The organism is Frankia sp. ACN1ag, assembly GCF_001414035.1.
In the GTDB taxonomy this organism is placed as follows: domain Bacteria; phylum Actinomycetota; class Actinomycetes; order Frankiales; family Frankiaceae; genus Frankia; species Frankia torreyi.
Genome location: NZ_LJPA01000001.1, coordinates 288358 through 345521, shown reverse-complemented (window position 1 = coordinate 345521; position 57164 = coordinate 288358). Strand labels below are relative to the sequence as shown.

The window sequence follows — 57164 nt, the reverse complement described above, 5'->3', positions numbered from 1 at the left end:
TGTCAGCGAGGAACCGTGCTGCGATCCTGCAGCCTTGTGCTGGTCCGGGGACTGCCGGTCAGCCAGCCGGTGCCGGGACGACCGGCCGAGCGACGGCGCCGGAAGGTGCGGAGTGGTGAGAGGACGAGCTGCCGGTCGGTGTGCGGGCGCATCAGCCGCCTTTCGCTGGTTCCTGGTGGAAAAACGCCGGCCGCTGTCAATCGAGCCGTCCGGGTTCCTCGCGAGGTCGCTGCGAACCCCAGAGCGCGCCGTTCGGAGGACGGTCGGCATGAGGAACATCTCGTCGTCGCGCATCATCACCGACCAGAGCGCGGCGGAGCCCAACCTTCTCCAAGCCTCGATGGGACCTGCCTCCAGTCCGACATCCACACTCCCGTCCTCGGTCAACTCCGTCCGCGGCAGTCTTTGACGCGATCGTGTGAAAGGCATGTGGCCGCGGCCGGAAAGAGCCCAACGGAGAGAAAAGAACCTAGAGGGAAAAGGTGACCTGTCCGGTCAGGTGACCTGTCCGGTCAGGTGACCGCAGTGGGCGCCCCGGCTGCCAGGCGGCTTCGACGCCTGGTTCGGCTGCTGGTTGTGGTGTGGCGGTGACCTGTTACAGGTCTTGAATGGTCAGGGTCTCTTTGATCACATCCGGTCTGTCCGGGTATGAGCTGACCGCGTTCTGGTCTTACCGCAGGCATGAGGTATGCGGATGGTGGTGGGTTAACGGCGCCGGGTCGTGCCCGTCGGGAAGCGGTCCGGCTGCAGGCCGCGGACCTGTTCGCCCACGGGGTCGATCCGGTCGAGGTGGCCGGGCGGCTGCGGGTGAGCACGAAGTCGGCCTACCAGTGGAAGCGGCGCTGGCAGGCCGGCGGCGAGACGGCACTGGCCTCACGGGGACCGAGCGGGGCGTCGTGCCGGCTCTCGGAGCGTCAGCTCGACCGGCTGCACGCGGAACTGGCCCGGGGCCCGGCCGTGCACGGCTGGGCCGACCAGCGGTGGACCCTGGCCCGGGTCACCACGATGATCGGCCGGCTGTTCGGTGTCCGTTACACCCTGCGCGGCACCTCCTATCTGCTGCACCGCCTGGGCTACAGCCCCCAGGTCCCCGCCCGCCGCGCCACCGAACGCGACGAGGAGAAGATCACCGCGTGGCGGGCCGAGACCTGGGCGAAGGTACGAGGCTAGCGGCGACGACCGGCGCGTGGATCGTCTTCGAGGACGAAGCCGGACAGAGCCTGCGACCCCCGAAGGCCCGGACCTGGGCCCCCCAGGGCCACACCCCCGTCGTGCGGGTGTCCGGCTCAATCCCAGCCCGGCGGCGTATGGCCCCTGGCCACACCCCCGTCGTGCGGGTGTCCGGGAAAGGCTCAGGACGGGTGTCGATGGCCGCGGTGGTCTGCTACCGGCCCGGCCAGCGGCCCCGGCTGTTCTACCGGGTCCTGGCCCACCACGGCCGCAAAGGTGAGCGTCGCAGCTTCTCCGAAGACGACTACGCCACCCTGATCGTCGCCGCGCACCACCAGCTGAACGCTCCGATCATCCTGTGCTGGGACAACCTCAACACCCACCACAGCGCCGCCATGCGGACGTTCCTCACCGCGCACCCCGACTGGCTCACCGTGGTCCGCCTACCCGCCTACGCCCCCGACCTCAACCCGGTCGAAGGACTCTGGGCGCATGTCAAACGCGACCTGGGCAACCACACCCGCCCCACCATCGACCAGCTCACCACCACGATCAAGACCCTGCTCACACGCATCCAGTACCGGCCCGACCTCATCGCCGGCTTCCTCGGCCAAACCGACCTGGCCCTCAACCCGCACCCCCCGTAACCAGACCCCGACCATTCAAGATCTGTAGCCGTTCGATCAGTGCGATGATCTCCGTGCTGACCGGCAGCCGTCCGGTCCGGTGCGGATAGGTCCATTTCTTTGTGATCAGACGGCGGTGCCACCGCAGGACCGTCCCGGGAGTGTCAGCCGGTGGGTCCGCAGCGTCGTGGGCAGGAGCCTGATGAGGGCGGCGAGGACCGCCCGGTCGGCCCAGTCCCACCGGGGCTTGGGCTGGGTACGGCGCAGCACCGCGACCTCGTGCCGCAGCACGAGCAACTCGACGTTCTTGGACGCCGATGAACGACCGAGCAGGGCCAGCCACCCGCACTCCCGCATGAAGATCAGGTAGAGCAGGCGCATGGACATAGCTGACCATCATGCTGCCGGCCCCGTGGCAGCGCATCGCCCCAGGCCACAGACCCAGGCCGACTTTTGGCACCCCACAGGATCCAGAACCGTGACGACACGGAGACCTCCGACGGGCCGACCGGCGACAGCGGCGAGAACCGCGACGGCTGAGTCCGGCCATCCGGCTCGGCGGGAGCCACGGGGCTTGGTGGTATACGGCGTACCACCCCGCGGTGCGCTGAGTGACGGAGGATGGGGTTCATGAATCAACTCGGTGCAGCGCTGCGGGCGTGGCGCGATCGCCTGGACCCTGCGGCGGTGGGGTTCGCGCACGGCTCGCCTCGTCGGGTTCCCGGCCTGCGGCGTGCGGAGCTTGCCATGCTGGCCGGCATTTCGGTCGAGTACGTGGTGCAGCTGGAGCAGGGGCGGGTACCGACGCCCTCGGCGCAGGTCTGCTCCGCGCTGGCTCGCGCTCTACATCTGTCCGACGACGAGCATGCCCACCTGCTGCGTATGGCCGGTCACGCTGCGGACCCCCGCCGGGTCCCGCGAATCGTCCCGGGAAGCCTATACCGGATCGTGGACCAGCTCGCCGGCAACCCACTGGCGATCTACGACGCCACCTGGCAATTGTTGCACTGGAATCCGCTGTTCGCGGCCACGTTCGGTGATCCCACGGCTCAGAGCATGGCAGACCGCAACGTTCTGGTGTGGCAGTTGCTGGGTGAGCTGCCGCGGGTGCGGCAGAGTTCGGACGAGCGGGCGGCGTTTGAGGAGTCCCTCGTCGCCGATCTGCGCGCGACGACAAGCCGATACCCTGACGATCCCGACCTCGCGGCACTGATTGCGAGGTTGAGCAGCAGTCCACGGTTCCGCCAGCTGTGGAGGCGCCGATCGGTGGGCGGCCATGAGAGCTCGCACAAACTCGTCGAGCACCCGGAGGCTGGAGATATCGCCTTGAGCTCCGATGTACTGACCACCCAAGGGTCGAGCCTGCGCCTCGTGGTGTACACCCCGCAGCCGGACACCGACGCCCGCAGCAAACTTGACTTCCTGGCTGCCGTCGGTGTCCAGACGATGTCCTCTCAGGAATGAGAGGGGACCATGTGGGTGGTACGCGTTGTACCAGGAAGTTCCGTAGCTCCCGCCCGGGCTTCGCGGGCTCCAGTGTTGGTTCCGTGAACAGCGCACAACGAAGCTGTTCGAACCCCTGAGGAGCCTGGCATGACCACCACTTTCATCACCGGGGCCAACAGGTCCCTCGGCCTCGAGACCGCCCGCCGCCTCGTCGAGGCGGGGCACACCGTTCTCCTCGGTGCCCGCGATCTCGAGCGCGGCCGGGCCGCGGCCGAGTCGCTGGGTGCCCGGGTAGTCCAGATCGACGTGACCGACGACGCCTCGGTCGAGGCCGCCGCCGACGACGTCACCGCGCACGAGGGATCGATCGACGTCCTCATCAACAACGCCGGCGTCCTCGGCCGGGTCGGTCCCGTCGAGGAGTACACCGCGGCCGACGTGAGCGCCGTCCTCGACGTGAACGTCATCGGGATCGTGCGCGTCACGCACGCGTTCCTCCCGCTGCTGCGCAAGTCGTCGAACCCCGTCATCGTCAACGTGTCCAGCGGAATGGGCTCCTTCGGCATGACCCAGGACCCGGCACGGGTCGAGTCGCAGTACGCCCTGCCCCTGTACTCCGCATCGAAAGCCGCGGTCACGATGCTCACGACCCAGTACGCCAAGGAACTGAAGGACGTGAAGGTCAACGCCGCCGACCCCGGCCAGACCGCCACCGACTTCACTGGCGGCCTTGGACACAGCGTCGCCCAGGGCACCGAGTCCATCGTGACCCTCGCGACAATCGGTCCGGATGGGCCCACCGGACAGTTCATCGACCGCTCCGGGAACCTCCCGTGGTGACCTTGTCCTGAACCCGCGGAGCCCCGAGGAGGCCTGCTGGTAGTAAGCAGCACGAAAACGCCCTGCCTGGGCTGCCACGGGACCGCGGCTCGTCGTGCTCACGCCGCCNACCAGCGAGGGAGTGCTCGATCTTCCCGATCGCTGGACGGGCGTCTACGACCGGTCCCTGCTCGAGCGCACCTCGACCCTGCTGGCCCAGCGAGCGTCCGGCACGATCTCGATTCCCGAGGACGTGCAGGAGCTGGTCGAGGAGGTCTACGACGAGACGTTCTCCGCCGACCTCAGCGAANCCGAACTGGCCCGGCGCGTGGAGGACGAGGTCCGCTACAGCATCGCCGAGCAGGCGGTGATCCCGACATCGAAGAGCGCGATCCCCCTCGCGACGCTGACCAGCAGCGACCTTGTGGAGGACAAGGTCAGCACCCGACTCNGCGTCGAATCCGTCCGCGTGATCTGCTGCTTCGTCGACGCGAACGGGAACCATTGGCTCGACCATGCCCGACGGCAACCCCTACCCAGGCGAGGCAGCCGTCCGGACGGCTCGTTCACCACCGCTGACGTCCGCGCAATCCTCGCCCACACCATCCCCGTCGCCGAAGGAGAGTGGTACCGACGCAGGCAGCAGGACGCCGCGACGCTCCCGACGCGATGGGCCGACCACACAGCGCTCCGCGGCCTCCCCCTGCTGCCTCACCCCATCAGCGACGCCGACAACATCCGGCCAGCCGAAGTCGGCAGGGAACTTCTCGCCGAACGCGGCATCGAGGTCGATCACGTGACCGTGTACGGGTGGGTGCAGCGCTTCACGCCCCTGCTCGCCGAGGCGGCCCGGCCATGCCGGCACCGGCCGGGCGACAGGTGGTTTGTGGATGAGACGTCCGTGAAGGTCGCCGGCCGCTGGACCTCCCTGTACCGGGCCGTCGACCAACACGGCCAGGTCATCGACGTCTTGGCCGGCACCCGCCGCGACCAGGCCACCGCCCGACGGTTCTTCACCCGAGCCCTGTCCCACGGCCGCGGTCCCGTCGAGGTGACCACCGACCGCGCCGCCGTCTACCCGCGGGTCCTCGACGAACAGCTCCCCGCCGTCTGCCACATCGATACCGCCCGGGCGAACAACCGGATCGAATCCGATCACAGCCGGCTCAAAGCCCGGCTGCGACCGATGCGCGGGCTGAAACGCCTGCGCTCCGCCCAGACGATCAGCGCAGGGCATGCGCTGATCCAGAACATCCGTCGCGGACACTACGAACTCGGCACCGGCACCGATACCGACCCACGGTTGCGGCTGACGGCTGCGTTCGACGAGCTTGCCCTCGCGATCTGATCATCGGCTCGGCAGGGACAGCCATGTCCTGCCGCCGCAAGGCAACAGACCCCCGCAACTCCCGCGTCGTCCTGCCGCTTGCCCGCGCCCTGCCGGACCGGTTCGCGGTCGTCCAGGTCGTCGTGGTCACCCGGAGTCCCGCCGAGGTCCTCGGACTGGTCGCCTACGTCCGCCGTGTGCCGCGGCTGCTCCGGCCATCCGATTCCGGGCCCGTTTCACCGTCAGTCGATTGGGCGGCGGCCTGGGCTCGGCCGGGGTGCAACAGAGCCGGTCTGGCCGGTCTGGCCGGTCCGGTGGTGCGGAGCCAGGGGACCGGATCTGTGGGTCAACAACACGGTCCCCGGCGTGCCCGAGACCGCGGTTAGACCGTCAGGAGCGCCTCCGTGACTTCGTCCGGATGCGTCAGCATCGACTCGTGGCCGCCGGGCACCATCACGGGCGACAGCCCCAGCCGGGCAGCGAACTCCGCCCCAGGCCGGGCCAACGCACGGTCGTCCTCGCTGAGGACGTAGGCCGCTGAAATACCGGCAGCGGTGACGTCCGGGACGTCGAGAGAGTCCAGGAAGTACCCACCGGGCTGTGGCACAAGCAGCTCGAAGAACAGGCTCCGGACCTGTTCGGACTGATCCGGGAGCAGAAGCGGAAGCTGTTCCGGGACTACGGAGACGCTCCCGTCGGGCGAGGCGTCGATCGCCGTCCGGAGCATGATCGAGTATTCGTCGTTCTCGTCGATCAACGGCACTCCCCGCGCCGGAACCAGGGCGTTGTAGTAGATGACCTTCGAGACGCGATNGGCCACCCTGTGCGCGGCACCGGTGATGGGATAGCCGCCCCAGCTGTGACCCACCAGCGTGACGTCGTCCAGACCGCGTTCCTCGATCTCACGCACGACGTGCGTGACGGCATCGGACAGGCGAAGTCCGATCCGGGAGTCGCCGTCCGCCAGGCCGGGCGGGGTCAGGGTGACGGCCGGATGTCCCGCCGCGCGCAGCCGCCGGGCCACCGGCTGCCAGGACCATCCGCCCTGCCAGGCTCCGGGAACAAGCACGAACGTCGAGGAGATTCGAGTCATGTCGCTGCTGCCTCTCTACGGCTGACCAGGACGTCGGCGTCGCCGAACCCGCGAGGATCCGAAGACCGCCACTCCGCAAGATGCGTCGCGATCCGAAAAAGTTCGCCAACCCGGAAAAATTGTTGGAGGAGGTCAGGAGGGGACGCCAGCAGGGGATGCCGGGCATCAGGTTCGGCAGTCGCGCACGGGCGACAGCCCGGTCAGGAGTCGCTTCGCGGGTCGTGGAACTGGCGAAAGCGAGACACTCGTCCGCCCTCGAGAAAGAGCAACCAGGAGGTCCGCGGCGGGCAGTGGCCGGGATCGACGGCCGGGTTGAGCACGTCGATCTCCCAGATGACGATCTCCCGGCTGGCGATGACTCCGGCGAGACGCTGCCGGACACCGGCGGCCATCGCGCTGTCCATCACCTGGACCATGGGAGCGATGCCGCGCGTGCGCCTTCCGTCGGCCCAGATGGTCTCGACGGCGGGATGCCACGTCTGTCCCAGCACCTGACCGAAGCTGCCCTGCGGCCCCNCCGACAGGGTCTGCTCCGCTTCCTGCCAGCGCGCGGCTGTGAGGGCCGTCATATCCTGATGGGGAGAGGATGCGCCGGTCAGCAGCTCCTGTGACAGCTTCGCCCGAGCCGTGCTCAGCCGGCTGCGAACCGTGCCCACCGGCACACCACACATCGCGGCGATCTGCTCATACGTCATCGCATCAGTGAAGTAGCGCAGCATTGTCACGAGTCGCAGCGGCGGCGACAGCTGCTCCATCGCATGCCACACCCAGTCCCGGGCGGCGTGACGTTCGAGCGTCTGCGACGGATCACTCTCGCTCCCGCGAAGCGATTCGTCGGCGAGGCCACCGATCGGCACCGGCGTGCGCGTCCGCAGTTGCATCCGGCAGCAGTTGCGGACGATCGTCTTCAGCCACGGCCCGACCGCGCCGGGATCTCGCAGGTCCTTGATCCGGCTCAGGGCCAGGAACATGGCGTCCTGGACCGCGTCCTCCGCCTCCGCCGAGCGGCCAAGCACCGCCAGCGCGACGGCCATCATCTCGCCCCGATGCCGCGCGAGCAGTTGCCCCAGACTCGGGACGTCACCCGCCCGCGCCAGNCGAACCAGCTCGTGATCCACCTGGACATCGACTACCACAGAACCCCTGAAATCAGGCATATAGGTATGTTCTCACCCGGAACATCGGGCCTGCTGAAAGACATCACGGGCCGATACCGAGGACGACACCGCCCTGCTCGCTGTCCGCCTCGGCTGACCCTGCTCACAGCATCAGCAGCACCGGGTCCGCCAGGTCGAACAGAAGCCGGCCGTACTCCTCGGGGACGATGTGCGGCATCAGGTAGGGGTGCCTGGTGCCCACCGCCACGTCCCGCCAGAAGCGCTGCAGCGGGTTGTCCTGGGCGAATCCGCTCGCGCCATGCAGGTCGAGGAGCTTCTCCATCGCCCCGCGGAGCTCCTGCGCCGCGGTCGTCAGGTCCATCCGCAGGTCCGCGCGTCGCCGCGGCGGCAACTGCTCATCCGGACCGAGGGCATCGACCACATCCGCGACCCGCAACGTGCGCCGGGTGGCGGAGTCGACCAGGAAGGTCGCCTCCGTGAACCAGTACCGGGCGAGTGGGGAGTCGACCAGCCGCTGGTAGATGGTACCGAATGGGGCCCGAGGCCCGGCGAACATCTCCTCGACGACGTCCAGTGCACCCCGCGCCGCCCCGAGGACGGGAGCCAGCACGCCCATCCCCGCACCGAACACGACCTTGGCGGGCAGGCCGCCGCGGGCGGGCGGCCCGCCCGGTGCCGCGGAAGCGTCCCCCGGTGGGGGCGGGGGGAAGGCCACCCTGGCGGTCGGTACGAACACGTCGTCCGCGACCAGGGTGTGGCTGCTCGTCCCGGCCAGGCCGACTGCCTGCCAGCTCCGCTCGATGGTGAGCTCAACGGTGGGCACGAGCGCCGGGCAGACCGTCGCCGGACCGTCGTCGGCGAGCACGGGAACTATCACCACCGCCCACGTGGCGACTTCTGAGCTGGACGCCATCCGCCACCGTCCGGTGATGCGCAGGCCGCCGGGTACCCGGTGGCCGCTGCTGCCGACCATGACACCGGACGAGGAGACAATCGCGTCTGGATCGGCGAAGAGCTCGTGGCGCGCCTCGTCGGGCAGGACGGTGCCGGCCATCATCTTCGCGCCGGCGGAGAACGCGGTGACCCACGCGGTCGACGGACACCCCCGGCCGAGCTCGGCGACGACGCCGACGAAGGTACGCAGATCGACGTCGAGGCCGCCGGCGTCCCGCGGGACGGTGAGCGCGAACAGTCCGGCCTGGCGGACCGCGGCCACGCTCTCCGGCGCCGGTCGTAGATCGCGTTCCGTCCGGGCGGCGTGCTCCGACAGGGTCGGCACCGCCGCGCGGGCACGCTCCAGCAGGGCGTCGGCGTCTCCGAGTTGGTGGGCAGGAAGAGCATCCACGATCATGGAATCGTCCTTCGGCGCGCGGACATATTTATACATTTCGGACTATATTTCCCCAATAGTAGTCGTCAGCTTGCGGAGCGGATCGAACCACCGGCCACCGATCTCGCGACCACGCCACCCCTTTCTCCCGGGCGGCCGACCGCGGCGAGGCGGGTCGCCTGGTCGGGGGGATGGCAAGGCTTCCGGGTTATGGGGCCCCGCCGATCGTCCAGGGGACGAGGTGATGTCCTTGCCGAGCAGGCGGGCGATCGTCGCGCGGTGGACCTCGTCGGGGCCGTCGTAGATGCGGGCGTAGCGGGCCCGCCGGTACATCGTTTCCAGCGGTGTGTCGGGGGTGAGGCCGAGTGCGCCGTGAACCTGGACGGCCCGGTCGACGACGTCGTGCAGCAGGGCGGCACCGCGGGTCTTGACCATCCCGATCTCGATGCGGGCGGGTGAACCACGGTCGACGGCCTCCGCGGCGTTGATCAGCGCGGCCCGGTGGTAGAAGATGTCCGTTGCGGATTCGGCGATGTAACGCTGGATCTCGCCCTTGTCGATGAGGCGGGAACCGTGGGCGAAGCGTTCGTTGGCCCAGGCCACCATCAGTTCGAAGGCTCGCTGCATCTGTCCGAGCCACCGCATCGCGTGAAAGATGCGGCCGGGGCCGAGCCGCTTCTGGGCGATGACGAAGCCGTGGCCGCGCGCGCCCAGTAGGTTGGTCGCCGGTACCCGGACGTCGGTCAGGCGGATCTCGCAGTGGTCGCCCGTGACGCTGTGGCGGGTGCCGAGTGTCGGCACGCTGCGCACGACGGTGTAACCGGGGGAGTCGGTCGGCACGATGATCGCTCGACGGCCCGTTCGGCATCGGCGTAGGTACTGAAGGTGGCGACCACCTTCTGCGACCCGACCGTGCGGCCGGTCCCGTCCGCACGGTCCGTCCCCCGCTCACTGAGGAGTGAATTCGGCAACCACGGCAAGGCTGGGTCTGGACATGCGCGACCGCGCTGGTGGCCCGGGCCGCCTGCGTGTGCCTTCTTCGCTGTGCAGGATTCTTTTCCGCTTCTCCTTATGAGGGATGGACCGGATCGCGGTCAGGCCATACCCGGGCAGACCAGATGTGATCAAGCAGACCCCGAACGTTCAAGCTCTGTACCCGGACCGGACTCTCACCGGCAGGCGACGACGAACTTAAGATCATCAGAGTCGCTGGACGACAACCTCCTGATCGCTGGGCGCACGGGCTGCAGTACTAGGGACAACACCGCCGCGACAGCGGATGGTGTGTCATTGGCACGCGCACCCCGGATCCGCACCCCCTCCAAGACCTACCCGGTGACAGCGTCGTCACGCTGACCATCACTGGACGTGTCCGTGTGGGTGATCGATCGGGTGTGAGAGCGCGTATCCATCCGATCTATCCGTCGGCTCAAGCCCGCTCCGCCGCTGATGGGCGAGTCGACCGGAGGACCACGTCCAGCAGCCCCGGGAATAGCTGCTCAAGCTCGGCGCGCAGCGACACGAAGCAGCGCGTGCCCTCAGGCCGACTGAAGACGACACCGGCGCCGCGCAACGTCTTCATGTGATGGCTCAACGTCGACTGCCCGACCGGCACGACGAAGTCCGGTTGCACATGCTCCTGCCCGTCGCTGAGCACCTTCACGATCTCAAGCCGGATCGGGTCCCCCAGCGCGGACAGCACACCAGCCAGGCTGATCTGGTCGACGGAGGGATGTACGACGCGACGCATGCGTCGATGCTACGCTCACCTATCATCGACGATTATCGATTGAAGGAGCCTGTAGTGGGCGAACTCCCAGGGTCCAGGGCTCTCGTCACCGGCGGCACCCGCGGGATCGGCGCGGCGATCGCCCGGCACCTCAGCGACGCCGGCGCCCGTGTCGTCGTATCCGCTCGATCCCGCGGCGACTACGACGGACCCGGGCACTTCGTCGCAGCCGACGTCGCCACGGCGGACGGCCCCAACCAGCTCGCGGCCGAGGCGGCCACCCACCTCGGCGGCATCGACATCCTCGTTGACAACGCGGCCAGCCAAACCCGCGTTCCCGACGGCGTCCTGGCGATGACCGACGCCGACTGGCTCACCGACCTCAACGGCAGCCTGCTGTCGGCCGTCCGGCTGGACCGCGCGGTGGTGCCCGCCATGATCGCCGCCGGTGGCGGCGCCGTCGTGCACATCGGCTCCAACGCGGCCCGGCTACCGCAGCCGGCGGCGCTCGCGTACGCCTCGGCCAAGGCCGCGCTGGCCACATACAGCAAAGGGCTCGCCAACGAGGTCGGCCGCCACAACGTGCGGGTCAACCTGGTCTCACCCGGCGTGATCGAGACCTCCGCCCTCGCCGCCCGGCTCCAGACCCTCGCCGACGAAGCCGGCACCGACCTCGACACCGCACGCCGACAGTTCATGACCACCTTCAACGTCCCACTCCAACGCCCCGGCACCGCCGACGACGTCGCCGCGCTCGTCACCTTCCTCGTCTCCCCCGCCGCCAGCTACCTGACCGGCACCAACCATGTGATCGACGGCGGACTGCTCCCCACCGTCTGAACACCCGACGACCGGTACCGGAGAAATACTCATGAGCACCATCGCCATTGTCGGGGCCGGCCCCGGACTGGGCCGCTCCATCGCCCGGCGGTTCGGCGCGAAGGGCTTCCGCGTCGCGCTCGTCTCCCGCAACCAGAACAACCTCGACCGGCTCGTCGACGACCTCGCAACCGACGGCATCCAGGCGCACGGCTTCGCCGCCGACGTCACCGACCGCGCAACGCTGGCCAGCGCACTCTCCGCCGCGAAGGACCTGCTCGGTCCGATCGACGTCCTGGAGTACTCGCCGGCGCCGCCGGATGCGCAGACGGCCGGGCTGACACCCGTGGACGCGGTCAGTCTGACCGTCGAGAGCGTTCAGCCGCAGATCGAGTACTACCTGTATGGCGCGATCACCGCTGTCCGCCAGGTGCTGCCCGACATGCTCGCCCGGGGTGCGGGCACGATCCTGGTCAGCACCGGCGCCTCGTCCGGGCCCGTGATCCACCCGCCGTTCGCCAACATCGCCGCGGCCAGCGGCGCGCTACGCAACTGGGTGCTCAATCTCCACGCCGCGCTCGCCCCGCAGGGGGTCCACGCCGCACATGTCGCCATCGCCGCCTGGATCGGGCAGGGCGGACCGAAATCTCAGCCCTCTACCATCGCCGAGACGTACTGGGACCTTTACAACAACCGCAGCGAGCCCGAACGCTTCTATCTCGACGAAGAGATGACAATATGACCGGCCGCCTCGAGGGCAGAACCCCACGATCACCGGAGTTTCCTCGCTTGGTGTCGGCGAGGCGTCCGTNAGCCCACCGTTTCGATCTGTCTCCATGCCTACACGCTGGTGTACGCACGGGTTGGGGCTGTCGGAGTGCCCGAGCGTCTCCGTGGTCTGTCGGGTGTCCCTCTCTCTTGTGCGCAGGCGCACAGATGCGCGGACTTTCTCCGGTTGACCTCTAGATCATGATNAGGGCTGTGTGTGTAGGAAGATGTTCCGACCCCGCGGGGATGCCTCTGTGGTCCCCTGTGCTCGGGTGTCGTGGGCCCGTCCGATGGACCGCGGGGGCCTCTCGGCGGCTTGATTTGGGCTCCCCCTCTAGGGACGAACCCGTGCGGAGCAAATACGGCATACAGGGGCATTGCGGGCACGGAAAATAATTATGCTTGAGTGATCGGCGATGGGCTGATCGTTATCGTTGCTGGTAGGAAAAGGTCTCGATCAATGACCTCGGGTAACTGATCGATCACTCTGTGTGCCCCCAACGGGATTCGAACCCGTGCTACCGCCTTGAAAGGGCGACGTCCTGGGCCGCTAGACGATGGGGGCGCGGTGACGATCACAGGCGGGGCAGAGCCGGCGCTCAGCCACGTCGTCGATCGTCTGAAGCACTGCAAGCATAGGGGATGGCCAGGGTGGCCGACAAACCCGTCCGCGCTGGGTCCGGTCAGTGGCTGCCGGCGGCGTGGGCACGCAGGGCCGGGCGCGGGTCGGCCCACCGGTAGCGAGAGTGGAAGAACGCGCGCACCGGCCGGCCGCCGATCGCGATCGAGTGGGAGATGCGCACCCTGCCGGGGGCACCGCCTGCGCTGGCGAGATCGAAGGACATCGTGACGTCGTCGGCCCGCTCGAGCGGGGTGTTCGGGTCGTAGACGCGCAGGGTCACCGCCATGTCGACCTGGTCGTAGGCGTAGGCCAGGACCTGATGGTTCAGGCCGAGTTGCAGGGGATCCGCCGAGTGGACGGTGATGACGCCGACCGGGGCGAGCCGCCCGGAGTCGAGGTCGAGCCGGATCCGCGGCCATTCGTCCGCGAGACTGCGCAGCCCCACGCCGAGGCGGCCCAGCGCGCTGCCGGGCCGTCCCGGAGCAGAGCCGGGACGATTGGGGACGGAGCCGGGACCGTCAGCGGTGGAGCCGCGGGGGTCAGCGGCAGAGCCGCAAGAGGCAGAGGCAGAACTGCGGCGGTCCGGCCGGCTCGCGCCGGGCCACCACGCGCCCCCGCGGCGCGGCTGGGGGTAGGCGTCGGCCGCTCGCATGAGGCCGTAGTAGCGGGCGACGCCGCGGGGCAGGTCGAAGCTCGCCAGCAGGCGGCGCACGAAGTAGCCGTACAGCGGGGAGCCCCGCCGGGGCGGCTCGACGTCGGGCGGCACGGCGAGGCCGGCCTCGAACAGGTCGCGCACCGCGAAGATCATGCCGCCGCACAGGCCGCGGCTGGCGTCCCCGATCCCGAGGCCCCAGGGCAGGCCGGGCAGCCGCAGGGCCAGCAGGGGCTGGACGTCGAAGCTGTTCGTGAACCGGAACGCGCTGACGCTGGGCAGGAACCCGGGCACGGCAGAGCGAACCACCCAGCTTTGGGGGCGGTCACGGTCCATGGTGCTGCCCCTCGCCCGACCCCACACCGCCTGGCAAGACCAGACGGCGGGTGCCGGTCATCAATCGGTGCACGACGCCGCCAGGCCGCGGTGGCCCCGTCCGACGTCGCCACCGCGTGCGAGGCCGGCGGACGGCCCACCGGGCCGTCCGCCGGTTCCCCAACAGGTCCACCCTGCGCCCTCCCGGTGCTCAGGTGGCCCTTGATGCGGACGTCGACGCGAACCGGACCCCGCCCGGCGGCCTCCCCGCCGGCCGGGCAGCCCGGCGTTCGGATCTTCACACTTCCTTTACGCCAGGTGGCCCGAAGGTGGGGGCCCAGACCGGCCGGCTTGTCCGGTTCTCAACCGAACGGACAGCCTTCCGAGCCTTCGGCCCTGTTCCACAAGGTCAGACCACCGACACCCTCGCACTGGCGGCGGCTGCCGCCCGGACGAGGGAAAGGAGGTGCTTCCGGCTACGCGCCAGGTCAGCGCGATCTAGATGTCGCCTCCGATGCTCGGGACCCCCTTCAGCAGGGCACGCACCTCGGCCTCCCGGTACCGGCGGTGCCCACCAAGGGTCCGAATCGACGTCAGCTTGCCGGCCTTCGCCCACCGGGTCACGGTCTTCGGGTCAACCCGAAACATCGTGGCTACCTCGGCGGGCGTCAGCAGCGGCTCGGCGTCCGGCGTTCGTGTCGTCATTGTGTTGGCCTCCCGTCACAGAGCGTCGCTCCGTCCCATACAGATCGTGCATCCTTCGGGGGCATTTCGGACATGGCACGTCAGGACCATCTGCTGACTAGTCACAGCTCGTCCGAAGCGGACGGCGACTCTCGGTTAACGGAATGCGTCGATCAGCTTGCGGATTCCCGCGCCTGCAAGGGTCTCCACCTCATCAGGACCCGTTCGTAGGCTTCGACCGCTAGGTCTGTTCGCCCACGGCGTAACGCGCTGACAGCCTCGACGATGTCCTCTACCGAGCTGTCGCGCCGAAGCATGTCATCGTCGAGCAGGTCAACTAGCCCGTCGTAGTCCAGTTCGACCCTGCTCTGCGGATGGAAGGACCCCAGCCAACGGGCCAGATCGCCGATGCCCTCGACCGCGGGGGCTTCACTCGAACCCCCCCGCAGCGTCTCCACCGCCTCCACCGCGCGGTTCGCCCGGCGCCGGGCCAGGCTCATCGTCGTCCGGTAGATCATCGACCGCTCGGCGGTGTCTCCGGTCACCAGCGACCGCTCGGCCGGGTNGAACAGCAGGAACCACGGCGGCGGGACCATCCAGGTGCACGTCTGGACGTGGACCTTCAGGCTCGGCCGGCGGGCCTTCCAACGGTCCAGCTCGATCTCGGCCGGCTCGGTGATCCGCCGCGGCAGGAACGCCTCGGCGACCCGCTCGGGCATCAGGCCGCGGAACTCCAGCGCCGCCTGCCACACCCGCAACTGGGTCGACCACGGGCAGACGAACATCAGCCCGTCGATCCACTGCACGAACGCCGACTCGTCGGCCACGTCGAGGGTCGGCCGGATGGTCGCGACCAGGGCGACGACGCGCTCCCGGCGCGAGCCGGCCCGCCGGGACGGCGGCCCCGCGGCCGCGTACCGCTGCCAGCGCCCGCGCTCGGCGGCCGGAAACGCCGCAAGCGGCTCATACACACGCAGGTACGCCGCGGGCGACACGACAGCCATCTCAGCTCCCACAGACCGCGTCCGGCCCGGGCCCCGGCCACGCGTGAGCGGCGTGCCACCCACCCCGCGGGGCGAACCCCGTCACACGCCGCAGCGCCGCGAACGACACCCACGCGGATGCCCTGGAACCTGGCATGGCTCGATCCTGGCACGTCCGCACGCAAGCCGTGCGCGCTACCGGGGCCATAGGGTTCGCCAGGACCCGGCCTACCCCGCCGCCCGCGCCCAGCCGGCCACCGACCCGCAGGTCCGCCTGGCGGACGGCGCCGCGACGGTCCAGGTCCCACGCCGGGTCCGTCCCCCAGGAGGTGCACGATGACATCGCTGTTCGGTGCCGTTCGCGACCACGAACAGGTGCTGCTGTGCTCGGACCAGCGGGCCGGGCTGCGCGCGATCATCGCGGTCTACTCGACCGCGCTGGGCCCCTCCCTCGGAGGCACCCGCTTCCACCCCTACGCCGCCGACGACGACGCGCTCGCCGACGCCCTGGCGCTGTCCCGGGCGATGGCCTACAAGGCCGCCTGCGCGGGTCTGGACCTAGGCGGCGGCAAGGCGGTCATCATCGGCGACCCCGCCCGCGACAAGTCCGAGCCGCTGCTGCGCGCCTTCGGCCGCCACATCGCCTCGCTGGGCGGGCGCTACATCACCGCCTGCGACGTCGGTACCTACGTCGACGACATGGACGTCATCGCTCGCGAGACGCGCTGGGTGACCGGGCGCTCGCCGGCCCACGGCGGGTCGGGCGACTCCGGCGTGCTGACCGCCTACGGGGTCTTCGAGGGCATGCGCGCCGCCGCCCGGCACCGGTGGGGGACGACGGACCTCGCCGGGCGCCGGGTGGGGATCAGCGGCGTCGGCAAGGTCGGCCGCCGCCTCGTCGGGCACCTGTTGGCGGATGGCGCCTCGGTGATCGCCGCGGACGTCGACCCGGCGGCCCTGGCCCGACTGCGCGCCGAGTTCCCCGCCGCGCTGACCGTGGCCGACCCCGACGAGCTGTTCGACCTTGACCTCGACGTCTACTCGCCCTGCGCGCTCGGCGGGGTGCTGGACGCCGAGACGATCGGCCGGCTGCGCGCGGAGATCGTCTGCGGCGGGGCCAACAACCAGCTCGCCACGCCCGAGATCGGCGGGCGGCTCGCCGACGCCGGGGTGCTCTACGCGCCCGACTTCGTCGTCAACGCCGGCGGACTCATCCAGGTGGCCGACGAGATCGAGGGGTACTCGCCAGAACGGGCCCGGGCCCGGGCGGCGCGGATCTTCGACACCACCGTCGAGGTCCTCCGCCTCGCCGAGGACGAGGACGTGACGCCGACGAAGGCGGCCGAACGGCTCGCCGAGCGCCGGATGGCCGAGGTGGGCCGGCTGCGGGGGCTCCTGCTGCGCTGAGTCGGACGCGCTGCGCCGGGTCATCTGTGCCGCGCCGGGTCACGTGCGCCTGCAGTGGGTGACACGGCCCGACCCCGGGCGCCGGGTCACGGCACGTCCGCGCAGGTCAGGCGATCGAGAGAATGTGACGGTGCGCACACCACGGCGTGGCGGGTCGGGTCGCCCGCGAGCCGGTGAGCGGCCCCGATTCCCCGATCGAACCCGCCGGACAGCAGGCTTCACGGAGCGCTTCCGATCGTGGACATCTTGTCCGAGGACAGGCAACTGTCGGGTTGGCGTGCCGAGAAGCCTCCGGTCCCTGTAGTCTCGGGAAGCACGAGACAGTGAGAGCACCGGGGCGGGTCCCCGTCGTCATGTTCGAGGGGGTCGAGCCATGGGGCGCGGCCGAGCTAAGGCCAAGCAGACGAAAGTCGCCCGCGAGCTCAAGTACAACTCGCCCAATATGGATCTCGACCGATTGAAGGCGGATCTGGGCGCGGGCTCGACGCGCGAGAACAACAGCGACGACGCGTATGTAGATGACGATTACGGATACGACGCTTACGCAGACGACGAGGACGACCGCCGTTCCTCCCGCTGACATAGCGTCACGTCGGTAGCCGTCCCGCCGCGGCAGGCTCACCCCGGCGGTCGTCGCCGATGGTGGCGGCCCGGGCTTCGGTCCGGGCATCCACCGCCATGTCGTGCTGCCTCCGTGCACGCGCGATGACGCTGACTGCCGTGCCCATCCTTGGGACGCGGCCGATAAGTGCAGCGTCGCCCTCGCATGCGCCCCGTCGTCGTGGCGCGCCCCGCGTTGGGCACGCAGTCGTCGGCCCGCGGCCCGTCCTCGCCTGGGCGGGCGTATCCCGCGCAGACCGATGGCTGTAGACCGGCCGCGCCGCGGCCCGATGGCCTCGCAGACCAGTGGCGCCGAGGTGGTGCTCCGGCAGTCCGCGCTGCCCGCGCGCCTCGCCCGCAGCGACACGCGCGGGCAGCCCTGGCCGGCGGACACCCGCCGGCCACTCGCTCCGGCGGGGGGCGCCCCGGGCCGGGCACCGGCCCGCCTCCGCCGACCGGCTCAGGCCGGGCGACGCCCGGCCGCGAGCGGCTCAGGCCGGGTGCCGGCCAACCAGCCGGGCCCGGGGCGTGGCGTCCGCCCCCGGCTCGCCGGCCTCCGCCGTCTCCCGCACCCTGGCCGCCCTGCCCTCGCCGGGCTCACCGCCGGGATAGGTCTCGTCGGCCACGGCACCGATCTCGCCGACGATCCACGAGGGCACCTCTCGCTCCGCGAGCAACGCGAGCGCCTCGGGGACGACGTCGGCCGGCAGTATCGCGACCATGCCGATGCCCTGGTTGAAGGTGCTCTCCATGTCCGTCTGGTCCACCGCGCCGCGCTCGGCGAGCAGGCCGAAGATCGCCGGGACCGCCCAGGACGCGCGGTCGAGGGTCGCCACCAGGCCGGCGGGAATCACCCGGGCGATGTTCGCGGCGAGGCCGCCGCCGGTGATGTGGGCGAAGGCGTGCACCTCCACCGCTGCGGCCAGGGCCAGACAGTCCCTCGCGTAGATGCGGGTCGGGGTAAGCAGGGACCGGCCGAGTGTGTCCCCCAGGGAGGGGACGTATGACCTCAGACCCGCCGCAGCGGTTTCGGAGACGCCACCGGGCTGGCCAGAATCGACAGGACCGAACAAGATGTGCCGTACGAGCGAAAAGCCGTTGGAGTGGATGCCGGATGATGCCATCGCGACCACCACGTCCCCGGGCCGGACCCGCTCCGGCCCGAGCACGCCGTCGGCCTCCACGACCCCGACCCCCGTCGCGGCCAGGTCGTAGTCGTCGCTACCCATGAGCCCGGGATGCTCCGCGGTCTCGCCGCCGACCAGCGCCGCGCCGGCCTGCTCGCACCCGGCCGCGATTCCCGAGACGATCTCGGCGATCCGCGCGGGCACCAGGGCGCCGCAGGCGATGTAGTCGAGCAGGAACAGCGGCTCGGCGCCGCAGACGACAAGATCGTCGACCACCATGGCGACCAGGTCGATGCCGACCGTGTCGTGCGTGTCGAGAGCGCGAGCGAGGGCGATCTTGGTGCCCACACCGTCCGTGGACGAGGCGAGCAGCGGCCGCCGGTAGCGCGTCGTGTCCAGGGCGAACAGGCCGGCGAACCCGCCCAGCGAGCCGACCACCTCGGGCCGCGTCGCCCGCGAGACGTGCCCGCGCATCAGCTCGACGGCCCGGTCCCCCGCGGCCACGTCGACCCCCGCGGCCCGGTACGAGGCGCCCGCGGGCGTCGAAGTGCCCGCCGACGTCGGAACGCCCGACGCTGCCGGAACGCCCGACGCTGCCGGGGCGTTCGTCGTCGCCGGGGTGGCCGGCTCGGCCGTGATCCGCTCGGCGCCGTTCATGCCGGCCTCGCCCCGGCCGGCTCGGGCCGGTGCGCGCCGCGGCGCTCCGCCGCCGACGGCGGGTCCAGGCCGGGCACGGGCGCCCGACCGTTCTCCCCTCGGGTCGGCGGTCCGTCGACCGCGCGGGACACGGGATCAGCGCCGTCGGCCAGGCCAGCGCCGTCGGCCAGGCCGACGTCATCGGCCAGGTCGACGTCATCGTGGCCGTCCGGGGACGGATCGCCCCCGTTCATGCCGAGCGTCACCTCCCGGCGCATCGCCTCGGCGATCATGTCTGCGGTCGTCTGCGCGCCGGCCATCGGCTCCAGGCGGTGCTTGCCGAGCTTGTCGGACTCGGTCAGCGGCACCGGGTAGACGCCGTCGAAGCAGGCTCGGCAGAGGGACTCGGCCGGCTGGTGGGACGCGGCGACCAGGCCCTCCAGCGAGACGTAGGCCAGTGAGTCCGCGCCGAGCGAGGCACGGATCTCCTCGACGCCGGCGTCGCTGGCGATGAGTTCGTCGCGGGTGGCGAAGTCGATGCCGTAGAAGCAGGGCCAGCGCACCGGGGGTGAGGAGATCCGGATGTGGACCTCGGCGGCGCCGGCCTCGCGCAGCATCCGGACCAGCGCCCGCTGCGTGTTCCCGCGCACGATCGAGTCGTCCACGACGACCAGGCGGCGGCCCTCGATGACGTCGCGCAGCGGGTTCAGCTTGAGCCGGATCCCGCGCTGGCGGATCGTCTGCGACGGCTGGATGAAGGTGCGGCCCACGTAGGAGTTCTTGACCAGCCCCTCCCCGAACGGGATGCCGGACTGCTCCGCGTAGCCGACGGCGGCAGGCACGCCGGACTGCGGCACCGGGATGACGAGATCCGCCTCGACGGGCGCCTCGCGGGCGAGCTGGCGGCCCACGTCGACCCGGGTGGCGTGCACCGAACGGCCGGCGATCGCCGTGTCCGGGCGGGCGAGGTAGACGTACTCGAACAGGCAGCCGTGCGGATCGGCCTGGGCGAAGGTGCGCGACCGCACGCCGGCGGCGTCGATGACGATCATCTCGCCGGGCTGGACCTCGCGGACGAAGGTCGCGCCGACGATGTCGAGCGCGGCCGTCTCGCTGGCGACGATCCACGCCCCGTCCGGGTGGTCGTCGAGCCGGCCAAGGACGAGGGGATGGATGCCGTGCGGGTCGCGGGCCGCGTAGAGGGTCGAGGCGTCCGAGAAGACCAGCGAGAAGGCGCCGGCGAGCCGGGGCAGCACGGCCATCGCCGCGTCGGCGAGGGTGGGCCCGGGATGGTCGGCGAGCATCGCGGTGATGAGGTCGGAGTCGGTGGTCGCGCGCAGCCGATCCCGCCCGGCACCGAGCCCCCGCGCAAGTTCGACGATGTTGGTGAGGTTGCCGTTGTGGCCGAGCGCGATCGGGCCGCCGAAGCTGGCCGTGCGGTAGGACGGCTGGGCGTTCTCCCAGGTGGAGGAGCCGGTCGTCGAGTACCGGGTGTGCCCCACCGCGACGTGGCCGCTCAGGCTGGACAGGGTGATCTCGTCGAAGACCTGGGCGACGAGCCCGAGCTCCTTGAACACCACGACCGTCCGGCCGTCGCCGACCGCGATGCCGGCCGCCTCCTGGCCGCGGTGCTGCAGGGCGTACAACCCGTAGTAGGCCAGGTTCGCCACGTCCTCACCGGGCGCCCAGACGCCGAAGACACCGCAGGCATCCCGGGGGCCGGGATCATCGGATAGCTCGGACCCCGCTGTGGGGATGGCGCCAATGCGGGCGGCGACGTCTGGCACCAGGACTCCTCGACTGGTCAGGGACACCGGAGAAATGCGGAGGGTTACGCGCGGGACCGCGTCCACGCCGGCCCGTCCTCACTCGTGACGAGACGTGGCGGACCGGTTCCGGCCACCGCCTCGACCGGCAGCTACCTCTCTCCACGCTAGCAGCGACGACGCACATCGGCCCTTGCCTCGCGTGCCGGCCCTTTGCCCCGCAGCCTCCCCCNCAGCCCACCCCTCCGTCACAACAGCGGCAGGTAACCGCTCAGATCGGCCCGCTCGCCGCTGGCGGAGATCCGCCCGTCGGCCACGGCGTCGCCCCACGCCAGCCGCCCCGCGCAGAGCAGGACGAACGCGACCGGCCCGGCCTCGACGACGTTCGGCGGGGTGCCGCGGGTGTGCCGGGGCCCCTCGACCACCTGGACGGCGGCGAAGGGGGGCACGCGCAGCTCCACCGTGTGCCCGGGCACCCGGTGGACGAACAGCTCGGCGAACAGCCTCGTCACCACCTTCAACGCCGGCCGCAGCGGCTCGACGCCGAGGTCGAGCCCGTGCACCACCGCCTCCACCGCCCGGGTGCGCAGGAACTCGGTCAGCAGCATCGGGCCACCCGGAGTCGCGACCACCGGGTCGCCGTCGGTGACCCGCGCCAGCGCGGCCGCTGCCGCCGATACCTCGCCCGCCAGCCCCGCGCGCGTCCCGGCCGGTCCGGTCTGCGCCGCCAGGGCCCGGGCGGTGTCCGCGATGGCCTCCGCCCGTGCCCCGGTGCCGCTGAGATAGTCGACCGCCGAGACCAGCCGCGGCGCGGTTACGGGCGCCGTGGCCGGCCCGTCCGCGGCGAACGGGGCGAGGGCCAGCGACAGCGCGGTCGCGGACCGGCCGACGTGCAGAACCAGCTCTCCGACCGTCCAACCGGGTAACACGCTCGGCGCGGCGAACGCGCCGTCCGGCAGATCGGCCACGGCGCCGGCGACACGCTCCCACTGGGGCACGACGGCCGCGGCGAGCTCGGGCAGCGCCGCCGAGGCGTCCCGGCGGCGGGTGCGGGAGGGCATCGCCCCATCCTGCCCGGTCGGCGCCGGCCCGAGCGGTGCCAGCCCGAGCGGTGCCAGCCCGAGCGGTGCCAGCCCGAGCGGTGCCAGCCCGAGCGGTGCCAGCCCGAGCGGTGACAGCCCGGCCACTGCGCCGCGCGCGATCCGGGCCAACCCGCTCCCGCCGTGGGCGGCGCGGGAAGACGAGGATGGGCGGGTGTCAGTGACCGCCGCACATGCTGCGGCAGACGTGTACGGGACCGCGGCGATCCGGCGGCGGGTGCTGGACGCCTGGGTCGCCTCGCCGGCCCGCTTCCGGGAGGACGCCAACGCGGAGGAGGACGCCGCCCTCGGCGCCTACCACGACCGTCTCGTGGTGGAGCTGCTGCAGAACGCGGTCGACGCCGCGGGCGAGGCCGGCGTGCCGGCACGGGTGCTCCTCCGGCTGAGCACCGACGCCACCGCGCCGGAGGCCGGGCCCGGCGGCCTGCTGGAGATCGCCAACACCGGGGCGGCGCTGTCGGCCGCCGGTGTCGAGGCGCTGTCGACCCTCCGGGCCTCGACCAAACGTGACAGTGCCTCCGTGGGCCGGTTCGGTGCCGGCTTCGCCGCGGTCCTCGCGGTGACGGACGAGCCCGCAATCGTCTCCCGCGGCGGCCCGGACCCGCTGGCGACCGGCGTGGCCTGGTCGAGGACCCGGGTGATCGAGGCGGTGACGGCCCTCGCCACGCCGGCCACCGCACCGAACGGTGGTGACGTAATCGGTGGCGACGTAACGAATCGCGACGCAACGAATCCCGGCTCATCCCTCGACGTTCCCGGCGGCGTCGGCAGCACTCAGGCGGTGCGCCTGAGCGAGGAGCTCGCCCGGCGCGAGGGCGCCGTGCCGATCCTGCGGCTGCCGTTCACGATCACTGCCGGACCGCCGCCCGAGGGCTACGACACCGTCGTCCGGCTCCCACTGCGCGACGGCGCCGCGGTGGCGCTCGCGCGGGAGCTGCTGGCCGGGCTCGATCCCACCCTGCCGCTGGTGCTCGGCGGCCCGGGCGAGATCGTTGTCGACGTGGACGGCGCCGTGCGGACCGTCACCTGTCACTGGCTGCGCGGCGGCCGGGACGGCGGGTGGGACGGCGGGTGGGATGCGGCACCGGCGGGCAGCGCCGGGCCGGCCGGCGATCCGGTCATCGAACGCGTCGAGATAGCCGACCTGAACGGCGAGCGGTGGCGCGGGATCGCGCGCAGCGGCGTGATCCCCGCCGCCCTGCTCGCCGACCGCCCGGTCGAGGAGCGGGGACGGACCGGTTTCACCGCCCGGGTGATGGTCCGCGACGGCGGGTGGCCGGACGGCGTGGCCCGGGTGCTGCGGGCGCCGCAGCCCACCGACGAGCCGCTCTCGCTGCCGGTCCTGGCCAGCGTCGAGCTGCCGCTAGATCCATCCCGACGGCACACCGTCGGCGGCCCGTTGCGTGATCGGCTCACCGACGAGCTGGCAGCGGCCGCCGTCCTCCTGGCCGAATACCTGGGCACCGGGCTGGAGCCGGGCGACCAGGCGCAGGCCGGCGGCGGCCCCGGCGCGCAGGCCGCACCGGTCGGGCAGCCGCCCGATCCGCTGGCCGCCCTGACCCTGATCCCGACGGGGCTCCCCCTCGGCGCGGTCGACGGGCGGCTGCGCGAGTCCCTGCTACGGCTACTCCCCGACTCGGCGCTGTTCCCTGGCGCCCTGCGCGGCCGGGACTGCTCCGTGGCCGACCTCGGCCCCGCCACCGACGCCGTGACCGAGCTGCTGCGTGCCCCCGGCCCCCCGGCCGACCCCGCCGGCCAGATCTATCCCGCCAACCCGGCCGACATCGCCAGCCCGCCCGACATCGCCAGCCCGGCCGATCCGATCGCCACGGGCGGTCCGCCGGGTGCGGGCACAGATCCGGGTGCGGGCGGGGCGGAGCTGGTGGCAGGCCTGCTCCCGGCGACGTACGCCGCCCGGCGGTGGCGCACCGCGCTGGACCTGCTCGGCGTCCGGCGGGTGGACAGCGCCGCGCTGGTCGAGCTGCTGTCCGGAGTCTCCCGCCCGCCGGACTGGTGGGGACGGCTCTACCCCCTGCTGGTCGCAGCGCCGGACCGGGACGCCCTGGGGGCGCTGCCGGTGCCGCTCGCCGAGATCGGCGCGGACGGGTCCGACGCGGCCGACGCGCTCACCGCCCCCGCGGCAGCGGGGCCGACCGACGATGGCGGCCTGCGGACCCGCATGGTCACCGGCCCGCGCGGCACCCTGCTGCCCACCGCTGATCTGGACATCGTCGCCCTGGTGCGCTCGGGGCTGCCGCTGCGGGTGGTCCATCCCGACGCCTGCGCCGGCGGCGCTCGGGACGCGCTGCGCACCCTGGGCGCCCTGGAGGGCACGCCGGCCGGGGTGCTGCGCGATCCGGCGGTGCGCGAGGCGGTGCTCGACGCCGAGCCGGACGACCATCCCGACGACCTGCTGGCGCTGGCCGCAGCCGTGCTCGCCCTGGTCCGCGACGCGGGCGAGGAGCACCCGGCGGAGCTCGGCTGGCTGGAGGACCTGCTGCTACCGGCCGCCGACGGCGAGTTCACCCCCGCCGGGGAGCTGCTCGTCGAGGGGGGCCCGCTGGACCGGGTGCTGGCGCAGGACGCTCCGTTCTCGACCCTTTCGCCCGAGGTCGCCCGGGCATGGCCCGCGCAGGTGCTGGAGCGGGTCGGCGTGCTGCACTCCTTCGGCGTGCTACGCACCTATGACCTGCCGCTCGACGCCGACGAGCAGATCCTGCTCGATCTCGACGACAGCGACATCTGGGTCGACGACGTCACAGCGGACGATCATGGCGGCGCGCCGGGAGGCTCGGCGAACCTGCGCCTCCCGCCGGCCGGCGGGCCGCCCGCGCCGGCCATGATCGGGGTGTTCGTCGCGGTGCGCGACCTCGAACTCGTCGACCCGGCGGCCTGGCCAGAGGCGCTCGCCGAGCTGGCCCGCCCGCCGCTGCGCGAGGCCGTGTTCGCCCCGGAACCGTCGTACACCCGGTGGTGGCTGGCGCGGCACGCGGTGCTGCCCGTGGCGGGCACCGACCGGGTGCTGCCGCCGCGCGAGCTGCTGCTTCCCGCCGCCGATCCGCTGCTCGCCGGCCTGTTCGCCCCCGCTGCCCCGCTGGCCGGCGTCGATGACGAATTCCTGCGCCACCTCGGCGCCCGGCTCACCCTCGACGACGTCCTCGGCGACCTCGGTGCGGTCATGGACCTGCTCGACCGGCTGGGCGACGCCGACCGGGACGTCCCCTGGCCGGCGGCGCGGACGCTCTACATCGCCGCGGTCGACGCCGTGGCCCGGGTGCTCGCGGCACCGGACCGATCCGCGGGCGGCGAGCGGTTCGACCCGCCGCTGACCGTACGGACACCCGAGGGGGTCGTGCCGAGCGGGCAGGCCGTCGTCGTGGACGCGCCCGACCTGCTGGACCTGCTGGGAACCGGTCGGGGCGCGCTGCGGCTGCCGCTGGACCGCGCCGCCGAGGTCGCCCACGTCCTCGGGGTGCCGCTGGCCGCGGAGATCGCGCCCTGCGAGATCGCGGCGGGCGGGGCCGGGGCCGCCACCACCGAGTGGGCCCCGGACGGCCCGGACGGCCCGGACGGCCCGGAGGGCGAGCCGCGGCGGGCGCCGGACGGCACCCCGTACCGCGTGCACCGCCCGCTGCTGGTCGAGGACCTGACCGGACGGCCGACGCGGGTGCCGTGGCGGGTGCTCGGCGGGATCGGCGGTGAGGTGCACGTCGATGCCGACGCCGGCCCGGACGCGCTGGCCCGGGCGCTGGCCTGGCGGGGCGGGCAGTGGGACCGGCGGCACGCGCTCGCCGCGGAGCTGCGCGACCCGGCGGGCGCGGCCTTCCGCGCGGCGGAGGACGATCTCGACGAGACGTGAGCCGGCGAGAGCCGGCTACCCCTGCCGGCCCCGCAGCCGGTTGCGGCGACGGATCACGATCCACAGCCCGGCGAGCCCGAGCCCGAAGCCACAGATCGCGGTGGCCAGCCACCACAGGTGGCCGTCGTCGCGCAGGTCGTCCAGGAACACCAGCATGACCAGCGCGGCGACGGCCCACAGCACCGTGCCGACGGCGACGGAGACGACGCCGTCGTAGGGCAGCGGCTGGAGCGCCGGCGGGTCGGTCGAGGCCGACCCGCCGGCGACGCCCCCGGCGGGGTCGCTGTTCGCTGACGCACTCATCCCGCCAGACGGTACCCGCCGCCCGCGGGCCGGGATCGCCGGGACGCCCCCACTCGACCGGAACGCGGCACACGATCCCGGTCCGGGGCTTTCCGCGGAAAACTCCATAAACGACTCGGGCGAGTTTCGGAAAATCATTGCGGAAGCCATCGGCTTCCCGTTTTTAGGGAATGCAAACCAAGAGGTCCGACGCTACCGTTACACCATGACTCAGAGCAAAGTAGCGCCGCGGCACGGTACGGTCTCCGAGCCGGCCTCCCGCGCGCACATATACCTCGCCGAATGGCAGTCCGCAGGCCTGGAATCAGGGAAGTTCTTCCCGGAGACGCAGGCCGGGCTGGCCGATCCGTCCGCGCCGGACGATGTCCGGAACGATGCCCCGCCCACCGACGGAAAGATTGCCAGTGCCGGCCAGGATTTTGCCGCCGAACTGGACAAGCCGGGCTCGGACTGGCAGAAGCACTCCGTCGCCGCCGGCCAGCGGCTCACCATCACCTGGAGTTTCCACGCCCCGCACAAGACGCGGCGGTGGAACTACTTCCTGACCCGGGAGGGCTGGGATCCGAACGCCCCACTGAGCCGAGCCCAGTTCGAGCCGGACCCCATCCATCAGGTCCAGAACAGCGGGCAGCCCTACTGGTCGGCCGACGACCTCCTGCCGGAGAACCCGACCCGGCACACGATCGTGCTGCCGCAGCGGCAGGGCTACCACGTCCTGCTCAGCGTCTGGGAGGTCGCCGACACCGCCAAGGGCTTCTACCAGGTCATCGATCTCAATTTCACCGGGTGACGCCAGGTCCCGTCCGCCGGCCGGCTCCGGTCGGNGGATGGGGCGGCCCCGGTCACGACCACGGACGACCACCAGGCACCAGACGAGTACCAGTCACCAGACGACGACGAGGGCAGGTGGGTCACCATGCGCGACGCCGACCGCGGCGTACGAGCTCGGCCGGCTGGGCTACCGGTGCACCGTGCTGGAGGCGTCGGACCGCGCGGGCGGTCGTAACCGCACCGCCCGCGGCGGCGACGTGCTCCGCGAGCTCGGCCCGACCGGCGAGCCGGTCACCACCCACCGGTGCTCCTTCGACGACGGGCTCTACCTCGACCTGGGCCCCGGCCGCATCCCCTACCACCACCGCCGGGTGCTCGACTACTGCCGCGCGTTCGGCGTCGACCTCGAGCCGTACATGACGAAGACGACGGCGAACGTCGTTCACCTCGCCGACGGCCGGGGCGTCCGGTGGCGCAACCGGCAGGTCGCCAACGACACCCGCGGGCGCCTCGCGGCCATGCTCGCCGGGACGCTCGAGCAACGGGACGCCGGGGCCGGGGAGCTGCTGGAGTCGGGATTCTGGCGGCACAGCTTCTACCAGCCGGTGGATTATCTTTGGCAGGCCACGATGTTCCAGCCAGTCGGCGGCATGGATCGCATCGTAACCGCCTTCGAGCGGGAACTTGGCAGTGAATTCGGCGAGGTCGTCGAGCTGAACTCCGAGGTCACCACGATTCGGCTGCTCGATGAGGGTAAGGCGGCCGTCGACTACCGGCGCGACGGCCTACCGCGGACGCTGGTCGCGGACTACTGCGTGAGCAGTATCCCGCTGCCGGTACTGCGGGGAATCTCGACAAACTTCTCCGCCGAGTTCGATGCGGCGATCAGGGCTGTCGAGTTCGCGAGCACCTGCAAGGTCGGCTGGCAGGCCGAGGAGCGTTTCTGGGAGGGCGACGCCGACCAGATCTACGGCGGGATCGGCTGGACGAATCATCCGATCACCCAGCTCTGGTATCCGAGCAACGACTACTTCTCGGCGGCGGGCCTACAAGCAGCTCCTCCAGCCCGCGAGCAACGGGCGTTTCTACGTGCTGGGTGATCAGAGCTCCCCGCTGCCCGGCTGGCAGGAGGGGGCGATGATGTCGGCCCACTACGTCATCGGGCAGATCCAGGGCATCATCCCCCTCACCGTGCCCGAGGCTGTCCGGGTGCCCGATTCGGTCGCCCTCACCCAGGGATCCCGCTGACCCGGCGGCGGCGCTGGGCGTCGAGCCGCCTCGGCCGCGGACAGGTCCGTGCGGGGATTCAGTCCGGGGTCGGACCGAGCGCCCAGCGCCGTCCCGTCACCTGGTCGAGCAGGTCGAGATCGGCGCCGAAACCGGCGCGCAGCCGCGCGGCCACAGCCGGATCGAGCCGCCGCGCCGCGGCCACCACCGCCGGATCGGCGCACCGCGCGCCGACCGGGTCGCCGCACCGCTCGACCAGGACCTCGGCGGGAGGGCCCGCGCGATCGACACCGGCGGGGCCGCGGTGGCGGCCGAGACCGAGGAAGCGGTGGACACGACCCAGCGCGATCGCCGGATCCGCGCTCAGCTCGGGGTAGGGCACGAGGAGCACCTGCTGACGCGGGAAGAGGGTGTACAGGCGCTGCACCTGGGCGCCGTACCGGCCCAGGGCCAGATACCGCCACGGCCAGGACGAGGGGGTGCAGGCCCGCGCCGACTCCGCCGCCAGGGCGCCCTCGAAGTCGGCGATGGGCTCCAGGCCGGACGCACGCATCCGCAGCCAGTGCGCGTGGGCCCGCGCTGCCGGATCCCGCAGCAGGGCGATGAGCCGCACGTAGGGCAGCATCTCGTGCAGGTGCCGCAGCGCCGTGAAGTCCGCCAGGTGGTACGGGGCACTCACGCCGCGCAGGACGCCCGCGGGCGCCGGGTCGACCAGGGCCTCGAACCGCGCCCGGCGACGCGCCGCATCCAGCCCCCACACCCCTGCGCCGCCTTGTGCCGTTTCCCCGGCACCTGACGCGGCACCGGAGTCCGGATCGCCGGGCGGACCGAGAGCGAGAGGCGGACCGAGAGCGGTGATCGGCGGGAAACTGGTGATCGGCGGGAAAGTGGTGATCGGCGGGAAAGTGGTAGGCGGGGTGAGAGCGGTGGCGGGCAGGAAGACGGCCGGGCAGCGGCGCAGGTCGGCGAGGAGGATCTCCATGCCCGCGTCCGGCGCACCGATCACGAGGAAATCAGGCAGCGCCATGAGATCTCCTGTTCTCGGCTGCTTCGCGTCCCCGAGCAGCGGATGCCGAACGATCCACCAGTATATTCCGGCTTCCCCACCGGAAAAATCGACTTTGCTCGACCATCCGCGCGACTCGCGAGCTTCCGAACGAAACCTCCCTAATCGGATAAATAAGGACACGATCCGTCCGTCCGGAACCCCTGACCCACCCGCCGATCGACCGCGCGGACCTGGAGTCCCAGGCCCCCGCTGCCGCCCGTTCGGTACATCTCATAGCGCCATGTGAAGCAAGTCACACTTTTATTCTCTTGGCGGCGACCGGAGCAGTGTGCTTCCGTTGCTCTTGTGTTGAAGCGGCTGATCCTGGTCACCCGGAGCCATATCGATCTGCTCCGCGTCGCCTCGGCTGCCTGTCCGGCTGTCTGACGGGCGGCCGCCAGCCGCACCACCGGCGCCCGCGCCTGCGGGCCGGCCGGAGCCGCCGCACGGGCTCCGGATTCCCGGCCCAGTGAGGTCCGGCCCCGGCCTGCCGAGGCCCGCCGTCATCGCCACGGGCCCGTAGTCGATCAGGCGCACCCCGTCGTCGCGGTGGCCACCACGTCCCTCCACGCCACCGGCGAAGACGGCCGACACCGTCGACGTCGCGCCCCGGTCCACACCAGCTCGGCCGCCCCATCGTCGCGGTGCCCGAGCGCTGTCCGGCCCCTGGCCCGCGCCCGCCGAAACCGGGACCGGGACCAGCCCCGCCGCCACCGCCCGCTCAGGATTCCCGCCCAGGCCAGGGACCGCCCGACGCCAAGGCCCCGCCAAGGCTCCAAAGCCTGCCAAGACTCCAGGTTCCAAGGCCCACCCGGCTCCACAAACCCACCCGGCCCCGCGCCCACAGCTCCCGGCGACCGGGAGAACCACTGACCGAAAGGCCAGCGATGCCCCCGCAGACGACCACCCTCCCGTACCGGCCGCGCCTGGTGACCACGCCGCCGCGCACGCCCGTCGGGACGGCGGCGACCCTCCCCCGCCAGCCCGCGCCCGCCCCGGCTCACACGCGGGCGACCACGGCACCGGCCCGGCCCGACCACCGCCCGACCACCCAGACCCCGCCCCGCTCGGGGGTCTGGATCGACCGGACCGCCTGGCTCGCGACCGTGGACGGCCGGGCGCTGCAGTTGACCTACCTCGAGTTCGAGGTGCTGGACTTCTTCGTTCACCACCCCGGGCAGGCGCACAGCCGGCAGGCGCTGCTGTCATCGGTGTGGGGGCACCAGGCCGACGACGCCACGTCCCCGGACGTGCGCACGGTCGACGTCCTCGTGACCCGGCTGCGGCGCAAGCTCGGCCCCGAGCACCGGTACCGGATCGAGACGGTCCGCCGGGTGGGTTACCGCTACCGCCCGATCATCGACCCGGCCGTGGCGTCCTGAGGGCGGCCGTCACCGGCCGGTGAGCGGCCAGGACGCCTCCTGCCGGTAGACCGGGGCGGCGCCCGGGCCGCCGTCGACGCTGCGCATCAGGACCAGCCGGTCGACGGTCCACGGCAGCGGTTCCACGTCGGCCCGCAGCAGCTCGACGAGCGGGCCGAGCCCGCGGTGGCCGCGGTGGCCGCGGTCGGGCACCCGGGCGAGCGTCAGGTGCGCTCGCAGCGGCCGGTCGTCCGCCCCGGCGGCGGCGCCGGCCCGCTCGGCCGCCCGCCGCACGCCGGCCGCGAGCGCCCCAAGCGCCCCGGCCGGCGCCGCCGCGGCCCCAGGCCGTGCCGCTGCGGCCCCAGACAGTGCCGCCGTGCGCCCAGGCTGTGCCGCCGTCGGCCCAGGCTGTGCCGCCGTGCGCCCAGGCTGTGCCGTCACGGACCGGGGCCGCACCGCCGTCCACAGCACCCGGTCACCGAAGTGACCGCCGCCGACGGTCTCGACGGCGATCGGGCCGTGCCGCCGCGCCACCCGCGCGAGCCGGGCGTCCAGGTCGCCGCGCCGCTCGTCCGGCACCTGGCCGAGGAAGGCGAGGGTGACGTGCCACCGGTCGGGCGCCGACCAGCGCAGATCGGGGGCGGCTGCCCGGGCCCGGTGCACCGCGGTGCACAACGCGTCGGTCACCGCGGCCGGCGGCACGGCCGCCACGAACAGCCGCGCGGTCAGCTTCGCGCTCCCGGGCGGGCACGCTCGAACACCGCCTACCTCCCCTTTCCGAACCGGCGCCCGTACTTCTTGTGNGCGGCCTGCCGGCTCACGCCGAGCACGTCGGCGATCTCCTGCCAGGACCAGCCCTTGTGCCGGGCGCTGGCGACCTGGAGCTCCTCAAGTGATCCCAACAGGGCTCGCAACGAGGCGACGGCGGCGAGACCCACCCGCGGGTCGTCGTCGCAGGACGCCCCGGCGAGCTTCGTGGCGGTCATGTTCATGGCCGTCAACCCACGTTGACACAGGCAGGTGTGTCAACCCTGATGGACACGACGGCGNGCTGTCCGCTCTGCGCGACAATCGGGGCCATCACCGACCACCGCGGGCGGCCCGGGGGGTGGAACTGCCGTCGGTTTAGCGCCAGGTAACGCCAGTGAGCGCCGTATAGTGGTGGTGTGAACCTGAAGGAATGGGCGGCTGCGAACGGGGTCGGGTACTCCACTGCCCGTCAGTGGTTCCTTGACGGCAAGCTCCCGGTCCCCGCGCGTCGGGTGGGTGGGTTGATCCTCGTCGATCAGCCCGCGCGACCGGTCCCGTCGGGGACGGTGGCGGTGTATGCCCGGGTCTCGTCCGCCAACCAGATGCCGAACCTTGACCGGCAGGTCGCCCGGATCGTCGCCTGGACTGCCAGCCAGAACTTGGCGGTCGGCAGGGTCGTCACCGAGGTCGGGTCCGCGCTTGACGGGCATCGGCGGAAGTTCCTCGCACTGTTGCGCGACCCGGACGTGACGACGATCGTCGTCGAACACCGCGGCCGGTTCGCCCGGTTCGGCGCAGAAGACGTTCAGGCCGCATTGGAGGCGTCGGGCCGGCGGCTGCTGGTGGTCGACCCGGCTGAGGTCGACGACGACCTGGTCCGTGACATCACGGAGATCCTGACGTCGATGTGCGCCCGGCTGTACGGCCGGGGGGCGGCGGCGAACCGGGCCGCCCGCGCGGTCGCCGCCGCCACCGAGGACCGCCCGTGAAGACGCTCCAGGCGTACCGGTTCGCCCTCGACCCGAACGACGCCCAGCTGGCCGGCCTGCGCAGGCATGCCGGAGCGGCCCGGTTCACGTTCAACTGGGGTCTGGCGCGGGTGAAGGCGGCACTGTCGCAGCGCGCCGCCGAGGAGACCTACGGCGTTACCGGCGGCGGGCTGACTCCGGTGCCGTGGACGCTTCCCGCGCTGCGCCTCGCGTGGAACGCGGCCAAGCGGGAGATCGCGCCGTGGTGGGACGAGTGCTCGAAGGAGGCGTTCTCCGCCGGCCTGGACCAGCTTGCCCGCGCGTTGAAGAACTTCACCGACTCCCGCAAGGGACAACGCAAGGGCCGGCGGGTCGGCTTCCCCCGGTTCAAGAAACGCGGGAAGGCCCGCGACTCGTTCCGCTACACCACCGGCGCCTACGGCCCGGCGAGCGACCTGTACGTGAAGCTGCCCCGGATCGGCCGGGTGAAGGTCCACGAGCCGATGGGCGCGCTCACCGGCCGTCTGGCCGATGGCCGGGCCCGGCTGCTCGGCGCGACCGTGTCCCGCACGGCAGGCCGCTGGTTCGTGTCGTTCACCGCCGAGGCCGACCGGGACGTTCCCGCCGAGCCATCGCGCCGGCAGCGGGCGGGCGGGACAGTCGGGGTCGACCTGGGCGTGCGACACCTCGCTGTCCTGTCCACTGGCGAGATGGTTCCCAACCCGAAGCACTACCAGCGCGCCGAGCGGAAACTGCGCCGGGCGTCCCGGGCCTACGCCCGGTCGAAGCCCGGCAGCGCTGGCCGCCGCCAGTGCGCCGCCGAACTGGCTCGTGTCCACGGCCGGATCGCCAACCAGCGGCGCGACGGACTCCACAAGATCGCGACCCGGCTGGCGAAGACCCACGACGTTGTGGTCGTGGAAGACCTCAACGTCACCGGAATGGTCCGCAACCGGCGCCTCGCGAAAGCCGTCGCCACCGCCGGCTTCGCAGAGATCCGCCGCCAGCTTGCCTACAAGACCGGCTGGTACGGATCGGCACTGCACGTCGCGGACCGCTGGTACCCAAGCTCGAAGACCTGCTCCGGCTGCGGCTGGCGAAACCCAAGCCTGACCCTGGCCAACCGCACCTTCCACTGCCAGTCCTGCAGGCTGGTCCTCGACCGTGACCTGAACGCCGCGATCAACCTGCGTATCCTTGTCGCCGCCAGTACGTCGGAGACACAAAACGCCCGTGGAGCCGACCGTAAGACCCACTCCGGTGGGCAGGTGGCTGCGAAACGGGAACCCGGCACGGCTCGCGCCGGTCAGACCGGGAGTGCCGCCCCGCAAGGGACGGCGGCATGAAGCGCCCTATCCTGCGCCCTCATGCAACGGCACTATCAGAGCCGTGACGACGCTCCCCGAGCTGGTGCCACCGCGTGATCCGGCACTGTCCGCTAGCTGGCGGGAACTGCGGCGGCTCGTCCGCCGCCGCCAGCCCGACCTGCCGCTCGCAATGGCGCTGGTCACCGATGGCTCCGACAGCACGACGGCCGAGGTCCTGCGCGACGCCGGGGTCGCGGTCGTCGGCCTGCTCGCCCCGGAGCCGCTGGAGTCGCTGGCCTGGGCGGCCGAGGCGGGGGNTCCCCGCGCCTACGCCGACCTGCTCGCCCTGCTCTCGGACGACATCGAGGCGGTCTGCGTGGAGACCCCGCCGCCCGGCTCGGACATCGTCGCCCGGCGGGCGGCCGAGATCGGCCTGCACGTGCTGCTCGCCGGCCCCGCCACCGCCGAGGCGGAGACACTGCGTGCCGTCGCCGACCTGGCCGAGGAGGCCGATCTCGCCCACGTGGTGGCCCTGGACGGGCGGGCCTGGCCGGCGGCGATCCACGTCGCGGCCACGGTCCCGTCGCTGGGTCGGCTCACCCAGATGACCGTGGTCGGCGCGCCGACCGGCCCGGCCGGCCGGGTCGAGATCATCGATCTCGCGATGCGCTGGTGCGGGGAGATCCTGGCGGTCTGCGCCGATCCCGCCGCGATGCCCGCCGCCACGCTGACCCCCGATGCGCCCGTGACGCTGGCCCTGCTCTCCGCCAGCGGCGCCACCGTGCTGATCAACGAGCGGATGGGCGGCAACCTGGACACCGCCACCATCACAGTGTGTGGGGACGCCGGCCGCATCGTCGTCCAAGGCCGCCGCGTCCGCCGCCAGGACGACGCCGGCGTGCGCGACCTGCTGATGCCCACCCCGCCGACCGCCCGACCCGGACTGATGGAGGCCACCTACGACGTCGTGCGGGCCACCGAACTCGACGACGCGCGGCTGGTGCGGGGCGCCACCTTCCACGACCTGCTCACCGCGAACCGGCTCATCGCCGCCGCCGGCACCTCCCACCAGCGAGGCGGCTGGGTCGAGCTGTGAGGCGGCAGTGCCGTCGCAGTACTACGAGCCGGCGAGGGCGTCCAGGATCGGCGCCGCCCGGGTCAGGGCGGCGATCTCCTCGGCCGACAGCGCGGCGAGCCGGTCGGTCAGCCACTCGTCCCGGCGCCGACGATCGTCGCTGAGCAACGTCCGCCCCTTCGCGGTGACCTCGGCGATCACCTGCCGCCCATCGGTGGGGTGCGGGCGGCGCTCGACCAGCCCGGCGACCGCGAGATGCGCGATGACCCGCGTCATCGACGGCGGCTGGACGCGCTCGTGCGCCGCGATCTCCCCGAGCGTCATCGGGCCGTGGCGCTCCAGCGACGCCAGCGCGGACGTCTGCGTGGGGGTGAGTTGACTCGACCGCTCCTGGCGCATTCGTCGGGAAAGACGCATCACCGACAGCCGCAGCGCGGACGCGAGTTCGGCGTCGCTCGCCGTCTCGGTCTCCATCTTCTGACGGTACTCGTCCGGGGGACCGGAGAAAGGGTGATTTCGGGGGATGCATCGCCAAGAGGACGAAAAGGGGTCGGCCGCCCCCCGGCGGCAGCCGACCCCCCGCACGGCGCGATGTCCTGCGTACGGATGCGACCACCGACGACACCGATCCCGTGCCACCCAGGTTCCACCGCCGCGCACTCGCTGACTTCGGGGAGAGCTCCACAGTTCGCCGGGGGATCTCCTGGCGGGAAGTGGGGGGTAACCCGCAATCCGACAATCGGCGTGTGCGACGCTTGCCGGGTGAGATCCTGGCTACATAACGTCGCCTGACGTGCCGCATCCGCGTCTGCCCGGTCGACTGTCCGCGTGCGCCGCCCGCCACCGCCCGTGGTGTCTGGCAATCGGCGGCTCCGCCACCACCGCTGGTGCGATTGCGTGCCAGTGGCCCGTCTTCGGGCACAGCCCGCTCTTCGCGACCCTCAACGTCGTCGTGGCGCTCGCGTTCGTGCTCACCGCCGCCATGCTCAACGGCGAGGAGTCGCTGGGCAGCGTCACCGCGGCGCTGGTCCTGGGCGGGCTGCTGTGGCCACTGTCGTGGACGTCGAGCTGGGATGCGGGCCCCTCCGCCCTCGTGTCGACGTTCGCCTACACCCATTTCTGGGTCTGCCTCGGGTGGGGCGTGCTGCGTTACCCGGCCGGGCGGCTGCAGAACAACGGTGAACGGGTGCTGCTGGGCAGCGCGGTGCTCGTCATTCCACTGGCAAACCTCGGGCTGATCGGTATCGGCCGACCGGAATGGTTCGGCTACTCCGGGCACCCCGACCTGTGGTGGTACGGCAAGCCGATCGGCCACGGAGCGTTCGACACCGTGGTCTGGATCCTCGACAGCGTGACCCTCGTGCTCGCCGTCGCCTTCCTGCTCGTCGTCCGCGGGCGGCTGCGGCGGTACTCCGAGCTGGACCGGCGGGTCTTCCGGCCGGTGGCGCTCGCGTTGCTGTTGGCGTTCGTCCTCGCGGCGACGGTGAACTTCTTCGTCTACAACCCGAGCGACGGCGACATCGGGCCCGAGTTCGTCGTCATCTCCCTCACCCTGCTGGCGATCCCCCTGGCGTTCGCTGCGGCGGTGCTGCGCCGGGTGTTCGTCCGGGCCCGCATCGCGCAGCTCCTCGCGACGCTGCCCACCCCGCCGGACGTGCGGGCGGTCCGTGCGGCGCTGCAGGCGGCACTGCACGACGGATCCGCCGAGATCCACCTGTGGCTACCCGGGGAGGACCACCACGTCGACGCCGACGGGGCGGTCCGGCCCCCGCCGCCGTCCGGCGCGCCGGAGCTGGTCATGGCGGTGCGGACCGCGGCCGGGGCGCCGCTGGCGGTGATCACCGCCGCACCGGCCATGCGGCGCAACCGCGACCTGGTCGAGGCGGCCGTGCGCGCGAGCGCCATGGCCCTGGAGAACGCCCAGTTGCACGCCACGGTGGCCGCGCAGCTCGACGCCGTACGCGCCTCCCGGGCCCGGCTGGTCGAGGCCGGCCTGCACGAGCGGCGCCGGCTGGAGCGCGACCTGCACGACGGCGCCCAGCAGCGGCTGCTGGCGCTGGCCACCAGACTGGGTCTCGCCCGGACGAAGGCCACCGATCCCGATACGATCTCCGCCATCGAGGCCGCCCGGGAGGACCTGCGCCACGCCCTCGCGGACCTGCGCAGCCTCGCGCGGGGGATTCATCCGGCCGTGCTCAGCCAGGGTGGGCTGCTGCCGGCTCTGGAGGTCGTCACGGCCGCGCTGCCGGTGGAGGTCGAGTTGGACATCCCCGCGGCGCGGTTCGAGGCGGTCCTCGAGGCGGGCGCCTACTACACGATCTGCGAGGCGCTCACGAACACGGTCAAGCACGCCGGGGCCAGCCGGGCCCGGGTCGCGGTGCGCCACGACGGCGACGTCGTCCGCATCGACGTCACCGACGACGGCAAGGGCGGCGCCACCGCGGTCGAGGGTGGGGGGCTGGCCGGCCTCATCGACCGCGTTCGGGCACTCGACGGCGCCCTGGTGATCGTCAGCCCGTCGGGCGGCGGGACCCGGCTGACGGCGAGTATCCCGTGCTGACCGTCCCGGCCAGCATCGTCCCGGCCAGCATCGTCCCGGCCAGCATCGAGCAGAGGAGAACGGACCTGTGCGGGTAGCGATCGCGGACGACTCGACCCTGTTCCGCGAGGGGCTGGCGATGCTGCTGACCGCCGCGGGCGCCGAGGTCGTGGCGCAGGCCGCCACCGCCGAGGACCTCATCCGCGGGCTCGGGCGCAGCCGGCCGGANGCGGTGATCCTGGACATCCGGATGCCGCCCACGTACACCGACGAGGGTCTGGTCGCGGCCGAGCGGATCCGCGCCCAGCACCGCGCGATCGCCGTACTCGTCCTGTCGACCTACGCCGAGACGCCCTACGCGCTGCGTCTGCTCGGCGACGGCAGCGGCGGTCTCGGCTACCTGCTCAAGGACCGGGTCGACGACGTCGGGGCGCTGCAGGACGCGCTGCGGCGGGTGATCGACGGACGCCTCGTGCTCGACGAGGAGATCGTCGCGGGCCTGCTGGCCCACCGACGGCGCGCCGACGAGCTGGCCCGGCTCACCCCGCGGGAGCGCACGGTGCTCGCGCACATGGCCGAGGGACGGTCCAACCAGGGCATCGGTGCCCGCCTGCATCTGGCGCCCAAGACCGTGGAGAACCACATCGCCGGGGTCTTCAGCAAGCTCGGGATGCCGGCGTCCGCGGACGACAACCGTCGGGTGCTCGCCGTGCTCACCTGGCTGCGCAACGCCGCCGAGGCGGGCGAGCCGGGTGCCGTCACGGGAACCCCCGCCGGCGCATCTTTCGGTATCACACCGGGAACCCGCTCGACGAGTGGCTCCGGGCACCGGAGTGACCTCTCCCCGTTCGGGTAGGTGCAGGCCGCCCGCCCGGTGGATGGCCGCATGCTCACCGAGCGTGCCACGCACCATCACCGCAGCCAGGGGATGTGTTCTCCGACAAGGGGTGGCGCAGCACACGTGGGATGAGGCTCACCGATCACGCGCATGTGCAGCCGCGAACGGCCAGACTTGGGAAGAACCATGTGAGCCAGCAAACCGGCGTGAGCGCTCCGTACCCGGATGCGCGCCCCGGCTGGGGCCAGAGCCGTCACCAGCGGCATCGCCACCGCGAGAGGAGCCCGGCGTGTCCGAGCAGGTCAGCACACTGACCGTCACCGACAACCGAACCGGTAAGACGTACGAGATCCCGGTCACGGACGGCACGGTACGCGCGAGTGCGTTGCGTTCGATCAAGACGAACGACGACGACTTCGGGTTGATGGCGTACGACCCGGCGTTCACGAACACCGCGAGCTGCCGCAGCGCCATCACCTACATCGACGGCGACGCCGGCATCCTGCGCTACCGCGGCTACCCGATCCAGGAGCTCGCCGAGAAGAGCAGCTTCCTCGAGGTCGCCTACCTGTTGCTGGCGGGCGAGCTTCCCTCCACCGACGAGCTGTCGACCTGGGAAGACGAGATCACGCACCACACCCTGGTGCACGAGTCGATCAAGAAGTTCATCGACGGGTTCCACCACGACGCCCACCCCATGGGCATGCTCGTGTCCACCGTCGGCGCGCTGTCGACCTTCTACCCNGACGCCAAGACGATCGACGACCCGGGCCTGCGCCGGCTCCAGATCGTCCGCCTGATCGCCAAGATCACGACGCTGGCGGCGTACTCCTACCGGCACTCGGTCGGCTTCCCGTACGTCTACCCGGACAACGACCTGTCGTACGCCGGCAACTTCCTCAACATGATGTGGAAGGCCACCGAGCTCAAGTACGAGCCGGACCCGAACCTGGAGCACGCCCTCGACGTGCTGTTCATCCTGCACGCCGACCACGAGCAGAACTGTTCGGCGAACGCGATGCGCGCCGTCGGCAGCTCGCAGGCGGACCCGTTCTCCGCGGCCGCCGCCGCGATCGCCGCGCTGTACGGCCCGCTGCACGGTGGGGCGAACGAGCAGGTGCTGCGGATGCTCGCCGAGATCGGCTCGGTCGAGAACATCCCCTCCTTCATCGCCCAGGTGAAGGACGGCAAGAAGAAGCTGATGGGCTTCGGCCACCGGGTCTACAAGAACTACGACCCGCGCGCCCGGGTGATCCGCCAGGTCGCCGACGAGGTCTTCAAGGTCACCGGCACGAACCCGCTGTTGGACCTGGCCATGGAGCTGGAGCGGATCGCGCTGGAGGACGAGTACTTCATCGCCCGCAAGCTCTACCCGAACGTCGACTTCTACACCGGCATCATCTACCAGGCCATGGGCTTCCCCGTGGAGATGTTCCCGGTGCTGTTCGCCATCGGCCGGATGCCCGGCTGGCTGGCCCAGTGGGAGGAGGGCCTGCTCGACCCCGAGCAGAAGATCGCCCGCCCGCGCCAGCTCTACGTCGGCTACGACCAGCGCCCGTACGTCCCGATGGACGACCGCGGCGCGATCGCCGACACCGAGGCCGACCCGATCGCCGCCCAGGCCGCCCAGGCCGCCCCGGAGCGCCCCCTGCGCTGAACGGCGGATGCCGCCGCCGGCGAACCCGGTCCCCGTCGGCTGCCGCGCCGACGACGACGGCCCGCGGGAGAGTCTCTCCCCGCGGGCCGTCGTCGTCTCCGGCTGCGGACCCGCCGCTACAGGCGCTCGACCACGTAGTCGATGCTGGCGACCAGGGCCTCGACGTCGGCCGGTTCGATCGCCGGGAAGCAGGCGACACGGAGCTGGTTGCGGCCGAGCTTGCGGTACGGCTCGACGTCGACGACGCCGTTGGCGCGCAGCACCTTGGCCACCGCCGCGGCGTCGACCCCGTCGAAGTCGATCGTCACGACGACCTGGGAGCGCTGCGCCGGGTCGGCGACGAACGGCGTCGTGTACGCCGTCTTCTCGGCCCAGGTGTAGAGGATCGACGAGGACTCGGCGGTGCGGCGCACGCACCACTCCAGGCCGCCCTGGGCGAGCATCCACTCGATCTGGTCGGCGAACAGGAACAGCGTCGCCACCGCCGGGGTGTTGTACGTCTGGTCCTTGGAACTGTTGTCGCGGGCCGTGGTGAGGTCGAGGAACGGCGGGATCCACCGGTCGGTCGCGGCGATCTCGGCGAGCCGCTCGATCGCCGCCGGCGAGAACAGCGCCGTCCACAGGCCTCCGTCGGAGGCGAAGCACTTCTGCGGCGCGAAGTAGTAGACGTCGGCCTCGGTCACGTCGACCGGCAGGCCGCCCGCGCCGGAGGTGGCGTCGACCAGGTGCAGGGCGCCGGCGTCGGCGCCGACCGGGCGGCGCACCGGGCGGGCGACGCCGGTGGAGGTCTCGTTGTGCGGGCTGGCGTAGACGTCGATGCCGGCCTCGGGCGCCCAGTCCGGGTGCGTGCCCGGGGCCGAGGACACCACGGAGGGCTCCGCCAGGAACGGCGCGCCCTTTGTCGTGTCCGCGAACTTTCCGCCGAACTCGCCGAAGACGAGATGCTGCGACCGGGTACGGACCAGGTTGAACGCGGCGGCGTCCCAGAACGCGGTGGCGCCGCCGATGCCGAGCACGACCTCGTAGCCCGCGGGCAGCGAGAACAGCTCCGCGAGCCCCGCGCGCACCCGGCCGACCAGGCCCTTGACCGGCTTCTGCCGGTGCGAGGTGCCGAGGTAGGTCGCACCGCTGGCGGCCAGGGCGGCGACGGCGTCCGGGCGGATCTTCGACGGGCCGCAGCCGAAGCGGCCGTCGGCCGGGCGCAGGGTCGGTGGCAGTTCGATCGCGGCGGCGTCAGCCACGGGGCACCCCCGGCGAGACGTCGCCGAGCGGACGCGGGTCCGGGCCGACGTAACGGGCGGACGGGCGGATCAGCCGGCCGGTGCGCTGCTGCTCGAGGATATGGGCGCTCCAGCCCGCGGTGCGGGCGCAGGTGAACATGGACGTGAACATATGGGCGGGCACCTGTGCGAAGTCCAGTACCACGGCCGACCAGAACTCCACATTCGTGCGCAGCGGGCGGTCGGGGAAGCGGTTGGTCAGCTCCTCGATCGCCGCCGCCTCCAGCGCCTCGGCCACCTCGTAGCGGTCGGAGCCGAGGTCGCGCGCGGTGCGGCGCAGCACCCGGGCGCGCGGGTCCTCCGCGCGGTACACCCGGTGGCCGAAGCCCATCAGCCGCTCCTTGCGGTCCAGGGCACGGCGGACGTAGCCGAGCGGGTCCCCGGTGCGCTCGACCTCGTCGAGCATCGCGAGCACCCGGGAGGGGGCGCCGCCGTGCAGCGGCCCGGACAGCGCACCGACGGCGGCGGACAGCGCGGCCGAGGCGTCGGCGCCGGTCGAGGCGACCACCCGGGCGGTGAACGTCGAGGCGTTCATGCCGTGCTCGGCGGCCGACACCCAGTAGGCGTCGACGGCCTGGACGTGCTTCGGGTCCGGCTCGCCACGCCAGCGGATCATGAACCGTTCCGTTATCGTCCGCGCGCGGTCCACCTCCTTCTGCGGGACCGCGGGCTGCCCCAGGCCCCGGGCGGACTGGGCGACGAAGGACAGCGCCACCACCGACGCGCGGGCGAGGTCGTCGCGGGCCTGCTCGGGGGTGATGTCGATGAGCTGGCCCAGGCCCCAGTAGGGGGCGAGCATCGCCAGCGCGCTCTGCACGTCCACTCTTATGTCACCGGAGTGCACCGGCACCGGGAACGGCTCGGCCGGCGGCAGCCCGGGCTCGAACGCACCATCGACCAGCAGCCCCCAGACGTGGCCGTAGTCCACCTTGCCGACGAGGTCCTCGATGTCGACCCCGCGGTAGCGCAGCGCGCTACCCTCCTTGTCCGGCTCGGCGATCTCCGTCTCAAAGGCGATCACGCCCTCCAGACCTGGCTTGAAATCGCTCGTCTTCTCGGCCATCGAGTCCGGATCTCCGCTTCTGTCTGTTGGTTCGACCGGCGATCTGTTGCTTCGACCGGCGGCCCGCCGTGCCTGCCTCGTCGGTCCTGCTCCATCCGATCCTGCCCCGCGGCATCCGGACGCGCCAGAGCGCCGCCGCTTCGCGCCGTTCCCGCCGGCCCGCCGACGGACGCAGCAGCCTCACACTTCGCCAACCCCGACACACTCACCTGACAATTTATGAGATACCTCACAACCACTTTGTCCGTTTGTGAGGCTATTTGCAGCAACCTGCCGGAAGCGACGTCAGGGACGGCCGACCAGCGGAGATCTCGCCGCGCTACGGTCGGCAGGAGGAAAGGGCCCGCCTGACCGGCGGTCACGCTGCGCAAAAACTGGATCAGGAGCTCGGGAGATCATGGCGTTCGTCTTCATCAGTCATCGCGCGGCGGACATCGCCAGCGCCGAACGGCTGGGGCGGGCGGTCAACGCGGTGGGCCATGCGGTGCACCTGGACCGTTGGGAGGTACGCATCGGCGATACCGTGCCCATGTTCATGAATGACACACTCGCCACCGCGGATTTTCTCGTGCTGGGCCACTCCACCCTGGGAATTCACGCGCCATGGATAGCGCAGGAATTTCTGCCAGCGCTCGCCGCGGACCTCTCGTCTCGCGGGATCATCATGCTGCCCGTGATCCTTTCCGGCGCCGAGGCCCCCACCCGGCTCGGCGGGCGGCCCTGCCTCGACCTGACCACCAACTGGGATCGCGGGGTAGCCGCGGTCCTGCGCGAGCTCGGCTGAGCGCGGGGGCGCGGCTGGCACGATTCTCCGATGGCCTCCCTCCCGCCGTCCGACGCCTTCCCCCGCCGCACAGCCGTCCCCACCGGCACAGACTTCTCCGCCAGCACAGCCGTCCCCACCGGCACAGCCTCCCCCGCCAGCACAGACTTCTCCGCCAGCGCAGACTTCTCCGCCAGGACGGATTCTCCCGCCGGCGGAGACTTCCCGGACGGGCCCGACCCGGCCGGCCAGCGGCAGAGCTACCACACCGGTCGGTTGGAACCGGAGCAGCTTGCGGCGACCTGGGTCGACCAGTTCGCCCGCTGGTTCGCCGACGCGAGCACCGCGGGCGCGGGCGTCCCCGAGGCCAACGCGGCAGTCTTCGCCACCGCGTCCGCGGACGGCCGGCCGAGCGCGCGCACGGTACTGCTCAAGGGTTTCGACCACCGCGGCTTCGTGATCTACACGAACTACACCTCCCGCAAGGGTCGGGAGAGCGCCGAGAATCCCTTCGGCTCGCTGGTCTTCCCCTGGTACGCGCTGGAACGGCAGGTCGTGGCCATCGGCGCGGTGGAGCGCGTCAGCAGGACCGAGACCGAGCACTACTTCGCCTCCCGGCCCCGCGGGTCCCAGCTCGGTGCCTGGGCCAGTCACCAGTCGCAGATCATCGAGTCCAGGGACGTCCTGGACGCCCGCGCCGCCGAGCTCGCGGCCCGCTGGCCCGTGGGGACCCCGGTGCCCACTCCGCCGTTCTGGGGCGGGCTGCGCCTCGTGCCCGACACCGTCGAGTTCTGGCAGGGACGGACGAACCGGCTGCACGACCGGCTGCGCTACCGCCGCGCCTCCACCACGGACCGCTGGGCCGTCGAGCGCCTGTCCCCCTGACACCCAGCCCTCACCCGGCCCTCGCCCGGCCCAGGCCGATCCCGGCTAACGCCCTGTCGTCCACGCTCTCGGCGGGGGTGCCGGCGACGTCCTCGCCGACCGGTGTGATTGCGGAGGCTCGGGTCCGGCGGCAACCGGTGTACCGGCACCTGGTGTTCACGCCGTCGCCCACCTGAATCGCCGCCCCGAACCCGGCCGGTTTTTCGGATCCGGTTGTCCGGACGACATTGTTCGGAACCGTCCGTCCGCGGCCGGATTCCCGTCGCGCGGATCCGACGGACAACCCGCCGATGACGCTCTGCGTGGTAGTGCGGCCGTGACTCCGTCGCCGTCCCGCGGGCTGAACTCGACCGGCCGAACCCAAGGGGACGCCGCCGAGATGAAAACACGCACAGTCCGTCGGGTTCAGCCGGTTCCCCCACCGCGAAACCTGCCGTGCCGGAATCCGCGGCGGCCACGGGCCGGGCCAGCGCGCCAACCCACGCCGACGGAAAGAGCGCCAACCCACGCCGACGGGGTAGGACGGACGGCCGCAACGGGCCAGCCCACGTGGGGCGCCGCAGACAGGGGCGACGCGGACGGGGGCAGCCGGGAGTGGGACGGAGCCGTCAGGAACCTCGCCGCCGACGCAACCACCGGCCGAGCGGACCGCGGTGGCGACCGGCGGGGCACCGAACCGCCCCGCCTTCCTCCGAACGCGGATACCGCCGGCGAACGCGCGGCGAACGGCGTCGTTCAGCGCCGGCGTTCATCCGGACGCCACTCGGCTGCGGCGAACACCACCGGATGACCACGAATCACCGCGCCGTTCACCCAACGGTCCCGCTACGACCGACCCGGACGTAGCGGGACGTCCGCCGCGTTGCTACCTTCTTCCCGATAAAAGCTTCCCGTCGAGGTTTTCCTGACCCGGCAGATGTCGAGGGAGACGGATTCATGCGCAGCACCAGAATGCGGGTCGTGGTGGCCGGCGTTCTCGGCGTGGCGGCGATCGCACTGGCCTCGCCAGCGTCCGCCGCGACGCCGCCACCCGCGCCGACCGAGACCGCCGCCGTCAGCTCACCCACTCCGACCGCCCCCGCGGCCGCCGGCGCGTCTTCCAGCGCATCGCCGACCCCGACCCCGACCGCCACTGCGCTTGCCGCGACCAGCCCGTCCGCCGGCCCGAGCGCGACCCCGAGTGTCGACCCGAGCGCCACGCCGAGCCCGGTGGCCGGCGCCACGGCGAGCAGCGACCCGAGCGCCTCGGCCTCGGCCACCCCGGCCGCCGCAGCGGCCTCGACCGGCGGCACCGGTGACCCGACCCTCGACGGGTTCCTCGACCTGTTGCCGTTCAAGGTGCCGCTGGACAAGGAGATCAACGGCGTCGAGGACATCGACGTCAACCCCCTCGTCCTCACCTTCACCTGCAACGNCAGCGAGCCGGCCTGGAAGCTGAAGAACACCGGCGACAAGAGCTTCGGCTTCGGCTGGTTCGACACCAACCTCGGCGGCGGCATCCTCGACATCGGTCCGAAGCAGTCCGTGGACATCCCGTCGAAGGCCCTCGCCGTCGTCGGCTCGCCCTGGGACGCCGAGACGAAGCTCCTGCTCGTGACCGTGCCCACCGTCGGCGTGTCGAACTGCGGCGGCGCGACGAGCGCACCGCCGGCGATCGCGGCGCCCGCGGCGCTGCCGATCGCCGCACCCGCCGCCAGCAGCTCCGTCACGGCCGAGCCGTACTACACCGGATGACCATCAGCCGGTTCAGCTCCAGGACGGCCGCGGGAATCCTTGCGGCCGTCCTCGGCGGCGTGGTGCTCACCGGGTGCGGCGGCGGCGACGGCAGCCACGACGCCGCCACCAACCTCTCACCGCAGATCCGTAACCAGCTCGCCGCGATCGCGGGCCTCGGGCAGAGCAAGAGCACGGTGGTCACCGCCGTCGGCACGAGCGTCGACATCTACAGCGCCCCCACGGACACCCAGCCATCGTCCACGCTGGCGAGTCCGAACGAGAACGGCGTCAGGCGGGTCTTCCTGGTCCAGGCCAAGATGCCCGGCTGGTGGCAGGTGATGCTGCCCGTCCAGCCCAACGGCAGCACCGGCTGGGTCAAGGCCGACCAGGTCAGCGCGTCGGAGACGCCCTACCGCCTGGTCGTGTCCCGCGGTCACCACCTTCTGCAGGTGTTCAGCGACGGCAAGCAGATCGCGCAGGAGCCGGTGGCCATCGGCACCACGGACACGCCGACCCCGGGCGGCCGCTTCTACCTGATGGAGCTGCTTCGGCCGCGCAACCCGAACGGCCCGTATGGCCCGTACGCATTCGGCCTGAACGGCTTCTCCACGTCGCTGAGCTCGTTCGACGGCCGCAAGCCGGTGATCGGCCTGCACGGCACCAACGAACCGAAGATGATCGGTAAGGATGTCAGCCACGGCTGCATCCGGCTGAGCAATGACGCGATCACCCGCCTCGCCCAGACCGTCCCGCTGGGCACTCCGGTCGACATCGTCGCCTGACCACGCCGGCCGTCTCGGCTCGTCGAGATGGCGGCTTGTCGAGATGGCGGGTCCGGGCGGCGGGTCCAGCCAGGCCGCCGTCCGATCAGGCGGGCGGGGAGCCCCGCTCGCCACCGACCTGGGCAGGCCGGGCCGCGGCGGCGATCCGCAAGTCGGCGACGAACCCTCCGTACACCTCGTCCCGGCTTGCCGGGTCCGCCCGCAGCACGGCGCTGGGATGCAGCGTGGCGAGCAGCTGGGCGTTCGACCCGGGCGGCCCGGGCAGCAGCCGTCCGCGCATCCGCGTCACCCGGAACGACGGCCCGAGCAGGGAGGCACCCGCCGTCGCGCCCAGCACGACGACCAGCGACGGCCGGATGACGTTCAGCTCGGCGGCAAGCCAGGGACGGCAGGCGGTGATGTGCCGCGCCTGCGGCGTCTGGTGGATGCGCCGGGGTCCGTTGCCGGTGCGGTAGCCGAAGTGCTTCACGGCGTTCGTCGCGTACAGCTCGGCCCGATCCAGCCCCGCCTCGCCGAGCGCCCGGTCGAGCAGCTTGCCGGCAGGGCCGACGAAGGGCTGGCCACGGCGGTCCTCGACGTCTCCGGGCTGCTCGCCGACCACCACCAGCCACGTGCGCGCGGGGCCGGCGCCGAAGACGGTTCGGGTGCCGGGCAACTCGGCGAGGTCACAGCCCCGGCAGTCCGCGGCGGCCGCGGAAAGCGCCGGCAGGTCCGCGCCGGGAGGCACCACGACGGGCTGCATGCNCATCCTCAAGATTCAAGCGGACGCGCCGGTCTGCGGCCCCGCCGGGGTGGGCGTGGCGCGCCACGCGTGGGTTGCCCTCCACACCCCACGCGGGCGCGACCACCTCCGGCGGAGCCCGTCACTTCTCCACCGGGCTTCGAGCGGGAGATCCCTGCCCACACACTCCCTGCCCTGGAACAAGGGTGGCCAATCCCCGCCCGCCGTACCCATCGGACCGCACAACCCGCGTGTCGGATTCACGACACGTGTCGCGCTTGCGGGCAAGCCATCCATCCGCTAGATGATCCCGACGATGACCGGCTCCGTTTCCCGAGTTCGGAGCTGTCCGAGCCGGCTCAGCCGCGGCGGCGGGCCGCCTCGTAACGGGCCAGCGCCTCCCGCCGCTCGGTGGCATGGTCGACCACCGGCGCCGGATACCCCGCGGGCGGGCCGCCGGGCAGCGTCCACGGCTCGTGCACCTTCGCCCCCGGCACGTCACGCAACTGCGGTATCCACCGGCGCACGTAGATCCCGTCCGGGTCGTAGGTACGCCCCTGCGACACCGGGTTGAACACCCGGAAGTACGGTGCCGCGTCTGTACCCGTACCGGCCGTCCACTGCCAGCCGTGATGGTTCGACGCCAGGTCGCCGTCGACGAGATGGTCGAGGAACCACCGCGCCCCGTGGGTCCAGTGGACGTGCAGGTCCTTGCACACGAACGACGCCTCGATCATGCGCACCCGGTTGGGTACCCAGCCCTCGGCGAGCAACTGGCGCATGCCCGCGTCGACGATGGGGAACCCCGTCTGCCCCCACTTCCAGGCCTCGAATCCGGCCTCCGGCGGGTCATATGCCATGTCGGCCAGCGCGCCGGTCAGATCCGTCCGCGCGGATGCGGGATTCGCCGCGAGCACCTCGGCGTAGAACTCCCGCCACGCGAGCTCCGACCGGAACTTCTCCGCGTCACGCTCCCGGCCGGCCGCCTGCTCCCTCCCGCCGGACCCCGCCGACGCAGGGGAGGCCGTCGACACAGGGGAGGCCGTCGACACAGGGGAGGTGGCTCGGTTCAGCTCGGCGAGGATGGTCCGCGGATGGATGCAGCCGTACTTCAGGTAGGGCGACAGCCGCGAGGTGGTGTCCAGCCCGGGCAGGTCGCGCCGCTCGGCGTAGCCGGTCAGCGATCCGTGCAGGAACTCGGCCAGCCGCTCGCGCGCGGCGGACTCGCCCGCCGCGGGCAGCCGGACATCCCCGAGGTCCGGATCGGCCGGGATGCCGTCCGAGGCCAACCGCGCCCAGCACGCGCCGGCCGGCTCGGCGATCGGGCGGCGCCAGCCGTGCTCCTTCCACGCCCGGTAGAACGGCGTGTAGACGCGGAACGGCGTTCCGCCCGCCGTGGCCAGCCGGCCCGGCGCGACCGCGTACGGCGACCCGGTCCGGACGAGCTCCCGGCCGTCGGTGCGCAGCGCCTGCTCGACCTCGCCGTCGCGACGCCGCCCGTAGGGCCCGTAGTCCGCGGCGATGTGCACCCGGCGCGCGTCGACGGCCCGCGCGACCGCGGGGACGACGTCCACCGGATCGCCGCGGCGCACGCACAGCCGGCCGCTCAGCCGGTCGTCCAACTCCCGCAGGCAGCGGTACAGGAACGCGAGCCGGACCGGCCCGGCCGGGCGGCACAGCACGTCGTCGAGGACGAACAGCACCAGTACCTCGTCGCCCCCGTCCGCCGCCGCGTGCAGCGCCGGGTTGTCGCTCAGTCGCAGATCCCGCCGCAGCCAGCAGACCGACACCGTCATGCGACCGGACGTTAGACCGGCACCCGGACCGCGCCGTGGCAGCGCGGGACGACGCCCGGAGGACCCGCCGATCTATAGCTGTGCGTCATCAAAAGATTACCGTGAGCTTATAATCGGTGGGTGCAGGTGACCGTCGCCATCGCGTGGGATCGCGGCTTCTCGGACGCCTGGTCCCGCATCGCGGAGACCGGGCCGAAAATCGGGGTCTTCCTCGCGATCTGCCTGTTCGGCGGCCTGCTGGTCCGGGCCGGGGCGCGGCTGCTGACCGCCCTGGCGACCCGGCTGGGAGTCGATGGGGTCCTCGACCGGGGCGGCCTGCCGGCCCTGCTGCGTCGGCCGGCCGCGGACGTTCGCACGGGCGCGGTGCGGATGCTCACCGGCCTCGGCCTGCTCGCGGTGCTGCGCGTCGCCGTGGGGGTCTTCGGCCCGAGCGCCGCCGAGGACACCGTCACCGACCTGCTCGCGCTGCTGCTGCACACCATGCTCGCCGCCGTGATCATCGCGATCGGGGTCGGCCTCGCCCGGCTCGCCCGGACCTTCGTGCGCGAGGCACTGCGGGAACTCAGCTACGCGCGCGCGGCCGGCAACACGGTGGCCGCCGTGCTCGTGATCGCGTTCGGCAAGGCCGGTCTCGACGAGGTGGGCATCGCGACGTCGGTCACGACCCCCGTGCTCTGGGCCGTCCTCGCCACCCTGACCGGGGTGATCGTGGTCGGGGTCGGCGGGGGCCTCGTCCGCCCCATGCAGTTGCGCTGGGAGGAGATCCTCGAACATGCCGAGGACACCGCCGCCCAGGCTCGGCTGACCTGGCGCGCACGCCACCCCGACCCCCATCCCGCCGACCCCCATCCCGCCGACCCAGGCCCCGGCGCCGTCGACCCCGGCGACCCGAATCCCAGCGACCCGAATCCCGGCGACCCGGATCCCGGCGACCCGGATCCCGGCGACCCGGACCTGATTGGCGCGGACCCCGCCGATGTGCGCCCCGCCGACGGGGAAGGCTCGTACGTCGACACCGCCGGGCCGGGAGGCAGCGGGCCGGGGCTCGCGGAGCTGGCCGCCGACCCGGACGTGCCGGTCGAACCCGATCCGACCGCCGGCCCGGTGACGCCGTCAATCCCGGCCCCGGCGTCGGGAGCGGTCGCCGCCACCGCGCCCCGCCCGTCGATCCCGCCGCCGAGTGAACAGGTCCCCTTCGAACCCGCCGCGCCCGACCGGACCTCGGCATCCGCCTCGCCGCCACGGCTGAACGACCCGTCCCGGCCCGCCGACCGGCCCCGACCGGAGGGACCCCCGTAGCCTGTGGCTCGCTCCCGCCTCTACCGTCACGCAGGGACCAGTGGATGTGCGTTAGGCGAACTACGGCGCGTTCGGCCCCTGGGTGGGGCACTCTGGGAGAGGACGGGATGTCAACGCCGGTCGTGGACCTGAACCGCCCATACCGCCCGGACCCGGATACCTGATCCAGACACCTGACCCAGCCAGGAGACCCGCCGATCGATCTCCACATGACCGATCTTCGCGGCAGGAACCTCATCAACGTCACGAGTGGCGAGCGGAGGGACATCTCGGTGGAGGAGCTTTCGGACATGGAGCGTTCCCGGCTGCTCCTCGGCTGGCTGGCGGCGCGGCGCGCGGTGGACAACTGTCTGTCGGACCTGCTCGCCGCCGGTCCCGCGGGAGAACGTCGGGTGCGCGAGTCGCTGGCGCTCGTCGACGACCTGGAAAGTCGCGCCCAGGAGGCATTCGACCGCTACCGCACCGCCGCGGAGAGCACCCCGGCTCCCCCGCCGCGTCCGGCCGGCCGCTGGGCGCCGCCGGTTGGTGCGGAGCGCCCCCGCCTCAATGTGGTCCGCGCCCCGGAGGGCGACCTCGCGCGTAGCAGTTCCAACACGAAGAGTAATCACCGACACCGGTGACGCCCAGCCCGCGCCCGGCGGGTCAGAATGGCCACCGTGCCGGCCGTTCGTCGCCGCCGCGTCACCGCGGTCTGGCTCCTCACCTTCCTGCTTCCCGTGATACTGATCGTAACTGGCTGTAGCGGGTTGAGTGGAACCCGCCGCGGCGGTGTGGTCCCCGGGGGCACCCCGACCGCGACGCCGACCACCGGGCCGGACGCATTCGAGCGGTCCGGCCGCGGCATGCCGATCCGCATCACGCTGCCGCCACCCGGCACGCCCCGGCCGTACCCGCTGATCGTGGCGCTGCACAGCCTGCACTACGACGGCACCGACCCCAAGGCGCACTGGGATCTCGACGGCCTCGCCCGCACCGCGGGCCTCGCCGTCGTCTACCCGGACGGCATCGGCAAGGCCTGGAACGCCGGGACCTGCTGCGACACCGCCAAGATCAACAATACGGACGACGTCGGTTGGCTGCGCGCCCTGATCGCCCACCTGAGTGAGAACTACCCGATCGACCGCACGCGCGTCAGCCTCATCGGCCTGTCCAACGGCGGGATGCTCGCCTACCGGTACGCCTGCGAGCACGGCGACGAACTCGCCGGCATCGCCGTGGTAGCGGCGAGCCGGCAGGTGGCGCAGTGCCAGCCGGCAGCTCCGCTGACCGTCGTCGTCGTGCACGGCGGAGCAGACGGTCACGTCCCCTACCTGGGCTCGCAGTGGTCACCGGTGCTGCAGACCGCGATCACGCCGGTCGAGGAGAGCATGGCGCCGTTCCGCGTGGTGGACCAGTGCCCGCTGCCCAGCCAGCCCGGCGACACGATCCTCACCGACTCCACCGGGGTGCCCTGGCACGCCGCGCAATCGCCCACCGCCCTGTCCGCCGGGCAGCAGCCCGCAGTGGCCATCGGCTCGTCCGCAGCGCCGACGCCGCCCTCCGGGACGCCGACACCGCTGCCCGACGGTCTGACCGCCCCCGCCGGCCCGCCGGCCGTGCCCGTGACGACCGCACCGGTGGCCGTCCGCCGCGAGACCCGGTGCGCATCCTCGGCCCGGGTCGTCCAGTACCTGCTGCCCTCGATGGCCCACGGCTGGCCGCCCGCCACCGGACCGAACTCCTTCGCCACCACCGGGGTGATCTGGAACCTGCTGGCGCCGGCCCGGTCGGCCCGTCCCGGGCCCCGGCTGTGACGGTGAACGCCGGTCAGGCCGCCGGGGAGAACGACGCGCGCAAGGCGCCCATCAGCGTGTTCAGCGTGGCGGCCGCGCTGGTCGAGACCCTCGCGATGAGCACGTAGACGGCGCCATTCGTGGCGACCGTCCGCATCAGGTAGGACACGCGCTGGCCCTCGCGGTCATAGGAACCAGCCAGCTCCTGGGTCGGCTGGCCGCTGGTGTCCGTCGCCGCGCCGGAACGCTCCTTCGTCAGCCCCGAGACCGCGTCGAACTCGCCCGCCTGGACGTGTGTGAGCGCCGCCGTCTGGTCANCACCGGCGATCCGGGCGACCCCGATCATCTGCGGGCCGTAGTCCGAGACGGTGCCGGGCTCACCGTAGAAGATGCCGGTGTTGTCGCGACGCTGCTTCCACACCGGCGGGTGGGAGAAGGTCGCCTTCTGCAACGGGTCCGTGTACGGGGCCCAGTCCGCCGGCACGGCGATCTGCCCCGCGGCCGATTGGCCGGTGCTCGCGGCGGCAGACGCGCCCGGCCCAGTCGCCGCCGGCGCGCTGGCGGCGGCGGAGGCTGACGGGGACGGCACCGCGGGCGCGTCCATGGCGGTGCGGCCGCTGGGGCGCACCTTCTCCCACACGACGCCGGCACCGACCCCCACCCCGAGCGCGACCGCCAGCACCACCAGCGCGACGCCGAGACGGTGCAGGAAGGACATGGAGTCGGCACCGCCACCATCGCGGCGACCGTCGAGCTCGTCGGCCTCGTCGAGGTCGTTGACGTCGTCGGGCTCGGGAAAGTCGCGCTCCATCGCCGCAGTGAGGGGACCACCCGAGCGGCGCTGCGCGGGCGTCCGATCGCCGCCAGCGCGATGCGGCCCCGTGCGCTTCCTGATCATGGTGGGTGGCGAGTCCGATGGCCGCTCGCCCTCCCGGCCGGCGGTGGGGCCGCCGGCGCCGGCCCGTCCCGGGCCGCCCGAGCGCTGCGCCCGGGACGGGCGTGCCGCGCCCGTGGGCCGGTCGAAACGACCAGGATCGGTGTGGTCGCCGCCGGAACCCGGCCCCGGCGGGCCGGGGCGCGACCGGTCGAGGCGGGTGTCCTCGACGCCTTCGGGTGCCGCGAAGCGTGCCCGCGCGCCGGTGCCTCCTGGCCTGCCCCCGCTCCCGGGGCGGCCTGACCGCCTACCAGCGCCGGGCGGCGGCCCGTCGTCGGCCGGGCCGCCGCCGGGCCCGAACCCCGGCGGGGTCGTCCGATCCCGCGGGCCGGCGTGGCCCGAGCGGCCTGGCCGCCCAGCCGGTTCCCCGTCGAGGGCCGGATCATCCGCTCCGGCCGCGGGGGCCGGCCGCGACCGCACGACCGCGTGTCGGCCCGTCGTCCCGGTGGGGGCACCCGACCGCGCCGTCGGGCCGCCGCCGGGCTCGCCCGCCACGCGCCGATCGCCGACCGGCGGGACGAGCGCCCTGCGCATGGAGGTTCCGGCGCCGGCCGGACCCGGACCGCCGTCTCGGCCCTGCGGGCGGCGGCCTCGACCGTACGGATCGTCTCCCGCGTCGTGCGCGGGCCCGAATTCGCCGCCCGCCCCCCCAGGGAGAGAGGAACCGGTCGGCAGGCCGCCGGGATCGTAGGAGCCGGTGTCCGTCCCATAGCTCGCGGCCGGCGGCCGATGGCCATAACCACCGTCGGCCGGCGGACCGCCATAGCCACCGGAAGCAGGCCGATCCCCATAGCCACTGGAAGCGGGCCGACCGCCATAGCCGCCGGGAGCGGGCCGATCTCCATAACCATCGGCGGCGGGCCGACCGCCATAGCCGCCGGCGGCGGGCCGATCCCCGTAGCCGCCGGCGGCGGGCGCGCTGCCATAGCTGCCGGCGGCGGGCGGGCCGCCATAGCCGTCAGGGGCGGGTTGACCGCCATAGCCGGCGGCCGCGGCCGGGTGGGGTGCTGCATCGGCCGGAGGGTAAGGCCCGCGCGGCGGGAGGTTTTCCCCGGGCCGACGGTAGGCGGGCTGGCGGTGGTCGTCGTCCCACTCGGCCCGTCGCGCACCGTCCGTCACCAGACGACCTCCGATCCCGAGCCCCCACACACGTTCGTTCGTCCCACCGGTGTACCACGGAGTTGCCGACACATAGCGCGCGCCTAGTTGACAACATCCCGCCAGAGGCATAGAGGCCGGGTCGGATACCACCGACCTGGGGCGGTATCCTCCCATGGCGCACCGGGCGCTTGATGGGGGGATCATCGTTGAAGGGCTTCAAGCAGTTTCTGATGCGTGGGAACGTGGTCGACCTCGCGGTCGCCGTGGTGGTCGGCACCGCCTTCACCGCAGTCGTGACGTCCCTGGTGAAGACCATCTTCACCCCACTGATCGCGGCGATCTTCGGCAAACCGGACTTCTCGGCCCTCACGTTCACGGTTAACGGCAGCGTGTTTCGCTACGGAGAGTTCATCAACAGTGTCATCGCCTTCCTCTCCGTGGCGACTGTGATCTACTTCGTCGTGGTGCTCCCCCTGAAGACCATCAACGACCGGCGCGTCCGGGGCCAGATCCCGCCCGAGGAGGACGTGGCGCTGACCGATGAGGCGCGCCTGCTCACCGAGATTCGTGATCTACTGGCGGAACGCCGCACCACCTCCTGATCCGGTCGATCGCGGAGGGACTCCGCACCGATCCATCCCGTCGATCGCTTACCCGAACGTTGGTCGGCATTCAGGAATCGCTCAGGCTCGCAAGGGAAAGTGCCTACCATGACACCGCGTCTCCCCTTCAGCAGCGGCGCCGAGGACGCTCAGGCGGACAGCGGCCGGGAGGAGTCCGGCGCCGGGCACGACTCGCCGTCCCCCTGGGCCCCGCCCGCCGAAGGCGCATTCGGATCCCGGGCCGAACAGCCCCACCCGGCCGGCCCCGGCAGCTCCGCGCCCGACCGTCCCGTGCCGTCGTCGCCCCCCGGGACGCCCTATGGCACTCCCACGCCGATCCACCCAGCCACCGGCCCCGGTCAGACGGCGCCGTTCAACACGGGCGGTCTCGCGTCCGGGTCCTGGGGCCAGCCCGGCCCGGGTCCGGGGCAGGGTGGCCCGGGGCACGGTGGCCCGGGGCAGAGCGTGGTCAGGGCGAACGCCGGTCCCGGCGGGGTGAGCGGTCCCTACGGCCCGGGCACTCCGGGCGCTCCGGGCGCTCCGGGAGCCGGCGGTCCGGGCGGGCCGCACGGTCCTGGTCTGCCGCCCGGTCCACCGGCGGGGGGGCAACCGTGGGGTGGCCAGTGGGGCGCTCCCGGTGGGGGTGTTCCTCCTACCACGTATGACATTCACGGCAGCCGGCTCACGACGGCGACGGCCTCCCCGCTGCCCTGGCGGCGGCGGCGGCTGGTGGCCGCGGGGCTCGCCATCGCCCTCGTCTCCGCCGGCATCGGGGGTGGCGTCGGCGCTCTGGTCGCCGACAACGACGGCGGAAACACGGTCGTCACCACCGCCGGGCTCGAACGCAGCAGCGACAGCTCCGGCGGAACATCCCCAGCGGCCTCCGGCACCGTCGCCGCGGCGGCGCAGAAGATCCTCCCCAGCGTGGTGACGATCTCCGAGGAGTCGAGCAGCGAGGCGGGCACCGGTTCCGGAACGATCATCCGCTCGGACGGCCACATCCTGACGAACAACCACGTCGTGTCGGGCGCCTCGGACGGCGGCACCCTCACGGTCACCCTGCAGGACGGCCGCACCTTCGATGCGCAGGTCGTGGGGACCGACCCGAGCTCCGACCTCGCCATCATCAAGATCAACGCTTCGGGGCTGACCGCGGCGACCTTCGGCAACTCCGACTCGTTGAGCATTGGCGAGCTGGTGGTGGCGGTCGGCAGCCCACTCGGCCTGAACGGCACGGTGACCTCCGGCATCGTCAGCGCCGTGCACCGACCGGTCCGCACCGGCGACTCGACCGTGCAGGACCAGCAGAACACCGTCCTCGACGCGATCCAGACCGACGCGCCGATCAACCCGGGTAACTCCGGTGGCCCCCTGGTCAACAGCCGCGGCGAGATCATCGGGGTGAACAGCGCGATCGCAACCGTCGGCGGCGGCGGGGGCAGTCCGTTCGGCGGCAGCCAGCAGTCCGGCAACATCGGCGTCGGTTTCGCGATCCCCGGCAACTACGCCGAATCAGTGGCCACGCAGCTCATCACCACCGGGCGTGCGCAGCATCCCTACCTGGGCGTCACCGCGTCGACCGCGGCGGAGAACACGCGCTCGACGGCGTCCAGCGGGACCGGCGCCCAGATCCGGTCGATGGTCTCCGGCGGCCCCGCGGAGGGCGCCGGCCTGCGCACCGGAGACGTGATCACCAAGGTCGGCAACCGGGCCGTCAGCGACGTCGACTCCCTGATCGCGGCGGTGCGCTCGCACGCCATCGGGGACGAGGTCGAGGTGACGTACACCCGCAACGGCCAGACCGGCACCGTGAAGACCCGGCTCGCCCAGCAGCCACCGACCTCCTGAGCACGGCCCTGAGCACGGCCCTGAGCACGGCCCTGAGCACGGCCACGAGCAACGCCCTGATCGTCGCCGTCGTACCGCTTCGGAGCCGACATACCGACCCCGCAATAATCGTGGGCCAATCCGGCGGACGGTCGCGAATGGCCGGGCCGGCGCGGAAGGCCCGCTGGGCCCGATCGGTCGTGGAATTCGGGGCATGGCCGTCGGCGGGCTATTCGTCCGCCCGTCTTTCTAACTAGTCCGCCGGCGGGACATGGCGACTTCGGCCACGCACCATCGCCAAACAAAGTAACTACAAGTAGGCAAAAGCTATCAAAGCGCTACCGACGTGCGGGTCAAGCGATTCCGGCTGTCGAATCGACGACAACAAAATCCGCACAACGTTCACCCGTTAGGGAGGCCCACCTCCTAGCATTGACCCCACCATCCGTTCCGGGCTCGCGGTTAGTCGACCGGGGAGAAGCTAAAGTATGGACGACGACGCGGACCTGGCGGCCCGTGTCCGACGCGGTGATCGGCAGGCGTTCGACGACCTCTACGATCTCTACGCGGACGATGTCTTCTCCATGTGTCTGCTGATCCTGGGTGATCCCACGGTGGCCCGGGCGGCCGCCGGTACGGCGTTCGCCCTGGTCGCCCGCACCCGTCTCAACCCGCTGAGCGACCCGGCCCGGCTGCGGTCCTGGCTGCTGGAACTCGCCCGCGGCAGCGCCCTGGCCTGGTCGGGATCCCCGCAGGCCCGCAGCATCCCGGTGCCCCACGGCG

The 57164-nt window shown here is 72.1% G+C and carries 48 protein-coding genes, 1 tRNA gene and 8 pseudogenes (1 of these 57 running past the window's edge); 33 read left to right on the top strand and 24 right to left on the bottom strand.

Going from position 1 to position 57164, the window contains the following annotated elements:
* Positions 1-681 precede the first annotated feature (681 nt).
* Together UK82_RS01480 and UK82_RS01475 are read left to right on the top strand one after the other, a co-directional pair.
* Complete coding sequence (locus tag UK82_RS01480) at positions 682-1170, top strand: winged helix-turn-helix domain-containing protein (RefSeq protein ID WP_055406058.1); 489 nt, start codon at positions 682-684, stop codon at positions 1168-1170.
* A gap of 137 nt (positions 1171-1307) precedes the next feature.
* Complete coding sequence (locus UK82_RS01475; RefSeq protein WP_396230431.1) at positions 1308-1817, top strand: transposase; 510 nt, start codon at positions 1308-1310, stop codon at positions 1815-1817.
* A 105-nt stretch (positions 1818-1922) separates the two neighbouring features.
* Here the strand turns inward: UK82_RS01475 and UK82_RS01470 are convergent, their stop codons facing one another.
* Positions 1923-2183, bottom strand: coding sequence for a hypothetical protein (locus tag UK82_RS01470; RefSeq protein ID WP_236705343.1), 261 nt, complete (start codon positions 2181-2183; stop codon positions 1923-1925).
* Positions 2184-2426: 243 nt separating this feature from the next.
* On the opposite strand from UK82_RS01470, the gene UK82_RS01465 reads away from it, so the two are divergent.
* The 3 genes and pseudogenes from UK82_RS01465 to UK82_RS34910 all read left to right on the top strand — a co-directional run.
* The gene (locus tag UK82_RS01465; RefSeq protein ID WP_055406088.1) at positions 2427-3260 is read left to right on the top strand and encodes a helix-turn-helix domain-containing protein; all 834 of its coding nucleotides are present in this window, start codon (positions 2427-2429) and stop codon (positions 3258-3260) included.
* Positions 3261-3389: 129 nt separating this feature from the next.
* Positions 3390-4082, top strand: a complete 693-nt coding sequence (locus UK82_RS01460; protein ID WP_055406057.1) for an SDR family NAD(P)-dependent oxidoreductase — start codon at positions 3390-3392, stop codon at positions 4080-4082.
* A gap of 739 nt (positions 4083-4821) precedes the next feature.
* Positions 4822-5409, top strand: a pseudogene (locus tag UK82_RS34910) (IS6 family transposase); the annotation flags it as partial.
* 361 nt (positions 5410-5770) lie between these two features.
* Here UK82_RS34910 and UK82_RS42205 read toward each other — a convergent pair.
* The 6 genes and pseudogenes from UK82_RS42205 to UK82_RS01430 form a co-directional block, all read right to left on the bottom strand.
* Positions 5771-6201 (bottom strand): annotated as a pseudogene (locus tag UK82_RS42205) (alpha/beta hydrolase); the annotation flags it as partial.
* A 1-nt stretch (position 6202) separates the two neighbouring features.
* A partial coding sequence (locus UK82_RS34905; protein WP_236705342.1) for an alpha/beta fold hydrolase occupies positions 6203-6481 on the bottom strand: 279 nt, incomplete at its 3' end.
* A 517-nt stretch (positions 6482-6998) separates the two neighbouring features.
* Positions 6999-7542 (bottom strand): RNA polymerase sigma factor (locus tag UK82_RS42200; protein ID WP_396230432.1); only part of this gene is annotated, 544 nt, incomplete at its 3' end.
* Between the two features lie 199 nt (positions 7543-7741).
* Positions 7742-8950 carry an acyl-CoA dehydrogenase family protein gene (locus UK82_RS01440; protein ID WP_055406054.1) on the bottom strand — a complete coding sequence of 403 codons (1209 nt, stop codon included), beginning with the start codon at positions 8948-8950 and terminating at the stop codon, positions 7742-7744.
* A gap of 204 nt (positions 8951-9154) precedes the next feature.
* A pseudogene (locus UK82_RS01435) lies at positions 9155-9778 on the bottom strand (acyl-CoA dehydrogenase family protein); the annotation flags it as partial.
* A 580-nt stretch (positions 9779-10358) separates the two neighbouring features.
* Positions 10359-10679, bottom strand: a complete 321-nt coding sequence (locus UK82_RS01430; protein ID WP_055406052.1) for a helix-turn-helix transcriptional regulator — start codon at positions 10677-10679, stop codon at positions 10359-10361.
* Between the two features lie 54 nt (positions 10680-10733).
* Here UK82_RS01430 and UK82_RS01425 point away from each other — a divergent pair, with 54 nt between their 5' ends.
* Positions 10734-11498: an oxidoreductase gene (locus tag UK82_RS01425; RefSeq protein WP_201784150.1), complete on the top strand. Its 765-nt coding sequence runs from the start codon at positions 10734-10736 to the stop codon at positions 11496-11498.
* Positions 11499-11529: 31 nt separating this feature from the next.
* Positions 11530-12219, top strand: a complete 690-nt coding sequence (locus UK82_RS01420; protein ID WP_055406051.1) for an SDR family oxidoreductase — start codon at positions 11530-11532, stop codon at positions 12217-12219.
* Between the two features lie 518 nt (positions 12220-12737).
* Here UK82_RS01420 and UK82_RS01415 read toward each other — a convergent pair.
* From UK82_RS01415 to UK82_RS34895, 5 genes and pseudogenes are all read right to left on the bottom strand, one after another.
* Positions 12738-12810: transfer RNA gene (locus tag UK82_RS01415), tRNA-Glu, on the bottom strand.
* A 118-nt stretch (positions 12811-12928) separates the two neighbouring features.
* On the bottom strand, positions 12929-13855 hold the full coding sequence (locus tag UK82_RS01410) for a hypothetical protein (protein WP_055406050.1): 927 nt from the start codon (positions 13853-13855) through the stop codon (positions 12929-12931).
* 477 nt (positions 13856-14332) lie between these two features.
* Entirely contained in the window at positions 14333-14539 is a 207-nt protein-coding gene (bldC, locus tag UK82_RS01405; protein ID WP_009741343.1) for a developmental transcriptional regulator BldC, read from the bottom strand.
* A gap of 152 nt (positions 14540-14691) precedes the next feature.
* Positions 14692-15083: pseudogene (locus tag UK82_RS34900) on the bottom strand (hypothetical protein); the annotation flags it as partial.
* Position 15084: 1 nt separating this feature from the next.
* Positions 15085-15522 (bottom strand): annotated as a pseudogene (locus UK82_RS34895) (hypothetical protein); the annotation flags it as partial.
* 315 nt (positions 15523-15837) lie between these two features.
* Between UK82_RS34895 and UK82_RS01395 the strand changes: the two are divergent.
* Together UK82_RS01395 and UK82_RS01390 are read left to right on the top strand one after the other, a co-directional pair.
* A complete protein-coding gene (locus UK82_RS01395; RefSeq protein WP_044885472.1) occupies positions 15838-16908 on the top strand; it encodes a Glu/Leu/Phe/Val dehydrogenase dimerization domain-containing protein in 1071 nt (356 codons plus the stop codon).
* A 373-nt stretch (positions 16909-17281) separates the two neighbouring features.
* Positions 17282-17488 (top strand): DUF3073 domain-containing protein, encoded by a 207-nt coding sequence (locus tag UK82_RS01390; RefSeq protein ID WP_011601395.1) that lies wholly within the window; start codon positions 17282-17284, stop codon positions 17486-17488.
* Positions 17489-17999: 511 nt separating this feature from the next.
* Here the strand turns inward: UK82_RS01390 and purM are convergent.
* The 3 genes from purM to UK82_RS01375 all read right to left on the bottom strand — a co-directional run bounded on the left by purM (position 18000) and on the right by UK82_RS01375 (position 22098).
* Positions 18000-19292 carry a phosphoribosylformylglycinamidine cyclo-ligase gene (gene purM, locus UK82_RS01385; RefSeq protein ID WP_082121899.1) on the bottom strand — a complete coding sequence of 431 codons (1293 nt, stop codon included), beginning with the start codon at positions 19290-19292 and terminating at the stop codon, positions 18000-18002.
* A complete protein-coding gene (purF, locus tag UK82_RS01380) occupies positions 19289-21058 on the bottom strand; it encodes an amidophosphoribosyltransferase (protein WP_044885471.1) in 1770 nt (589 codons plus the stop codon). Before purF ends, purM begins: the two co-directional genes overlap by 4 nt.
* 227 nt (positions 21059-21285) lie before the next feature.
* Positions 21286-22098, bottom strand: a complete 813-nt coding sequence (locus UK82_RS01375) for a sterol carrier family protein (protein WP_055406085.1) — start codon at positions 22096-22098, stop codon at positions 21286-21288.
* 193 nt (positions 22099-22291) lie between these two features.
* Between UK82_RS01375 and UK82_RS01370 the strand changes: the two genes are divergently transcribed.
* Entirely contained in the window at positions 22292-25996 is a 3705-nt protein-coding gene (locus UK82_RS01370) for a sacsin N-terminal ATP-binding-like domain-containing protein (protein ID WP_055406048.1), read from the top strand.
* Positions 25997-26011: 15 nt separating this feature from the next.
* Here the strand turns inward: UK82_RS01370 and UK82_RS01365 are convergent, their stop codons facing one another.
* A complete protein-coding gene (locus tag UK82_RS01365; RefSeq protein WP_044885469.1) occupies positions 26012-26299 on the bottom strand; it encodes a DUF2530 domain-containing protein in 288 nt (95 codons plus the stop codon).
* 205 nt (positions 26300-26504) lie between these two features.
* Between UK82_RS01365 and UK82_RS01360 the strand changes: the two genes are divergently transcribed.
* The 3 genes from UK82_RS01360 (at position 26505) to UK82_RS34890 (ending at position 28318) form a co-directional block, all read left to right on the top strand.
* Entirely contained in the window at positions 26505-27089 is a 585-nt protein-coding gene (locus tag UK82_RS01360) for a lytic polysaccharide monooxygenase auxiliary activity family 9 protein (RefSeq protein ID WP_044885468.1), read from the top strand.
* A 37-nt stretch (positions 27090-27126) separates the two neighbouring features.
* Complete coding sequence (locus UK82_RS01355; RefSeq protein WP_236705341.1) at positions 27127-28170, top strand: FAD-dependent oxidoreductase; 1044 nt, start codon at positions 27127-27129, stop codon at positions 28168-28170.
* Positions 28160-28318 (top strand): hypothetical protein, encoded by a 159-nt coding sequence (locus UK82_RS34890; RefSeq protein WP_236705340.1) that lies wholly within the window; start codon positions 28160-28162, stop codon positions 28316-28318. Before UK82_RS01355 ends, UK82_RS34890 begins: the two co-directional genes overlap by 11 nt.
* Positions 28319-28376: 58 nt before the next feature.
* On the opposite strand, the gene UK82_RS01350 is transcribed toward UK82_RS34890, so the two are convergent.
* Complete coding sequence (locus UK82_RS01350) at positions 28377-29324, bottom strand: sulfotransferase (RefSeq protein ID WP_055406047.1); 948 nt, start codon at positions 29322-29324, stop codon at positions 28377-28379.
* Positions 29325-29588: 264 nt separating this feature from the next.
* Here UK82_RS01350 and UK82_RS42195 point away from each other — a divergent pair, with 264 nt between their 5' ends.
* On the top strand, positions 29589-29732 hold the full coding sequence (locus UK82_RS42195; protein WP_372666233.1) for a putative leader peptide: 144 nt from the start codon (positions 29589-29591) through the stop codon (positions 29730-29732).
* 500 nt (positions 29733-30232) lie between these two features.
* Positions 30233-30727, top strand: a complete 495-nt coding sequence (locus UK82_RS01345; protein WP_044885466.1) for a winged helix-turn-helix domain-containing protein — start codon at positions 30233-30235, stop codon at positions 30725-30727.
* Positions 30728-30736: 9 nt separating this feature from the next.
* On the opposite strand, the gene UK82_RS01340 is transcribed toward UK82_RS01345, so the two are convergent.
* Together UK82_RS01340 and UK82_RS01335 are read right to left on the bottom strand one after the other, a co-directional pair.
* Positions 30737-31393 carry a 2'-5' RNA ligase family protein gene (locus UK82_RS01340; protein ID WP_255354228.1) on the bottom strand — a complete coding sequence of 219 codons (657 nt, stop codon included), beginning with the start codon at positions 31391-31393 and terminating at the stop codon, positions 30737-30739.
* A gap of 117 nt (positions 31394-31510) precedes the next feature.
* Positions 31511-31698: helix-turn-helix domain-containing protein (locus UK82_RS01335; protein ID WP_396230430.1), on the bottom strand; the 188-nt coding region annotated here is incomplete at its 3' end.
* A gap of 174 nt (positions 31699-31872) precedes the next feature.
* On the opposite strand from UK82_RS01335, the gene UK82_RS01330 reads away from it, so the two are divergent.
* From UK82_RS01330 to UK82_RS01320, 4 genes and pseudogenes are all read left to right on the top strand, one after another.
* Positions 31873-32445, top strand: a complete 573-nt coding sequence (locus tag UK82_RS01330) for an IS607 family transposase (RefSeq protein WP_044885464.1) — start codon at positions 31873-31875, stop codon at positions 32443-32445.
* On the top strand, positions 32442-33770 hold the full coding sequence (tnpB, locus tag UK82_RS01325) for an IS607 family element RNA-guided endonuclease TnpB (RefSeq protein ID WP_044885497.1): 1329 nt from the start codon (positions 32442-32444) through the stop codon (positions 33768-33770). The genes UK82_RS01330 and tnpB overlap by 4 nt, the downstream gene beginning before the upstream one ends.
* A gap of 43 nt (positions 33771-33813) precedes the next feature.
* Positions 33814-34048, top strand: a pseudogene (locus tag UK82_RS34885) (dehydrogenase); the annotation flags it as partial.
* Between the two features lies 1 nt (position 34049).
* Positions 34050-34827: Gfo/Idh/MocA family oxidoreductase (locus tag UK82_RS01320; protein ID WP_236705338.1), on the top strand; the 778-nt coding region annotated here is incomplete at its 5' end.
* Between the two features lie 21 nt (positions 34828-34848).
* On the opposite strand, the gene UK82_RS01315 is transcribed toward UK82_RS01320, so the two are convergent.
* Positions 34849-35280: a MarR family winged helix-turn-helix transcriptional regulator gene (locus tag UK82_RS01315; RefSeq protein ID WP_044885462.1), complete on the bottom strand. Its 432-nt coding sequence runs from the start codon at positions 35278-35280 to the stop codon at positions 34849-34851.
* Between the two features lie 319 nt (positions 35281-35599).
* Here UK82_RS01315 and UK82_RS01310 point away from each other — a divergent pair, with 319 nt between their 5' ends.
* The 5 genes and pseudogenes from UK82_RS01310 to UK82_RS01300 form a co-directional block, all read left to right on the top strand.
* Positions 35600-37366: a sensor histidine kinase gene (locus tag UK82_RS01310; RefSeq protein WP_044885461.1), complete on the top strand. Its 1767-nt coding sequence runs from the start codon at positions 35600-35602 to the stop codon at positions 37364-37366.
* Between the two features lie 118 nt (positions 37367-37484).
* A pseudogene (locus tag UK82_RS42190) lies at positions 37485-37573 on the top strand (DNA-binding response regulator); the annotation flags it as partial.
* Between the two features lies 1 nt (position 37574).
* Positions 37575-38201 (top strand): LuxR C-terminal-related transcriptional regulator (locus tag UK82_RS01305; protein WP_236705337.1); only part of this gene is annotated, 627 nt, incomplete at its 5' end.
* Between the two features lie 271 nt (positions 38202-38472).
* A pseudogene (locus UK82_RS42185) lies at positions 38473-38927 on the top strand (citrate/2-methylcitrate synthase); the annotation flags it as partial.
* A gap of 1 nt (position 38928) precedes the next feature.
* Positions 38929-39840 (top strand): citrate/2-methylcitrate synthase (locus tag UK82_RS01300; RefSeq protein ID WP_236705336.1); only part of this gene is annotated, 912 nt, incomplete at its 5' end.
* 116 nt (positions 39841-39956) lie between these two features.
* Here UK82_RS01300 and serC read toward each other — a convergent pair.
* Positions 39957-41081, bottom strand: coding sequence for a phosphoserine transaminase (gene serC, locus UK82_RS01295; protein ID WP_044885459.1), 1125 nt, complete (start codon positions 41079-41081; stop codon positions 39957-39959).
* Positions 41074-42183, bottom strand: a complete 1110-nt coding sequence (locus UK82_RS01290; protein WP_055406044.1) for a citrate synthase 2 — start codon at positions 42181-42183, stop codon at positions 41074-41076. The genes serC and UK82_RS01290 overlap by 8 nt, the downstream gene beginning before the upstream one ends.
* A 397-nt stretch (positions 42184-42580) precedes the next feature.
* On the opposite strand from UK82_RS01290, the gene UK82_RS01285 reads away from it, so the two are divergent.
* From UK82_RS01285 to UK82_RS01270, 3 genes are all read left to right on the top strand, one after another.
* On the top strand, positions 42581-42967 hold the full coding sequence (locus UK82_RS01285; RefSeq protein WP_044885457.1) for a toll/interleukin-1 receptor domain-containing protein: 387 nt from the start codon (positions 42581-42583) through the stop codon (positions 42965-42967).
* Between the two features lie 30 nt (positions 42968-42997).
* Complete coding sequence (gene pdxH, locus UK82_RS01280; protein WP_083506995.1) at positions 42998-43831, top strand: pyridoxamine 5'-phosphate oxidase; 834 nt, start codon at positions 42998-43000, stop codon at positions 43829-43831.
* A gap of 1730 nt (positions 43832-45561) precedes the next feature.
* Entirely contained in the window at positions 45562-46329 is a 768-nt protein-coding gene (locus UK82_RS01270; RefSeq protein ID WP_044885454.1) for a L,D-transpeptidase, read from the top strand.
* Positions 46330-46414: 85 nt separating this feature from the next.
* Here UK82_RS01270 and UK82_RS01265 read toward each other — a convergent pair whose 3' ends face one another.
* The gene (locus UK82_RS01265) at positions 46415-47071 is read right to left on the bottom strand and encodes a UdgX family uracil-DNA binding protein (RefSeq protein WP_055406042.1); all 657 of its coding nucleotides are present in this window, start codon (positions 47069-47071) and stop codon (positions 46415-46417) included.
* 338 nt (positions 47072-47409) lie between these two features.
* Positions 47410-48846: a deoxyribodipyrimidine photo-lyase gene (locus tag UK82_RS01260; RefSeq protein WP_044885452.1), complete on the bottom strand. Its 1437-nt coding sequence runs from the start codon at positions 48844-48846 to the stop codon at positions 47410-47412.
* Positions 48847-48966: 120 nt separating this feature from the next.
* Here UK82_RS01260 and UK82_RS01255 point away from each other — a divergent pair, with 120 nt between their 5' ends.
* From UK82_RS01255 to UK82_RS01225, 6 genes are all read left to right on the top strand, one after another.
* A complete protein-coding gene (locus UK82_RS01255) occupies positions 48967-50145 on the top strand; it encodes a mechanosensitive ion channel family protein (protein WP_055406041.1) in 1179 nt (392 codons plus the stop codon).
* A gap of 209 nt (positions 50146-50354) precedes the next feature.
* A complete protein-coding gene (locus UK82_RS01250) occupies positions 50355-50765 on the top strand; it encodes a hypothetical protein (protein ID WP_236705335.1) in 411 nt (136 codons plus the stop codon).
* A gap of 27 nt (positions 50766-50792) precedes the next feature.
* Positions 50793-51938 carry a PHB depolymerase family esterase gene (locus UK82_RS01245; protein ID WP_044885450.1) on the top strand — a complete coding sequence of 382 codons (1146 nt, stop codon included), beginning with the start codon at positions 50793-50795 and terminating at the stop codon, positions 51936-51938.
* Positions 51939-54158: 2220 nt separating this feature from the next.
* A complete protein-coding gene (gene mscL, locus UK82_RS01235) occupies positions 54159-54554 on the top strand; it encodes a large conductance mechanosensitive channel protein MscL (protein WP_055406039.1) in 396 nt (131 codons plus the stop codon).
* 108 nt (positions 54555-54662) lie between these two features.
* Positions 54663-56402 carry a S1C family serine protease gene (locus tag UK82_RS01230; protein ID WP_055406038.1) on the top strand — a complete coding sequence of 580 codons (1740 nt, stop codon included), beginning with the start codon at positions 54663-54665 and terminating at the stop codon, positions 56400-56402.
* A gap of 467 nt (positions 56403-56869) precedes the next feature.
* Positions 56870-57164, top strand: the start of a protein-coding gene (locus UK82_RS01225) for a hypothetical protein (RefSeq protein ID WP_055406037.1). The gene runs 1148 nt beyond the window's last position; only the first 295 of its 1443 coding nucleotides appear in the window; its start codon is at positions 56870-56872; its stop codon lies beyond the right edge, outside the window.

Coding starts and splice junctions, on each gene's coding strand:
- UK82_RS01480 (WP_055406058.1), top strand. CDS start 682: ATGAGGTATGCGGATGGTGGTGGGTTAACGGCGCCGGGTCGTGCCCGT.
- UK82_RS01475 (WP_396230431.1), top strand. CDS start 1,308: ATGGCCCCTGGCCACACCCCCGTCGTGCGGGTGTCCGGGAAAGGCTCA.
- UK82_RS01470 (WP_236705343.1), bottom strand. CDS start 2,183: ATGTCCATGCGCCTGCTCTACCTGATCTTCATGCGGGAGTGCGGGTGG.
- UK82_RS01465 (WP_055406088.1), top strand. CDS start 2,427: ATGAATCAACTCGGTGCAGCGCTGCGGGCGTGGCGCGATCGCCTGGAC.
- UK82_RS01460 (WP_055406057.1), top strand. CDS start 3,390: ATGACCACCACTTTCATCACCGGGGCCAACAGGTCCCTCGGCCTCGAG.
- UK82_RS01440 (WP_055406054.1), bottom strand. CDS start 8,950: ATGATCGTGGATGCTCTTCCTGCCCACCAACTCGGAGACGCCGACGCC.
- UK82_RS01430 (WP_055406052.1), bottom strand. CDS start 10,679: ATGCGTCGCGTCGTACATCCCTCCGTCGACCAGATCAGCCTGGCTGGT.
- UK82_RS01420 (WP_055406051.1), top strand. CDS start 11,530: ATGAGCACCATCGCCATTGTCGGGGCCGGCCCCGGACTGGGCCGCTCC.
- UK82_RS01410 (WP_055406050.1), bottom strand. CDS start 13,855: ATGGACCGTGACCGCCCCCAAAGCTGGGTGGTTCGCTCTGCCGTGCCC.
- bldC (WP_009741343.1), bottom strand. CDS start 14,539: ATGACGACACGAACGCCGGACGCCGAGCCGCTGCTGACGCCCGCCGAG.
- UK82_RS01395 (WP_044885472.1), top strand. CDS start 15,838: ATGACATCGCTGTTCGGTGCCGTTCGCGACCACGAACAGGTGCTGCTG.
- UK82_RS01390 (WP_011601395.1), top strand. CDS start 17,282: ATGGGGCGCGGCCGAGCTAAGGCCAAGCAGACGAAAGTCGCCCGCGAG.
- purM (WP_082121899.1), bottom strand. CDS start 19,292: ATGAACGGCGCCGAGCGGATCACGGCCGAGCCGGCCACCCCGGCGACG.
- UK82_RS01375 (WP_055406085.1), bottom strand. CDS start 22,098: ATGCCCTCCCGCACCCGCCGCCGGGACGCCTCGGCGGCGCTGCCCGAG.
- UK82_RS01365 (WP_044885469.1), bottom strand. CDS start 26,299: ATGAGTGCGTCAGCGAACAGCGACCCCGCCGGGGGCGTCGCCGGCGGG.
- UK82_RS01360 (WP_044885468.1), top strand. CDS start 26,505: ATGACTCAGAGCAAAGTAGCGCCGCGGCACGGTACGGTCTCCGAGCCG.
- UK82_RS01355 (WP_236705341.1), top strand. CDS start 27,127: ATGGGGCGGCCCCGGTCACGACCACGGACGACCACCAGGCACCAGACG.
- UK82_RS01350 (WP_055406047.1), bottom strand. CDS start 29,324: ATGGCGCTGCCTGATTTCCTCGTGATCGGTGCGCCGGACGCGGGCATG.
- UK82_RS01345 (WP_044885466.1), top strand. CDS start 30,233: ATGCCCCCGCAGACGACCACCCTCCCGTACCGGCCGCGCCTGGTGACC.
- UK82_RS01315 (WP_044885462.1), bottom strand. CDS start 35,280: ATGGAGACCGAGACGGCGAGCGACGCCGAACTCGCGTCCGCGCTGCGG.
- UK82_RS01290 (WP_055406044.1), bottom strand. CDS start 42,183: ATGGCCGAGAAGACGAGCGATTTCAAGCCAGGTCTGGAGGGCGTGATC.
- UK82_RS01285 (WP_044885457.1), top strand. CDS start 42,581: ATGGCGTTCGTCTTCATCAGTCATCGCGCGGCGGACATCGCCAGCGCC.
- pdxH (WP_083506995.1), top strand. CDS start 42,998: ATGGCCTCCCTCCCGCCGTCCGACGCCTTCCCCCGCCGCACAGCCGTC.
- UK82_RS01270 (WP_044885454.1), top strand. CDS start 45,562: ATGACCATCAGCCGGTTCAGCTCCAGGACGGCCGCGGGAATCCTTGCG.
- UK82_RS01265 (WP_055406042.1), bottom strand. CDS start 47,071: ATGCAGCCCGTCGTGGTGCCTCCCGGCGCGGACCTGCCGGCGCTTTCC.
- UK82_RS01260 (WP_044885452.1), bottom strand. CDS start 48,846: ATGACGGTGTCGGTCTGCTGGCTGCGGCGGGATCTGCGACTGAGCGAC.
- UK82_RS01250 (WP_236705335.1), top strand. CDS start 50,355: ATGACCGATCTTCGCGGCAGGAACCTCATCAACGTCACGAGTGGCGAG.
- UK82_RS01245 (WP_044885450.1), top strand. CDS start 50,793: ATGGCCACCGTGCCGGCCGTTCGTCGCCGCCGCGTCACCGCGGTCTGG.
- UK82_RS01230 (WP_055406038.1), top strand. CDS start 54,663: ATGACACCGCGTCTCCCCTTCAGCAGCGGCGCCGAGGACGCTCAGGCG.